The 57671-nt window shown below is 69.3% G+C and carries 40 protein-coding genes (2 of these 40 cut by a window edge); 19 read left to right on the top strand and 21 right to left on the bottom strand.

The window, feature by feature from the left end; all coding sequences use genetic code 11:
* On the bottom strand, positions 1 to 576 hold the 5' portion of the coding sequence (locus G369_RS0117120; protein ID WP_038114970.1) for an IclR family transcriptional regulator. It extends 288 nt beyond the left edge of the window; 576 of the gene's 864 nt are visible here — the first part of the coding sequence; it begins with the start codon at positions 574 to 576; the stop codon falls past the left edge of the window.
* 192 nt (positions 577 to 768) lie between these two features.
* Between G369_RS0117120 and G369_RS0117125 the strand changes: the two genes are divergently transcribed.
* Genes G369_RS0117125 through G369_RS0117145 form a run of 5 tightly spaced genes read left to right on the top strand, consistent with a single transcriptional unit; the run spans position 769 to position 5100 of the window.
* On the top strand, positions 769 to 1755 hold the full coding sequence (locus G369_RS0117125) for a Bug family tripartite tricarboxylate transporter substrate binding protein (RefSeq protein WP_019655246.1): 987 nt from the start codon (positions 769 to 771) through the stop codon (positions 1753 to 1755).
* 50 nt (positions 1756 to 1805) lie between these two features.
* The gene (locus tag G369_RS0117130; protein WP_019655247.1) at positions 1806 to 2234 is read left to right on the top strand and encodes a Zn-ribbon domain-containing OB-fold protein; all 429 of its coding nucleotides are present in this window, start codon (positions 1806 to 1808) and stop codon (positions 2232 to 2234) included.
* A complete protein-coding gene (locus G369_RS0117135; RefSeq protein WP_019655248.1) occupies positions 2231 to 3385 on the top strand; it encodes a thiolase family protein in 1155 nt (384 codons plus the stop codon). Before G369_RS0117130 ends, G369_RS0117135 begins: the two co-directional genes overlap by 4 nt.
* Before the next feature lie 27 nt (positions 3386 to 3412).
* The gene (locus G369_RS0117140; protein ID WP_019655249.1) at positions 3413 to 4231 is read left to right on the top strand and encodes an enoyl-CoA hydratase/isomerase family protein; all 819 of its coding nucleotides are present in this window, start codon (positions 3413 to 3415) and stop codon (positions 4229 to 4231) included.
* A gap of 53 nt (positions 4232 to 4284) precedes the next feature.
* On the top strand, positions 4285 to 5100 hold the full coding sequence (locus G369_RS0117145; protein WP_019655250.1) for an SDR family NAD(P)-dependent oxidoreductase: 816 nt from the start codon (positions 4285 to 4287) through the stop codon (positions 5098 to 5100).
* 40 nt (positions 5101 to 5140) lie between these two features.
* Here G369_RS0117145 and G369_RS0117150 read toward each other — a convergent pair whose 3' ends face one another.
* Entirely contained in the window at positions 5141 to 5455 is a 315-nt protein-coding gene (locus G369_RS0117150; protein WP_026346443.1) for an antibiotic biosynthesis monooxygenase family protein, read from the bottom strand.
* 584 nt (positions 5456 to 6039) lie between these two features.
* Here G369_RS0117150 and G369_RS0117155 point away from each other — a divergent pair.
* The 3 genes from G369_RS0117155 (at position 6040) to G369_RS0117165 (ending at position 17688) form a co-directional block, all read left to right on the top strand.
* Positions 6040 to 8133: a sensor histidine kinase gene (locus tag G369_RS0117155; RefSeq protein WP_019655252.1), complete on the top strand. Its 2094-nt coding sequence runs from the start codon at positions 6040 to 6042 to the stop codon at positions 8131 to 8133.
* A complete protein-coding gene (locus tag G369_RS0117160; protein ID WP_019655253.1) occupies positions 8130 to 8879 on the top strand; it encodes a response regulator transcription factor in 750 nt (249 codons plus the stop codon). Before G369_RS0117155 ends, G369_RS0117160 begins: the two co-directional genes overlap by 4 nt.
* 397 nt (positions 8880 to 9276) lie before the next feature.
* Positions 9277 to 17688 carry an autotransporter-associated beta strand repeat-containing protein gene (locus G369_RS0117165; protein ID WP_019655254.1) on the top strand — a complete coding sequence of 2804 codons (8412 nt, stop codon included), beginning with the start codon at positions 9277 to 9279 and terminating at the stop codon, positions 17686 to 17688.
* Positions 17689 to 17772: 84 nt separating this feature from the next.
* Here the strand turns inward: G369_RS0117165 and G369_RS0117170 are convergent, their stop codons facing one another.
* Positions 17773 to 18270 (bottom strand): MerR family transcriptional regulator, encoded by a 498-nt coding sequence (locus G369_RS0117170; protein WP_020723117.1) that lies wholly within the window; start codon positions 18268 to 18270, stop codon positions 17773 to 17775.
* Between the two features lie 101 nt (positions 18271 to 18371).
* Between G369_RS0117170 and G369_RS35915 the strand changes: the two genes are divergently transcribed.
* Positions 18372 to 19337: an NAD-dependent epimerase/dehydratase family protein gene (locus tag G369_RS35915; protein WP_019655256.1), complete on the top strand. Its 966-nt coding sequence runs from the start codon at positions 18372 to 18374 to the stop codon at positions 19335 to 19337.
* Positions 19338 to 19511: 174 nt separating this feature from the next.
* On the opposite strand, the gene G369_RS0117180 is transcribed toward G369_RS35915, so the two are convergent.
* The 3 genes from G369_RS0117180 to G369_RS0117190 all read right to left on the bottom strand — a co-directional run bounded on the left by G369_RS0117180 (position 19512) and on the right by G369_RS0117190 (position 23500).
* Entirely contained in the window at positions 19512 to 20384 is an 873-nt protein-coding gene (locus G369_RS0117180) for an AraC family transcriptional regulator (protein ID WP_244164333.1), read from the bottom strand.
* Between the two features lie 193 nt (positions 20385 to 20577).
* A complete protein-coding gene (gene gntK, locus G369_RS0117185) occupies positions 20578 to 22137 on the bottom strand; it encodes a gluconokinase (protein ID WP_019655258.1) in 1560 nt (519 codons plus the stop codon).
* Positions 22138 to 22147: 10 nt separating this feature from the next.
* On the bottom strand, positions 22148 to 23500 hold the full coding sequence (locus tag G369_RS0117190) for a GntP family permease (protein ID WP_019655259.1): 1353 nt from the start codon (positions 23498 to 23500) through the stop codon (positions 22148 to 22150).
* Between the two features lie 222 nt (positions 23501 to 23722).
* Between G369_RS0117190 and gntR the strand changes: the two genes are divergently transcribed.
* The gene (gntR, locus tag G369_RS0117195; RefSeq protein ID WP_019655260.1) at positions 23723 to 24754 is read left to right on the top strand and encodes an HTH-type transcriptional regulator GntR; all 1032 of its coding nucleotides are present in this window, start codon (positions 23723 to 23725) and stop codon (positions 24752 to 24754) included.
* A gap of 117 nt (positions 24755 to 24871) precedes the next feature.
* Here gntR and G369_RS38600 read toward each other — a convergent pair whose 3' ends face one another.
* Entirely contained in the window at positions 24872 to 25153 is a 282-nt protein-coding gene (locus G369_RS38600) for a DUF2934 domain-containing protein (RefSeq protein ID WP_026346444.1), read from the bottom strand.
* A 249-nt stretch (positions 25154 to 25402) separates the two neighbouring features.
* On the opposite strand from G369_RS38600, the gene G369_RS0117210 reads away from it, so the two are divergent.
* Together G369_RS0117210 and G369_RS0117215 are read left to right on the top strand one after the other, a co-directional pair.
* Complete coding sequence (locus G369_RS0117210) at positions 25403 to 25933, top strand: DUF4142 domain-containing protein (RefSeq protein ID WP_020723121.1); 531 nt, start codon at positions 25403 to 25405, stop codon at positions 25931 to 25933.
* Between the two features lie 36 nt (positions 25934 to 25969).
* Entirely contained in the window at positions 25970 to 26167 is a 198-nt protein-coding gene (locus tag G369_RS0117215) for a hypothetical protein (RefSeq protein ID WP_019655263.1), read from the top strand.
* 98 nt (positions 26168 to 26265) lie between these two features.
* Here G369_RS0117215 and G369_RS0117220 read toward each other — a convergent pair whose 3' ends face one another.
* Positions 26266 to 28233, bottom strand: a complete 1968-nt coding sequence (locus tag G369_RS0117220; RefSeq protein ID WP_019655264.1) for a hybrid sensor histidine kinase/response regulator — start codon at positions 28231 to 28233, stop codon at positions 26266 to 26268.
* Positions 28234 to 28702: 469 nt separating this feature from the next.
* Between G369_RS0117220 and G369_RS0117225 the strand changes: the two genes are divergently transcribed.
* Together G369_RS0117225 and G369_RS0117230 are read left to right on the top strand one after the other, a co-directional pair.
* Complete coding sequence (locus tag G369_RS0117225; RefSeq protein WP_019655265.1) at positions 28703 to 29113, top strand: hypothetical protein; 411 nt, start codon at positions 28703 to 28705, stop codon at positions 29111 to 29113.
* Between the two features lie 288 nt (positions 29114 to 29401).
* A complete protein-coding gene (locus tag G369_RS0117230) occupies positions 29402 to 29701 on the top strand; it encodes a hypothetical protein (RefSeq protein WP_026346445.1) in 300 nt (99 codons plus the stop codon).
* A 78-nt stretch (positions 29702 to 29779) separates the two neighbouring features.
* Here G369_RS0117230 and G369_RS39785 read toward each other — a convergent pair whose 3' ends face one another.
* Positions 29780 to 30703, bottom strand: a complete 924-nt coding sequence (locus G369_RS39785) for a type II secretion system protein N (RefSeq protein ID WP_080647866.1) — start codon at positions 30701 to 30703, stop codon at positions 29780 to 29782.
* Here G369_RS39785 and G369_RS0117240 point away from each other — a divergent pair.
* Both G369_RS0117240 and G369_RS37130 read left to right on the top strand, forming a co-directional pair.
* On the top strand, positions 30660 to 31721 hold the full coding sequence (locus G369_RS0117240) for an MBL fold metallo-hydrolase (protein WP_019655268.1): 1062 nt from the start codon (positions 30660 to 30662) through the stop codon (positions 31719 to 31721). The two genes, G369_RS39785 and G369_RS0117240, sit on opposite strands and share 44 nt — an antisense overlap.
* Before the next feature lie 4 nt (positions 31722 to 31725).
* Positions 31726 to 32235: a hypothetical protein gene (locus tag G369_RS37130; RefSeq protein WP_020723124.1), complete on the top strand. Its 510-nt coding sequence runs from the start codon at positions 31726 to 31728 to the stop codon at positions 32233 to 32235.
* Here G369_RS37130 and G369_RS0117250 read toward each other — a convergent pair.
* From G369_RS0117250 to G369_RS0117290, 9 genes are all read right to left on the bottom strand, one after another.
* Positions 32204 to 33610, bottom strand: a complete 1407-nt coding sequence (locus tag G369_RS0117250; protein WP_019655270.1) for an FAD-binding oxidoreductase — start codon at positions 33608 to 33610, stop codon at positions 32204 to 32206. The genes G369_RS37130 and G369_RS0117250 overlap by 32 nt on opposite strands.
* Before the next feature lie 21 nt (positions 33611 to 33631).
* Positions 33632 to 34381, bottom strand: a complete 750-nt coding sequence (locus G369_RS0117255; protein WP_244164334.1) for an ABC transporter ATP-binding protein — start codon at positions 34379 to 34381, stop codon at positions 33632 to 33634.
* 26 nt (positions 34382 to 34407) lie between these two features.
* Positions 34408 to 35538, bottom strand: a complete 1131-nt coding sequence (locus tag G369_RS0117260; RefSeq protein ID WP_019655272.1) for an ABC transporter substrate-binding protein — start codon at positions 35536 to 35538, stop codon at positions 34408 to 34410.
* A 78-nt stretch (positions 35539 to 35616) separates the two neighbouring features.
* Positions 35617 to 37440, bottom strand: a complete 1824-nt coding sequence (locus tag G369_RS35925) for a branched-chain amino acid ABC transporter ATP-binding protein/permease (protein ID WP_051127594.1) — start codon at positions 37438 to 37440, stop codon at positions 35617 to 35619.
* Between the two features lie 10 nt (positions 37441 to 37450).
* Positions 37451 to 38323 carry a branched-chain amino acid ABC transporter permease gene (locus G369_RS0117270; protein ID WP_019655273.1) on the bottom strand — a complete coding sequence of 291 codons (873 nt, stop codon included), beginning with the start codon at positions 38321 to 38323 and terminating at the stop codon, positions 37451 to 37453.
* 54 nt (positions 38324 to 38377) lie between these two features.
* Positions 38378 to 38974, bottom strand: a complete 597-nt coding sequence (locus G369_RS0117275) for a DAK2 domain-containing protein (protein WP_019655274.1) — start codon at positions 38972 to 38974, stop codon at positions 38378 to 38380.
* Entirely contained in the window at positions 38974 to 39972 is a 999-nt protein-coding gene (locus tag G369_RS0117280; RefSeq protein ID WP_019655275.1) for a dihydroxyacetone kinase subunit DhaK, read from the bottom strand. The genes G369_RS0117275 and G369_RS0117280 overlap by 1 nt, the downstream gene beginning before the upstream one ends.
* A gap of 154 nt (positions 39973 to 40126) precedes the next feature.
* Positions 40127 to 41107, bottom strand: coding sequence for a Bug family tripartite tricarboxylate transporter substrate binding protein (locus G369_RS0117285; RefSeq protein WP_157773712.1), 981 nt, complete (start codon positions 41105 to 41107; stop codon positions 40127 to 40129).
* Between the two features lie 39 nt (positions 41108 to 41146).
* Complete coding sequence (locus tag G369_RS0117290; RefSeq protein ID WP_019655277.1) at positions 41147 to 42037, bottom strand: dihydrodipicolinate synthase family protein; 891 nt, start codon at positions 42035 to 42037, stop codon at positions 41147 to 41149.
* Positions 42038 to 42193: 156 nt separating this feature from the next.
* Between G369_RS0117290 and G369_RS0117295 the strand changes: the two genes are divergently transcribed.
* Complete coding sequence (locus G369_RS0117295) at positions 42194 to 42925, top strand: GntR family transcriptional regulator (RefSeq protein ID WP_019655278.1); 732 nt, start codon at positions 42194 to 42196, stop codon at positions 42923 to 42925.
* 55 nt (positions 42926 to 42980) lie between these two features.
* On the opposite strand, the gene G369_RS0117300 is transcribed toward G369_RS0117295, so the two are convergent.
* From G369_RS0117300 to G369_RS0117310, 3 genes are read right to left on the bottom strand one after another with little or no spacing between them, the layout of a single operon-like run.
* The gene (locus G369_RS0117300) at positions 42981 to 43283 is read right to left on the bottom strand and encodes a hypothetical protein (RefSeq protein WP_020723127.1); all 303 of its coding nucleotides are present in this window, start codon (positions 43281 to 43283) and stop codon (positions 42981 to 42983) included.
* An 11-nt stretch (positions 43284 to 43294) separates the two neighbouring features.
* Positions 43295 to 47617, bottom strand: a complete 4323-nt coding sequence (locus G369_RS0117305) for an OmpA family protein (protein WP_080647852.1) — start codon at positions 47615 to 47617, stop codon at positions 43295 to 43297.
* Complete coding sequence (locus tag G369_RS0117310; RefSeq protein WP_019655281.1) at positions 47614 to 55686, bottom strand: SdrD B-like domain-containing protein; 8073 nt, start codon at positions 55684 to 55686, stop codon at positions 47614 to 47616. Before G369_RS0117310 ends, G369_RS0117305 begins: the two co-directional genes overlap by 4 nt.
* Before the next feature lie 234 nt (positions 55687 to 55920).
* On the opposite strand from G369_RS0117310, the gene G369_RS0117315 reads away from it, so the two are divergent.
* Both G369_RS0117315 and G369_RS35930 read left to right on the top strand, forming a co-directional pair.
* A complete protein-coding gene (locus G369_RS0117315; RefSeq protein WP_019655282.1) occupies positions 55921 to 56757 on the top strand; it encodes a helix-turn-helix domain-containing protein in 837 nt (278 codons plus the stop codon).
* A gap of 19 nt (positions 56758 to 56776) precedes the next feature.
* Positions 56777 to 57671: the start of a sensor histidine kinase gene (locus G369_RS35930; protein ID WP_019655283.1), read on the top strand. The gene runs 1466 nt beyond the window's last position; the window shows 895 of its 2361 coding nt (coding positions 1-895); it begins with the start codon at positions 56777 to 56779; its stop codon lies beyond the right edge, outside the window.

Genomic DNA, 57671 nt, shown 5'->3' on the forward strand with positions numbered 1-57671 from the left:
CTCGACCCAGATCCAGCCCTGTTCGCGCGCACGTTCCACCTGCGCCTCGAGCTGGGCCAGGTCTGTGAGCGTGCCGGAGGCCAGCACGCGCAGCGGCTTCAGGCGCAGCTGGCGCGCCGCCTCTTCCGGCGTGCCGGCCGCAAGGATCGCCTTGCCGAGTGCGGAGACGTGCAGCGCGAGCTTGTCGCCCACGTGCTGCATGTAGCGCAGCGCATGCCGGCCCTCGCTCAGCGCGATGACTTTCACGACGCCGTTCTCCAGCCTCCCGCACAGGCCGGTTTCCCCCGTGCGGTCGCGCAGCAGTTCGCACGCTTCCGCGCCCACGGCGTAGAGCGGGTCGCTCGCGGAGATCTCCTTGGCCACCGTGAGCAGGCGCGCGGTTGGATAGAAGCGCCGGCTGCGTGCGGTGCGCAGCAGATAGCCGAGCTCGTGCAGCGTGTGCAGCAGGTCGGAGCAGCTGCTCTCGGGCAGGTCCATGAGGCGGGCCAGGTCCGAGTTGGACAGCTCGCGCTTCTCGCGCGCAAAGACTTCGAGCAGGGTCATCGTGCGGGCGGCTGCAGGGACGATGGTTGGCATGAATCCTCCGATAGGTCGTAGAAGTTATCGATCATAGCGACGGGATTCATGCGTTTGCAGAAGATTCAGGTTGAAAAATCGCCTTCAGAGGGCAGAAAACACGGTTGTCAAAAAACGACTGGTTGAAGTAGTCTACGTCTATTCGTAGAAAAAAGGCAATCGAACCGCGTTGCAAAAACCAGGAGACAACCCTTGAACACCTTCTTCAAAGCCATCGCCGCATGCGGCTGCGCGCTCTTCCTCTCCGCCGGCGGCCACGCCGCCGACGAGGCCCAGGGCTGGCCTTCCAGGCCGCTGACCTTCGTCGTGCCGTTTCCGCCCGGCGGCATCACCGACAACACCTCCCGCCTGCTTGCGCTGAAGCTGGGCGAGAAGCTCGGCCAGCAGGTGGTCGTCGACAACCGGCCCGGTGCCGGCGGCTCCATTGGCGTGGAATACGCGGTGCGCCAACCGGCGGACGGCTACACGCTGATCTACGGCACGCAGGGCACGCATGCGGCCAACCTCGCGCTCTACAAGAACGTGCGCTACGACCCGGTCAAGGACTTCACGGCCGTGCACGGCATGTCGGAGTCGCCGCTGATCCTGGTCATCAACCCGAACAAGCCGTTCAAGACGGTGCCGGAGCTGGTGGCATACGCAAGGCAGAACCCCGGCAAGCTCAACTTCGGCTCCGCGGGCGCAGGCACGGCCACGCACCTGACGGCGGAGCTCTTCCAGACCACCGCGGGCGTCAAGATGACGCACGTGCCCTACAAGGGCAGCAGCCCCGCGTTGACCGACCTGATCTCCGGCAACCTCGACCTGGCCTTCGACTACGCCGCGGTGGTGCTGCCCTTCGTGCAGTCGGGAAAGCTCAAGGCGCTGGCCGTCACCGGCAAGTCGCGCCTGAGCAGCGCGCCCGACCTGCCGACCGTGGCCGAGCTGGGCTACCCCGGCGCCGAGTCCAGCGCGTGGGGCGCGATGTTCGTCTCGTCGAAGACGCCTGCGCCCATCGTCAAGCGGCTCGCCGACGCCATGGCGGAAGTCATCGTGAACCCGGAGCTCCTGGCCGCCACCGAGAAGTTCGGCAGCGTGCCGATGCGCGGCATGCGCGGCGAGAAGCTCGACGCCTTCGTCAAGTCCGAGATGACGCGCTGGCGCGAGGTGGTGCAGAGCTCCGGCGCCAGGCTGGAGTAGCGCGCGCACCGCATCCCCCTCTTTTTTCGACAACCGGGAAATCCGTTTCTATGACCACTGACCTGCGTGGCCTGCAGCCACAGCATCCGACGCTCTACCAGCTCGCGCCCGACGGCGAGTCGCTGGAGTTCCTCTTCGCGCAATGTCCGGCGTGCCGCAAGCTCGTCTTTCCCGCCAACGTGCCCGGCTGCAGCCACTGCGGCGATCCGCTGCACGGTGCCGAGAAAGTGGCGCGCCCCGGCGGCGGCAAGCTGCTGGAGTACGTCACCCTGCACGTGCCGCTGCTGCCCGGCATGGAGGTGCCGCGCATCGCCGCCGACATCCTCATCGAGGACGGGCTCATCGAGGAGGGCGTGATCGCCGGAACCGACGAGTCGGCCCTGCGGGTGGGCATGGCGCTGCGCGCCGTCGGCGTGGCGCAGCCCGGCGGCGAGACCTTCGCCTGCCGCTTCGTTCCGGTTGAAGGAGGGGCGCGATGAGCAACTGGATCGACGACAACGAAGGCGTGTACGTGGCCGGCATCGGCATGCATGCGTACCAGTTCCCGAGCGAGACGCCCTATACGCACCTGGGCCTGACCGCGGTGCGCGCCGCACTGGCGGATGCGGGGCTGGCCTGGCCGCAGGTGAACAGCGCCTATGTGGGCACCACCTCCATCGGCATGGCGGCCGGGCGCGTGATGCTGCGGCATCTCGGCTCGAGCGGGCTCGCGGTCACCCAGGTCGAGAACGCATCGGCATCGGGCTCGTTCGCCTTCCGGCAGGCATGCATGGAGGTGGCGGGCGGCGTCAGCGACGTGGTGCTGGCGGTGGGCGTGGACAAGCACGGCGATGGCCGGCGCGCGGCCGACAAGGAAGGCCTCGCCCGCTTGAGCGAGACGGCCAACGTTCCTGCCGTGAAGTTCGCGATGATGGCCCGCACCTACCTGCGCGAACGCGGCGCAGACCCCGCGTCGATGGCGCAGGTGGCGGTGAAAAACCACGGCAATGCATCGCGCAACCCGTTCGCGCAGTTCCGCAAGCCGCGCACCCTCGAACAGGTGCTCGCGTCGCCGCTCGTCGCGGGCGACCTGACGGTGCAGCAATGCTGCCCGCGCGGCGAGGGCGCTGCGGCCGTCATCGTCGTGTCGGGCCGCGCGCTGCGCCGGCTCGGCCTGGATCCAGCGCGCTGCGTGCGCGTGCGCGCGTCGGCCGCGTGCAGCGAAACCCCGGAGACTTCCTACGGCGCCGCGGCGGTCGACCTCGTGCGTGCCAGCGCCCGCGCGGCGCTCGAGCAGGCGGCGATTCCCGCCAGCCGGCTGGACCTGCTGGAACTGCACGACGCCTTCTCGGTGGAGGAGCTGCTCTACAGCGAAGCCATCGGCGTGTGCGAGCCGGGCGAGGGCGCCGCCTACCTGCTGCGCGGCGACTCGCGGATCGGCGGGCGCTGCGCGATCAACGCATCCGGCGGCCTCATCGGCATGGGCCATCCGCTGGGCCCCACCGGCATCGGCCAGATCGCGGAGATCACGCGGCAGCTTCGCGGCGAGGCCGGCGACCGGCAGCACGAGGGTGCCAGCTGGGGCATGGCCCACATGATCGGGCTCGGGTCGGTGGCCATCGCGCACGTCCTCTCCCGCGCCACGGCATGACAGAGCAAGAACTTGCAAGGAGACACCATGCCTGAAAACATCTGCCCCGATCACGTCGAACTCTCGACGCTCACCTACCGCGTCGAGGGCCACGTGGCCGTCGTGACGCTCAACCGGCCCGACCGCATGAACACGCTGGGCGGCACGATGAAGCCCGACCTCGCCCGCGCGTTCTTCGAACTGGCCCGCGACGACCAGCGCGTGCGCGCGGTGGTGCTCACGGGCGCCGGCGAGCGCGCCTTCTGCGCCGGCGCCGACATCAAGGAACGCGCCGATCACCAGATCTGCGCCACCGACTTCTTCGTCGCGCAGAAGGCGACGCACGACCTGTTCCGCGGCATCGAGGAATTCGAGAAGCCCACCCTCGCGGCGATCAACGGTGTCGCGCTCGGCGGCGGCCTGGAGCTGGCCCTGTGCTGCGACCTGCGGCTGGCGGCCGACCACGCACGGCTGGGCCTTCCGGAAGTGCGCCTGGGCGTGATCCCCGCAGCCGGCGGCACGCAGCGGCTGCCGCGCCTGATCGGCGAGGCGCGCGCCAAGGCGCTGATGCTGACGGCCGCGCAGATCGATGCGGCGCGCGCGCTCGACTACGGCCTGGTCACGCAGGTATTGCCGGGTGCCGAGCTGCTGCCGGCGGCCGTCGCGCTCGCACAGCAGATCGGCGAGATGCCGCCGCTGGCGGTGCGCTTCGCCAAGCGCGCGGTGAACCGCGGCATGCAGACCGACCTCGACAGCGGCCTCGAGTACGAGCGCTATGCCGCGGCCCTGCTGGTGGACAGCGAGGACCGCAAGGAAGGCATGCGCGCCTTCGTCGAGAAGCGCAAGCCCGTGTTCCAGGGGCGCTGAACCCACCCGCATCTCCATCCATTCAAAAGACAAGCAAGCAAGGAAACACACACATGAAACTCGGTTTGGAATCCCAGGTTGCCCTGGTGACCGGCGGCGGCCAGGGCGTCGGCCGGCAGATCTGCATCGAACTCGCACGCGAAGGCGCGCGCGTCGTCGTCAACGACCTGTTCCCCGAGCGGGCGCAGGCCGTGGCGCGCGAGATCGAGGCGCAGGGCGGCAAGGCGTTGGCCGCACCCGCCGACATCACGCAGGCCGACCAGGTGCAGGCCATGATCGAAGCGGCCACGCGGCACTTCGATGCGCCGGTGCAGATCCTGGTGAACAACGCCGGCATCATCCCCGAGCGCCGCGAGAAGGGCGGGCGCACCCCGGCCTTCGTCGACATGCCGGTGGCCGACTGGGCCAAGATCGTCAACCTCAACGTGTACGGCACCTTCCACTGCTGCCACGCCGTGCTGCCCGGCATGGTGGCGGCCAAGCGGGGGCGAATCGTCAACATCATCTCGGAGGCCGGCCGCATCGGCGAGGCCAACATGGCCGTGTACTCCGGAGCGAAGGCCGCCATCGCGGGCTTTGCCAAGGCCCTGGCGCGAGAGCATGGCCGGCATGCGATCACCGTCAATTCGATCGCCCTCGGCGCGGTCTCGCACGAAGGCATCAAGGACGGCCCGCTGCATTCCGACGCGACTGTCCAGAACAACGAACTGCTCGCGAAGATGGTGAACCTCTATCCCATCTCCAAGGGCGTGGGGCGGCTGTCGCGGCCGGACGATGTCTCGGGGCTGGTGGCGTTCCTCGCATCGGACCGCGCCTTGTTCGTCACCGGCCAGACGATCGGCGCGTCGGGTGGCTTCGCGATGATCTGACGAGGCGGGCTGTGCCGCGGCGCCGAGCGGCTGCGCGGCGCTAGAGATTCACCACGATCCGATGGATCTGGATCCGCTGGGGCAGCTCGATCAGCAACTCCTTGTCGCGCGGCAGGTGGTGCACCGCCTGCGGGTCGCCCTTCGTGAAGTCGGTCATCGACGCCATGTCGGGCCAGTAGGAGATCGTGGTGAACCAGGTTTCGTTTTCCCGGTCTTCGCGAAGGAGCTGGACGGCGAGCGCGGTCTTTTCGAGCGGAGGGACGCCTTCGGCTCGGTTGTAGGCCTCGTACTCGTCGGCGAGCTCGGGACGCGTGCGGCCTCGCCAGATGCGGGCAATGGTGGCTTCGGTGTTCATGATTGCCTGGTCCTTCGTCGATGCAGATTTGGGAACAAGGGCGTGCGCCATCGGCATTCTTGGAGATGTTTCTGCTGGCGATTGCACAGTCGCGGGCTTGAGCATCTTGGCGTTTTTGAGAGCCTTGGGTAGGAGGACCGGGCCTTCCGGTGACAGAACTTCGACCGCCTCGATGCGCGCTCCCCCCACGCTGCAGATCGTGAAGGGCTTATGCCTCCCTGTCCGTCCTGCAGGGCTGCTCCAGCGAGTCTGATCTGAAAGAAAAAGTAAGATGCGCGCTTCCGCCCCGTGCCACAGAATCCATCCCAACCGGCCGCGGGAGCCGGCGAGTCGATGGTGTCCAGGGGCATGGAACCCGAGTGCGACGAGGAGGAGCGATGAACGACGGTCATTCCAAGCACCCCGGCGTGCGAGCGCATGCGATGCCGCGAAGCCTCCCATGAGCGCGAGGGCTCGGACGGCTCATTGCACGGCGCCCGACTGAGGCGTCACCCAGCCCACAGCGCGTGCACGTGGCCAGCCCGTTCCCGTTCGTCGAGTGTCTCGTCGCGATTCGCGCACGCATTGCCGCTGTCTTCATTCTGTTGACGTGCCTTGCACTCGCGAGCCATGCGCAGCAGCAGCAGCAACAGCAGCCGCACCCCCTGACACTCGACGCCCGATCGACCCTTGCAGAGCGCAGCTTCATCGGACGCATACAGGCCTATTACGACGAAAGCGGAAAGCTCACGCGCGAGCAGGTGGATTCGCCTGCCTTCCGGCAGCAGTTCAAGACGGTCGAGGGCACCTTCAACGGCGGCTATGTCAGGGGCGCCTGGTGGGTGCGGTTCCAGGTCCGGGCCTCGCCCGAACAGGTCGCCCGTCCGCTGGAGAACGGCTGGTGGCTGCGGCTGAACGCGCCTTACGCCGACTACATCGACGTGTGGTGGCGCGGCGCCGACGGCGGGTTCGAGCATCGCGCCCTCGGCGGGATGCGGGCGGGTTCCAAGCGCGAACTGCCCTGGTCGATGCCCACGGTGCGGCTGCCGGAGTGGCCCGATACCGAGCCGCGCTGGATCTGGGTGCGCCTGGCGGGCGACCGTACCCTGAGCCTGGTCGGCGGCGTGTCGCCGCTGCGCGAGCAGGCCGAGGTTCAGCAGGAACTCAATTTCGTCGATGCGGGCGTCACCGGGATGGCCCTGCTGATGGCGGTGGTCAGCCTGATGATGGGCATCGCTTTGCCCGACCGCCGGTTTGTCGCCTACGCCGGCTACCTGGTCACGCTCGGCATGGTGTTCGCGAGCTCCGAGGGCCTGCCGGCGTCGTTCTGGCTGCGCGACAGCCCTCTGGCGGCGGTCCGGCTGCACAACTTCTCGGTCTGCCTGCATACGGCCGCGGCCTTCGCTTTCGCACGCGTCCTCCTCGACATGGAGCGGCAGTTCCCGCGCATGAACCGTGTCTTCCAGGTGATGACGCTCGCCTGCCTCGCGGCCTGCGCGGCGGCCATGGCGGGCTTGTACGGCCGTGTCGCCCGGCCGCTGAACCTGGCGTGGGTGCTTTTCGCGGCCTGCATCGTGCCCATGTGCATCGTGGCGCTGCGCCGCAACATGCAGGCCTGGCCGGGGCTGGTGGGCTATGCGGTCTACCTGATGATGGGATCGGTGCACTTCGCCAAGAACCTGCAGTGGCTGCCCTTCACGCTGGCGGCCCAGGCGAGCTATGCGATCGGCAGCATCCTCCACATCATGGCTTTCTTCTTCGCGCTGGGCTGGCGCGTGCGCCAGCGCGAGCGGCGTGCGCTGGCGCTGTCGCTTCGGCATCGTGCGCGGCTCTCACGGCGCGTGAACGAGCGCACCCGCGATCTGCGTCAGGAGATCGAACAGCACCACCGTACGCACGACCAGCTCGCGCTGGCGCTGCGCGAGCAGCGCGGCCTGCTGGCCATGGTCTCGCACGAGTTCCGCACGCCGCTGGGAACGATCGGCGGCGCGGCGCAGCTCCTCACCGACGACCGGCTCGGCCTGGCGCCCGAGGAGGTCAAGAAGGAGGCCGAGAAGATCGGCCGCACGGTGCTTCGCATGCGCGACCTGGTCGACACCCTGCTGGCCGACGAATGGCTCGATGCGTCGAGCGGCAACGTGCATCCGGTGCCCATCGATCTGGCGGTATTCCTGCGCGAGAAGATCGAGGAGCACAACGAAGGCAGCGGCGGCGGACGCATCGCCCTGCAGCTCGATGCGAGCGCGCTGCCGGCGCTGGTGGACGAGATGCTGCTGCACATCGCCATGGACAACCTGCTGAGCAATGCCATCAAGTACGCGCCATCTGATTCGCCGATCCGGGTCCGCGCAGGCATCCGCGCCCGGCCGTCCGAAGACCTTGCGCCGGGTGCAGCGGGGCCTTGCATCTGCATCCAGGTATGCGACAAGGGGCCAGGCTTCGCCTCGGACGACCTGCCGCATGTCTTCGAGCGCTTTTATCGCTCGGCCGGCACGCGGCGCATTCCGGGCATCGGGCTCGGCCTGCACATGGTGCACCGCATCGCCGCGGTCCATGGCGGCAGCGTGGCCGCCGCCAACGGGCCCGGGGGCGGTGCCGTGCTGACCCTGACCCTGCCGCTCCACGCAGGCAGCACGCCGGCGGAACATCCCGGGCACGAAACACGCACTGCGCTCGCCGGCCCGGGAGGCGTCCGATGAGCGGCCTCGCCCGCGTGCTGGTCATCGAGGACGATGACGACCTGCGCGACACCGTGGTGCGCTACCTGCGCGGCGTGGGCATGCTCGTCAGCGGCCTGGAGAGCGCCGAGCAGCTCGACGGGGAACTGGCACGGCAGGACTTCGATGCCGCGGTTTGCGACGTCAACCTGCCGGGCGAAGATGGATTCAGCGTGCTGGCGCGGCTGCGTGCGCGCGGCGCGATGCGCGTCGTGATGCTGACGGCGCGCGGCATGTTGAACGACCGCCTGCACGGACTGGGACTGGGCGCCGACTACTACCTCGTCAAGCCGGTCAACCTGCGCGAGCTCGAGATGGTGCTGCACAACCTGCTGCAGCGCAGCCAGGAGGTCCAGGCCCCATCCCCGGCCCCAGCCGCGCAAGAGCCGTCGGCGATGGACGCTGGCGAAGCCTCCGCCCAGGCCCCCTGGCGCTATCAACTGACCTCCTGGCTGCTGCTGTCGCCCGGCGGCGAGCGCGTGCAACTCTCGAACGCGGAAGCACGGCTGCTGCAGTGCCTGATCGAACAACCGCGCGAAGTGGTCGGCCGGGCCGCGCTGCTGGCGGCGATGGGGCGTCCGGGCCTGGAGGCGTACGAGCGCAACCTTGACGTGACGGTTTCGCGCCTGCGCCGCAAGGTGGAGCAGGCCAGCGGCGAGAAGCTGCCGGTCGTCGCGGTGCGCGGCGAAGGCTACAGCTTCCAGGGCCAGGTGCGCATCGAACTCTGAGCACTTCGGACTGCGGTGTGGCGCCGCACGAACACCAATGCATTCATTCGGTGGCGCAGACCTACCGATTTCCGTAGGTGCCCACTGTGCATTGCAAGAAAACGCAAGGTGCAAATTCGATAGCGCCATTTGAGAATTTCCCTCCGAAGCGGCACCACGGTGATGCCGCTCTCCGCCACGGCGGGACAGGAGGAGAACTCATGAAGAACGACGCGAAGACCACCATCGATCAAGGGGCGCCAGCCCCACGGACCGCCGCAGGCCCAGGCTCTTCGCCAGGTCGCTAGCCGGGCTTCCCCGCGCCCGGCGCGGGAACGGACCGCCCAAGTCCCACCGCTTCCATTCCATTTTCAGACGCAGCGTCGCCCATGCGCGCTGCGCAGGGAGAACCGTTGCCATGAATACCGCCTACAAGACCATCTGGAACGCCGCGCTCGGTGCATGGGTGGCCGTCTGCGAAACGACGCGCGCCCGCGGCAAGCGCAGCAGCGGCCGGCGCACATCGAGCGGCGCCCGCCTGTTGGTTCCGTTGGTGGGCGTGCCGGTCTTCATGCTGAGCGGAACGGCCTGGGCGGCCTGCACCGCCGCGGGCAACACGCTCACCTGCACCGGCGACACGCCCGGCTGGGTCGGCGTCGCGGACGGCGGCACGATCAACAACACCGGGAACATCGCCACTTTCGGCGATGGCACCTGGGGCATCTATGTCGGGCCCAACGTCACGATCAACAACTCCGGCACGATCAGCGGCACGGCGGGCGTGGTGGCCGGGGGCAACGCGGTGATCAACAACGACGGCGGCACGATCCAGAGCCCCGATCGCGCGATCCAGGTGACGGGCGGGCCACTCACGCTGACCAATTCGAACGGCGGCGTCATCGAGGGCCTCGCCGGCGCGCTTCTGTATGGAGGCGGCACGATCGTCAACACGGGCAACAGCCGCATCAGCAGCACGGGAAACTACCTGGGCCTGGGCTTCGGCGGCGGCAATGCGAGCGTCACCAACACGGCCGGGTCCACCATCTCGGGCGCCGTCAGCATCTACGGTCAGGCCACCTCGATCACGCTCGACAACGGCGGCCTGCTGCAAGGCAGCGTCGCCCTCGACGGCGGGCTGGTGCAACGGGTGACGCTGCGCACCGGCAGCAGGATCGCCGGCGACCTCGGCATCGGCTCCGCGGTGGGATCGACGCTGACGCTCGCGGGCGCGGGCAGCCAGATCTACTCGCAGGCTGCGACGGGCACCACCAGCTTCGGCGGCGACCTGATCAAGAACGACAGCGGCGACTGGCTGATCAACCGCGCCATGGCGCCACGGACGGCGGTGGTCAACGAGGGCGCGCTGGGCTTCGCGTCGGGCGGCACCTTCGGCACCGGGACGGCGCTCAGCCTGGATGCTTCGGGTACGCTGCTGTACACGGCGTCGGGCACCCCTGTCATCGGCAACCTGAGCGGCGTGGCGGGCAGCAAGATCTCGCTTGCGGCGGGCTCCTCGCTGACGATGGCCGACGACAGCAGCACGACGGTGGCCAGCGACTTCAGCGGCGGCGGCACGCTGATCAAGAACGGCGACGGCGTGCTCACGCTCAGCGGCGACAACAGCGCCTTCGCCGGCAGCTTCACGGCCTATGCGGGCACATTGCAGGCAGCGAGCGCGCAGGCCATCGGCGGGGCCGCGCTCGGCGTCGGCGGGCCGGTCGCACTCGCGAGCCCGTTCGCGCTCTCGCTCAACGATGTCTCCTTTCTGTCGAACGCCGGCGCCCTTGCGGTGCAGACACCCGGCGCGGTGAGCTTCAACGGCGTGGTCTCGGGCGGCGGCTCGTTGGACCTGCGCGCCGTCGGTGGCACCGTCGCGCTGCTCAACAACAACGGCTACGCGGGCGGCACGCGCTTCGCGAACAACGCGGTCGTGCTCGGCAGCAATACCGCGCTGGGCAGCGGCGTGGTCTCGATCGAGGGCAATACCGCGATGTCGGCCACGACGGCGCTGACACTGGGCAACGCCTTCGCCATCGGCAAGTCGAACACGCTAACCGTTTCCGGCCCGGCACTCGCGTTCAACGGCCAGATCTCGGGCGATGGCAGCATCGTGAAGCTGGGCGCCAACGCGCTCACGCTGACTGGCGCCAGCACCTACACGGGCGGCACGCAGGTGGCTCAGGGCACGCTGCGAATCGCCAACAGTTCGGGCAGCGCCACCGGCCAGGGCGCAGTCAACGTGCTCGGCGGTGCCACGCTCGCAGGCAACGGCGCGATCGCCGGTCCGGTGAACGTGGCGGCGGGCGCGCGCCTGTCGATCGGCAACAGCGGCGTAGGCGCGCTGAGCACCGGCTCGCTCACGCTCGCCGCGGGTTCGACGCTCGAGATGGAACTCGGCAAGGCGGGCGTGGTCGGCGGCGCGTTCAACGACTTGCTCACCGTCAACGGCGATCTCTCATTGGGCGGCACACTCGATCTCGCACCGTCGGCTGGCGGTACCTTCGGCGCGGGCCTCTACCGGCTCATCAACTACACGGGCGCGCTGACGGCCAACGCGATGACCATCGGCAACGCCTCGGTGCCCCTGAGTTACTTGTCGCTGCAGACCGGTGTGGCCAACCAGATCAACCTGGTGAACACCGGCGGGCTCGCGCTCAACATGTGGGACGGCGGCAACGCCTCGGCCTTCAACAATTCCACGGTCGAAGGCGGCAGCGGCACTTGGCGCGCAGGCTCGCCGGGCGACAACTGGACCGATGCCAACGGCATCGTCAATGCGGGCTGGATCCAAGACGGCTTCGCGGTCTTCACCGGAAAGGCAGGCACCGTCACGGTCGACAACAGCGGCGTGGGCGGTCCCGTGCGCATCGGCGGCGCGCAGTTCGCGGTGGACGGCTACGTGGTCAACGGCGACGCACTGACCATCGGTTCGCCCGCCACGGCGGTGCGCGTGGGCGACGGCACCGGCGCGAGCGCCGGCATGACTGCCAGCATCGCCGCTGCCATCGGCGGTGCAGGCGGGCTGGTCAAGGAAGACGGCGGCACGCTGATCCTCAGCGGCAAGAACACCTACCTGGGTGGCACGACGGTCAAGGGCGGCATCCTGCAGATTTCGGCCGACAACAACCTCGGCGCGGCGGGCACGGGCCTGGCGCTGGACGGCGGCACGCTGCGCATCGCGGCGGGCAGTGCACCGTTCTTCAGTGCGCGTGCGATCGCACTGGGCGCGGGCGGTGGCACCATCGACCTGAGCAACGCCCTCTGGGGCCTAAGCGGATCCATCAGCGGAGCCGGTTCGCTCACCGTCACAGGCAACGGCGGCTCGATCAACCTGGTGGCGGCCAGCAGCTACAAGGGCGGCACGGTGGTGCAGGGCGGCGCGACGATCACTGCCGGTGTCGGCTCCGCCTTCGGCAGCGGCGCGGTGCAGCAGCAGGGCAGCGGCACGCGCGTGACGCTCTACGACACGGCCAGCGCAGGCGGTAACACCTACACCGTCGGGCGCGCCGGGGTGGCCGACAACGACAATCGCCTGGGCTTCATCCAGAACGCGACGGCTGACAGCGCGAGCATCACCGTCAACGGTTCGGGCTGGAATTCGCCAACGGCGAACGCGCTGCAGTTCGGCGACAGCGCTACCGCTGGCAGCGCCGCCATCACCAACCAGGGCGGCGCGGTGTACTTCCAGCAGGGGTCGAACGCGGCCAGCGCAACGATCGGCAACGGTACCGACAGCCTGCTGAGCTTCCTCGGCTCGGCGAATGCGGGCAGCTCGAAGATCGTCAATGCCTCCGGCGGCATCGTGCACTTCGCGGAAGCCTCCAGCGGCGCGAACGCGACAGTGAGCAACGCAGCGGGCGGCGTGGTCGACGTCTCGGGCTCGACCGCCAAGGGCGGCGTCGAACTGGGCTCGCTCTCGGGCGAAGGCAATGTGGTGCTGGGTGCCACGCGGCTCACGCTGGGCGGACTGAACGCGAGCGACACGATCTCCGGCGTCGTGAGCGACAAGGGCAGCGTCTTCACGCAGCCCGGCGCAGGCACCGGCGGCTCGGTCGTCAAGGTCGGCAGCGGCACGCTGGTGCTGAGCGGAGCCAACACCTACACCGGTGGCACGACGGTGTCGGCCGGCACGCTGCGCGTGAACAACATCGTGGGCAGCGCCACCGGCACCGGCGCAGTCCTGATCCAGTCGGGCGCCACGCTGGGCGGCTCGGGCACGATCGCAGGCGCAGTCACCGTCGCCAACGGCGCCTCGGTGAACCCGGGCAACAGCCCCGGCACGCTGACCGTCGGGAGCTTGAGCCTGAATGCGGGCTCGGTGCTCAACTACGAACTTGGCCAGGCCGGTGTGGCAGGCGGACCGCTCAACGACCTGATCAACGTCAACGGCAACCTGCAGCTCGACGGGACGCTCAACGTGGCGCAGTCGGCCGGCGGCACGTTCGGCGCGGGCGTCTACCGCCTCATGAATTACGGCGGCACGCTGACCGACAACGGCCTGGACGTCGGCACCGCGCCCACCGACGCGAGCCAGATGTTCGTGCAGACCTCGGTGGCCAATCAGGTCAACCTGGTGAACAGCAACGGGCTGGTGCTCAACCTGTGGGACGGCGTCGATCCCGCCAGCTTCAACGACGGCAAGATCGCCGGCGGTTCGGGCACGTGGCGCGCGGGCACGCCGGGCGACAGCTGGACCGATGCCAACGGCATTGCCAACGGCAGATGGGTGCAGGACGGGTTCGCGATCTTCGGCGGCAAGGCGGGCACCGTCACCGTGGACGGCACGGGCTCGGGGGGACCGGTGCGCATCGGCGGCGCGCAGTTCGCCGTCGATGGCTACACCGTCGTGGGTGACGCGCTGACCGTGAACGCTGCAGGCTCCGTCATCCGCGTCGGTGACGGCAGTGCCGCTGGCGCCGGGATGACCGCGACCATCAACGCCGAGATCGCCGGCACGGGAAGCATCGTGAAGGACGACCTGGGCACGCTCGTGCTCGGCGGCAGCAACAGCTATGCGGGCGGCACGACAGTCCGAAGCGGCATCCTGCAGATCTCGTCCGACGCCAACCTCGGCGCGGCCACGGGCAAGCTCGCGTTGCAGAACGGCGCCACGCTGCGCGTGACCGGCGACGCCACCAGTACGCGCGCGGTGAGCGTGGGCGCCGGCAGCAACAGCTTCGAGATCGCCGCAGTGCGCACGCTCACGCTGAACGGCTCCATCAGCGGTGCCGGCAGCCTGCGCAAGACCGGCGCAGGCACCCTGCGGCTCGGCGCGGCCAACGACTACTCTGGCGGTACTTTCGTCGATGCGGGCACGCTCTCGACCGATGTCACCGGCGCGCTCGGCAGCGGCCCGGCGAGCGTGGCCTCCGGCGCCACGTTGCAGCTCGGAGGCAGTTTCGATGCCGGCACCGTGGCCATCGCGAATCAGGGCACCGTGCGGCTGCAGGGCACGGCGAGCGCGGGCAGCACGACGCTCACCAACTCGGCGGGCGGCGTGCTGGCTTTCGCGGACAGCGCATCCGCCGACAAGGCCACGGTGCTCAATCAGGCGGGCGCGCAGCTGCGCATCGACCAGGCGACCACTGGCGTGAGCATCGGCGCGGTCCAGGGCGAGGGCGAAGTGGTGCTGGGCGCGAAGGTGCTGACCACCGGCGGATCGAACGCCGACACGACGCTCTCGGGCGTCGTCGACGGCACGGGCGGCTCGATCGTGAAGGTGGGCGGCGGTACGCTCACGCTGACCGGCGCCAACACCTACACGGGCGGCACCACCGTGAGCGGCGGCACGCTCAGCGTCGACAACCAGAGCGGCAGCGCCACGGGCACGGGGGCGGTGCAGGTCCAGAGTGGCGGAACGCTCGCGGGCAGCGGCAGTATCGCGGGGGCGGTCACCATCGGCAAGGGCGGCGTCCTGTCCGCTGGCAACAGCCCCGGCACGCTGACGCTCGGCGCGCTCACCCTCGCCGGCGGTTCCACCTTGAACTACGAACTCGGCCAGGCGGGCGTGTCCGGCGGCGCGCTCAACGACCTGATCAACGTCACGGGCAACCTGCAGCTCGACGGCACGCTGAACGTCGCGCAGTCGGCTGGCGGCAGTTTCGGCCCTGGGCTGTACCGGCTCATGAACTACGGCGGCAGCATGGTCGACAACGGCGTGGACATCGGCACCGTGCCCACGGGTGCCAAGGCGGCCGACCTGCAGCTGCAGACCTCGGTGGCGAACCAGGTGAACCTGGTCAACCGCGCGGGCCTGTCGCTGAACTTCTGGGACGGTGGGGACAGCAGCAAATACAACGACGGCCAAGTGGCCGGCGGCTCGGGCACCTGGCGCGCGGGCAACCCGCAGCCTTCGCTGGACGGCTGGACCGACATGGACGGCAAGCTCAACGCCAATTGGGCGCAGGGCCAGTTCGCCGTCTTCGGCGGCAAGGCCGGCACCGTGACGGTCGACGGAGCCGGCGGCGCGGTGCGCATCGCCGGGGCGCAGTTCGCGGTCGACGGCTACGTGGTTCAGGGCGACGGCCTCACGCTGGACAACCCGGGCTCGGTGGTGCGCGTGGGCGACGGCACCGCCGCGGGCGCGGCCATGACGGCCAGGCTCGATGTCGCGCTCTCGGGTGCGGGGGGGCTCTCCAAGGAGGACGCGGGCCGGCTGATCCTGGGCGGCGTCAACAGCTATACGGGCGGCACCATCGTGAAAGGCGGCGTGCTGCAGGGCGCCGCCGCCAGCCTGCAGGGCAACATCGTGAACAACGCCGAGGTCGCGTTCGACCAGGACAAGACCGCCGGCACTTATGCAGGCGTGATGAGCGGCACCGGCAGGCTGCGCAAGATCGGCAGCGGCACGCTGACACTGGCAGGCGCCAACAGCTACAGCGGCGGCACGCTGGTGGATGCGGGCACGCTCGCCACCAATGCGAGCGGCGCACTCGGCACCGGTGCGGTGAGCATCGCGTCGGGCGCGACGCTGCAGTTCGGCGGCAAGGCGGACGCGGGCCCGCTCGCCATCGCGAACCAGGGCACGTTGCGGCTGCAGGACGGCGCGAACGCCGCGGGCGCCAGCGTGACCAACGCGGCCGGCGCACAGGTGCGCATCGACCTGGCCACGACCGGTGCGAGCATCGGCGCACTGGGCGGCGCGGGCGATGTGGTGCTCGGCGCGAAGACGCTCACTACGGGCGCAGTCGGCAGCGACACGACGATCTCGGGCGCCATCACCGGCACCGGCGGCTCGCTGGTCAAGGTGGGCGCAGGCACGCTCACGCTCGCGGGCACCGCCAGCTACAGCGGCGAGACCCGCGTCGCGGCGGGCACGTTCAAGGCAGGCGCCGCCAACGCATTCAGCGCGGCCTCCAGCACCGTGGTGGCCGGCGGCACCACGCTCGACCTGGCGGGCTTCAGCCAGACGGTGGCGAGCCTGAGCAACAGCGGCACCGTCACGCTCGCAGGCGCCGCAGCCGGCACCACGCTCACGGTCAACGGCAACTACGTCGGCAACAACGGCGTGCTGAAACTGGCCACCGTGCTCAACGATGGCGCGGGGCCCTCGGACCGGCTGGTGATCAAGGGCGGCGCGGCCAGCGGCAGGACCACCGTGCAGGTCACCAACCTCGGCGGCTTGGGCGCCCTCACCACAGGCAACGGCATCGAGGTGATCAGCGCGATCGACGGCGCGACCACCACTGCGCAGACCACGAAGGACGCGTTCACCCTCGCAGGCGGCCATGTCGACGCCGGCGCCTTCGAGTACCGGCTGCACGCGGGCGATGCAGGCGGTGCCGGCGAGAACTGGTACCTGCGCAGCGAGACGGACGCCGCCACCCCAGGCGCGGCCAGCCCCGGTCTGCCGACCTACCGCGCCGAGGCCTCGCTGTTCGCCGCACTGCCAAACCAGCTGCGCCAGGGCAACCTAGGCATGCTCGCGAGCCTGAGCCAGCGCATCGGCGACGACGACGTGCGCGGCAGTGCCGCTGCGACCGGGCGGGTCGGCGGCAACAACCGCCGCGCCTGGGGCCGGGTGATCTCCACCGACATGGACATCCGCCAGGGCGGCACCGTCTCGCCGCGCGCCGAGGGCCGGCTCAACGGGCTGCAGGCCGGCACCGACCTGCTGGCCACGCCGGACTGGCGCGCCGGTCTCTACGTGGGCCAGCTCGAAGGCCATACCCGCGTGAGCGGCTTCGGCAGCGGCATCCTGAACAACGCAGCAGGCGGCAGCGACCTGCGCAGCCAGTACCTGGGCCTGTACGGCACCTACTCCGATGACTCCGGCTTCTATGCCGATGTGGTGCTGCAGGCGGGCCGGCATCGCTACACGGTGCAGCCGGTTTTCAGCGCGGGCTACTCGGGCAAGGGCAACAGCCTGCTGGCTTCGCTCGAGGTGGGCAAGGCTTTCGCGATCGGCGCGAGCGGCTGGTCGATCGAGCCGCAATTGCAGCTGATCCACCAGCGGCTGCGGCTGGACGACGTGTCCATCCCGGGCGCGCTCGTCAAGCAGGATGCCGACAGCGGCTGGATCGGCCGCGCGGGCGTGCGCGTCAAGGGCAGCTTCACGACCGGCGCCGGCACGCTGCAGCCCTATGCACGTGTGAACGTCTACCGCAGCGCCAAGGGCAACGACGTCGCGCGCTTCGTGAACCCCGCGGCGATCACACCGATCGGCACGCCCATCGGCGGCACCAGCACAGAACTGGCTGCGGGCTTCACGCTGGATGTGAGTCCGAGCACGAGCCTGTACGGCGAACTCGGCAAACTGTGGGCCTCGGGCGGCGCGGCGCGCGTGGGCAGTTCGATCAACGCGGGTCTGGGGGTGCGGGTGAAGTGGTGAGGCTTCATGCGCTCGCCTTCCAACATCCCGAAGGAGGCCGAGGCGCCCCGCACGAGCGGCCGAGCACGGACCGATCGACTCTTACTAGCGCCTACCGGCTCTGACGAGCGCGCCGCCCCGGCGTCCCGTTCCGGTCCGCGCCTTCGTCGCTGGAGACGAGGCGCTCGCATCGCCAGGTCCATCCAGCCGCACCTGAGACAGGACGCGTCTGGCGTTGGCGTCGCACGCCATGTCATCCGGCTTGGCCTCGATCTGCGCGATCAAATCGACGAGCTGGCTCTTGCTTTGCGCGAGTTGTGCCTGGAGCGCCTCGATGTCCTGCACCTTGCGTTCCAACGCATCCATGAGCGTGCCGTGCTGCCACTGCGCGAGATCGCCCGGGAGCAGGGCGCGCAGCTCGTCGAGCCTGAAGCCGGCGCGCTGTCCTGCGGTGATCAGCTGGAGCACCAGTACCGCGTCGGCGGGATAGCTGCGGTAGCCGTTCGCCTCGCGCTCGACCATCCTGAGCAGGCCGATGCGCTCGTAGAAGCGGATGCGCGAGGACGCGAGGCCCGTGCGCTGAGCGAGTTCTCCAATCTTCATGTTCACCTTGCCTGGAGCGGAATTGGAGTTTGACATTGAAGTTGACTTCAAGGTCAAACTCCTGCGGCATGGCCATGCGGAACTTCTATGGGGCGAACGTAATGCAGACGATATTGGGCGCGAACGGGCAGATCGCCATCGAACTGGCGCAAGAACTGCGGCGCAACCACACGAACGACGTGCGGCTCGTGAGCCGCAATCCCCGCAAGGTCAACGACACCGATGCGCTGGTGTCCGCCGATCTTCTCGATGCGAGGCAGACCCTGGATGCGGTCAAGGGCAGCCGCATCGTCTACTTCACTGCAGGCCTGCCGCCGGACACCGAACTGTGGGAACGGCGGTTTCCCGTGATGCTCAAGAACGCGCTGGATGCGTGCCGGGCGGAGGGTGCAAGCTTTGCCTACTTCGACAACACCTACATGTACCCCCAGGACGACCGGGTGCAGACGGAGGACACGCCCTTCGCTCCTGTGGGCCGCAAGGGCAACGTGCGTGCGGCCATGGCGTCGATGGTGCTCGAGGAGATGGCGCGGGGAGACATCCCGGTGTTGATCGGCAGGGCGCCCGAGTTCTACGGGCCGGGCAAGACGCAGAGCTTCACCAACGCACTCGTCATCGAGAAGCTCCAGAAGCAGGCGATGCCCCTGGTGCCCGTGCGCGACGACACGCGCAGAACCCTCATCTGGACGCCCGATGCAAGCCGCGCGCTGGCAACGCTGGGCAACGCATCGGATGCCTTCGGACACACTTGGCACCTTCCGTGCTGCGACGAACGGCCGACGTACAAGGAGTTCGTCGAGATGGCCTGCCGGGCATTCGGGCGAGAGACCTCCTATCGGGTCATCGGGAAGTGGGCTTTTTCCGCAGCAGGCCTCTTCTCGCGGCAGGTACGCGAGATCAGGGAGCTGCTGCCCCGGTACGCGCACGACAACCTGTTCGGTTCGACGAAGTTCAAGCAGAGGTTTCCTGGCTTCGAGGTGACGAGCTATCGGCAGGGTATTCAGAGAATTCGACAGGATTCCGCCGGCCATTGCGCCGGACAGGAGCGAGGCCTCGACGGTGGCTGACATCCTGCGAGCCGTGGAGGTGCTCAACGAGGTCGGCCCCGAGCGTGCGGAAGAAGACCTCGACTAAGTCCGGCCCCTTCGCGGCCTGACCTTCATCGCGGAATCCTGTCGAGCGCAGCATGAGAGGGCCGGGAGCGCTGGCATGACGCTCGACAGCTGCCCCGTAGGCAGCGTCTAGGCGTACGAGAGTTCGCCTGCCCGCCGCTCGCCCGCACGCCGCGCGCGAAACTCCCCAGGCGTCATCCCCTGGATCCGGCGGAAATGCCGGTTGAAGTTCGAGATGTTGTTGAAGCCCACCTCGTAGCAGATGCTGCTCACCTGCTGGCGCGTGGATACCAGCAGGCGGCAGGCCTCGGCCACGCGCAGCCCGATCACGAAGTCGGTGAAGGTCTGGCCGGTGGCGCGGCGGAAGCTGCGCGAGAAGGTGTTCTCGCGCATGCCCACGATCGCGCCGACCTCGGGCAGCGACAGCGCATCGGCATAGTGTTCGCGGATGTGATCGAGCGCCTTGTCGATGCGCAGGCTGCGGGCGTCCTCGCCGAGGTCTTCGCCGGACGGGGCCACGCCGCAGAGCAGCCGGTAGTCTGGCCACTGCGCCAGTTCGTTCAGCAGCGCGGTGAATTCGGAGAAGCGGGCAAGCCCGTGCAGCGTCGCGATGCGCCGCAGGCGTGCGAGCGTGTCGGCCTCCAGGCCGATGAACTGCACGCCCAGCCGTGCGCGGGCCAGCATCGGCCCGGCATCGGCGAGTTCGGGGAAGAGCGCCATGCCGCGCTTCAGCGGCTCGTCGCCGAAGCGCAGCACCAGTCCCTGCGTATCGCCGCCGCCGGGTTGCATGCGGTGCTCGAAGGCGAGGCTGCGCGGCAGGTGGGGGCCGAGCAGCACGACGGTATGGGGCGCGAAGCTGTGCGTTCGTTCGTCGTCGCCGCTGCCGATGCGAAGCCGCCCCGGTGCCGCGCCGATCAGGTGCAGTTCGTGATCGTGCAGGCAGCGCGCGGGGCTCGCCTGAGAAGACGCGGTGGCGACTTCACAGCGGACGGTGGTGGACACCGTGCACGCTTCGACGGGCGCCGGTGCATGCCACGTGCGCGGCTCCATGCGACGCGGAGCCTGCCGCGTCACCTGCGGCACGGGAGGCAGGGGCCTCGGGGGAACGCGCGGGGCGAAGGCCGGAGACATCGTATTCAGCAAGACCGGGTTTCCTCCAGCAAATCTTCGATGGACGACGGCGACCCTCGGGTCGTCAGCTTCGACGTGCCGGCGGCGGCACGGCTGTCTGCTGCTGGAACGCGGCAAGCAGCTTGTATTCCTCGCTCAGCTTGCGCGGCAGCGACAGATACACCGGCAGCAGTTGCCGGTAGAGGGCCGCGTTCTTGGTGTTGGGCGTATGGCGATGGGTGGCGCCGACCATGCCCGCGACCGCGTCGAGCGAGTCGACGTGGCCCAGCGCGTAGAGCCCGAGCACTGCAGCGCCGAGGCAGGAGCTTTCGAAGCTCTCGGGCACGACCACCTCGCGGTCGAACACGTCGGCCATCATCTGGCGCCACATGCCCGAGCGCGCGAAGCCGCCAGTGGCCTTGATGCGGGCGCTGCGCCCGGCGATGGATTCGACCGCCGGCAGGATGCTGTGCAGATTGAAGATCACGCCCTCCAGCACCGCGCGGATCATGTGCTCCTTGCGGTGGTGGATGCCCAGCCCGAAGAAGGAGCCGCGCAGGTCGGCGTTCCAGTAGGGCGCGCGCTCGCCGGTGAGGAAGGGGTGGAACACCAGCCCTTCGGAGCCTGCCGACACGCGCTCGGCGATGCGCGTGAGCACCTCGTAGGTGTCGATGCCCAGGCGCTTGGCGGTCTCGGCCTCGGCCGACGCGAACTCGTCGCGCACCCAGCGCAGGATGATACCGCCGTTGTTCACCGGGCCGCCCACCACCCAGCGGCCCTCGGCGAGCGCGTAGCAGAAGGTGCGGCCCTCGGGGTCGGTCATGGGATGGTCGACCACGGTGCGCATGGCGCCGCTGGTGCCGATGGTCACGGCCACCTCGCCGGGCGCCATCGCGTTCACGCCGAGGTTGGAGAGCACGCCGTCGTTGGCGCCGATGACGAAGGGCGTGTCGCGCGACAGGCCCAGCCGCGCGACCACGTCGGGCGCGAGACCCTCGACGTGCCAGGTGGTCGGCACCGGCTGCGAGAGCTGCCCGGCGCGCACGCCTGCGAGCGCGAGCGCGCCCTCGTCCCAGTCGAGCCGCTCGATGTTGAAAAGCCCCGTGGCCGAAGCGATCGAGTGGTCGACCTGCCACTGGCCGAAGAGCCTGAAGAAGACGTACTCCTTGATGCCGACGAAGCGCGCGGCGCGCGAGAAGAGCTCGGCGCGCTCGTGGCGCAGCCACACCAGCTTGGCCAGCGGAGACATCGGATGGATCGGCGTACCCGTGCGGCGGTAGATCGCGAGGCCGTCCCACTCGTCGCGGATGCGCGTGGCCCAGGCCGAGGCGCGGTGGTCGGCCCAGGTGATGCTGTTCGTGAGCGGCACGCCTTCGTCGTCGACCAGGATCAGGCTGTGCATCGCCGCGCTGAAGGACACGGCGAGCACGTCGCCGGGCGCGGCCCTGGTCTGCTTCACGCAGCTGGCGATGGCCGAGAGCACGGCCTCGAAGATTTGCTGCGGGTCCTGCTCGGCGGCGGCAGCCTCGGGCTGCAGGAGCGGGTATTCGGTCGCGTCGTGCGCCAGCACCCGGCCTGCGGGCGTGAAGGCCACGGTCTTCGTGCTGGTGGTTCCGATGTCGACGCCGATGACGATGCGACCCATGCTTTTCTCCTCAGACGACCATGCTCAGCAGCATGATGAAGATGATGGCCACGACCGAGATCAGCGTTTCCATCACGGTCCAGGTCTTGAAGGTCTCGGCCACGCTCATGTTGAAGTATTGCTTCACCAGCCAGAAGCCCGCGTCGTTGACGTGCGAAAGAATCAGCGAACCCGCGCCGGTGGCCAGCACCAGCAACTCGCGGTTCACGCCCGGCACCATGGTCGCCAGCGGCGCGACGATGCCCGCGCCGGTGATGGTCGCGACGGTGGCCGAACCGGTGGCGATGCGGATCAAGCCTGCCACCAGCCAGGCCAGGAGGATCGGCGAGACCTGCGCATGCAGCGCCATCTGCCCGATCGCGTTGCCCACGCCGCTGGCCACCAGCATCTGCTTGAAGCCGCCGCCCGCACCGATGATCAGCACGATGGCCGCGGTGGGTGCGAGGCTGTCGTCGACGAACTTCATGATCTGCTTGGCCGTGAAGCCGCGCGCGGTGCCGAAGGTGTAGAGCGACAGCAGCAGCGCCGCCAGCAGCGCGGTGATCGGGTGGCCGATGAAGTCCATCCACTGGCGCACGATGTTCTTCTCGTCGAGCGCCACGTCGGCGAAGGTCTTCAGCAGCATCAGCGCCACCGGCAGCAGCACGGTGATGAGCGTGATGCCGAAGCCGGGCAGCTCGCGCGCCTCGGGTTCGCGCGCCAGCTGCTCCATCAGCTCGGGCGAGGCCTCGCCGGGGACGTACTTCGAGATGAACTTGCCGAAGATCGGACCCGCGATCATCGCGGTGGGCAGGCCGACGATCAGGCCGTAGAAGATGGTCTTGCCGATGTCCGCGTTGAACACGCCGATCGCCAGGAGCGGCCCCGGATGCGGCGGCACCAGGCCGTGCACCACCGACAGGCCCGCCAGCAGCGGGATGCCGATGCGGATGAGCGACACGCCGGTGCGCCGCGCCACGATGAACACCAGCGGGATCAGCAGCACGAAGCCGATCTCGAAGAACAGCGGGATGCCCACCAGGAAGGCCGCGAACATCATCGCCCAGTGCACGCGCTCGCGGCCGAAGGCGTCGATCAGCGTACGTGCGATGCGGTCGGCGCCGCCCGACTCCGCCATCATCTTGCCGAGCATGGTGCCCAGGCCGAGCACGATGCCCACGAAGCCCAGCACGCCGCCGAAGCCGTCCTGGAAGGACTTCATCACCTTGTCCACCGGCATGCCCGAGGTCAGGCCCAGGAAGCCGGCGGCCAGCGTCAGCGCGATGAAGGGGTGCACGCGCCAGCGCGTGATCAGAAGGATCAGCCCGACGATCGCCACCAGGGCGTCGACGAGCAGGAAGATCTCTTGGCTCATTCCGAACATGGTTGTCTCCTGGAACCGGGCCTTCCGGCAAAGAAAGGAAGGCGAGCAAGGCGGTGGCCCGGTGATGCGGAAGCGTTTGGATAGCGCTGTCCCGCACAATTCAAAAAATGCCAGCTCGACATGCGCTCGGGTTTTTCCGAACCTGCCCTGGGCTGGGATAGCGCTATCCTAGGACAGCGCTATCCAAAGCCGGATTGGTATTAACCCTGAGAAAAGTTCACCATGGCCGACACACCCGACCGCCCGCGATCCCGCTCCTCGAGCCACGTCACCCTCGACGACGTGGCTCGCGCCTGCAGCGTGAGCCCGATCACCGTGTCGCGCGCCCTGCGGGGTGCGCGCAACGTGGCGCCCGAACTGCGCGCCCGCGTGCAGGCGGCGGTCGACCAGCTCGGCTACGTGCCCAACGTGGCGGCGCGCGCGCTGGCCTCCGCGCGCAGTTCGCATGTGGCGGTGCTGATCCCCTCGCTGACCAACCAGCTTTTCGTGGAACTGCTCGAGGCGGTGCAGGACGCGCTGTCGCCGCACGGTTTCCAGTCGCTGATCGGTGTGACGCACTACGACCCGGCGCAGGAAGAGGCGCTGCTGCGCAGTTATCTGTCGCAGCGGCCCGCGGGCCTGCTGCTGGCGGGTTTCGACCGCAGCGCGGCCGCCAGGCAGATGCTCGAGCAGAGCAGGGCGCCCTGCGTCTACCTGATGGAAAACTCGAACGAGCCCGGGGTGCACAGCGTGGGCTTCTCGCAGCAGGACGCGGGCCGTGCCATCGTCGAGCATCTGCTGCAGGGCGGCCGCCGCCGCATCGCGTATGCCGCCGGCCAGCTCGATCCGCGCGTGATGATGCGACTTGAAGGCTACCGCGAGGCGCTGCGCGCGGCCGGCTGCCACGATCCGGCGCTCGAACTGCTGGAACCCGGCCCGACATCCCTGGCGCTGGGCGGCCGCCAGTTCGAGGACCTGCTCGCGCGCCACCCCGACGTGGACGCGATCTTCTATTGCAACGACGACCTCGCCCAGGGCGGGCTGCTGGCCGCGCTGCGTACCGGCGTGCCTGTGCCGCAGCGCGTGGCGATCGCCGGCTTCAACGATCTCGGCGGCAGTGACCAGATGCTGCCGCCGCTGACCACCGTGCGCACCCCGCGCCGCGAGATCGGCGAGCGTGCGGCCGCGATGCTGCTGGCGCTGATGCGCGGAGAGACGCTCGCGCAGCGCCGCGTCGACCTGGGTTTCGAACTGATGGTTCGGCAAAGCAGCTGAAGGACGGCGCCGGCCACGCGCGACACCGGCGCAGCCTTCGAGCGCCAGGGCAATCGACTGCAGCAACGCCGCCGCACGGCGCCGGGAGCTTCGCGCCTGGTTCATGAAGCGCAGGCCTCAGCGAGAGCGCCCGTCGATCTGCGCCTCGGCCTGCAGCCAGTCCTGTTCGGCGTCGCCGGGTCCATCGCCGCGGCGCACGTAGGCGTCGTAGGCGGCACGGCGGATGCGTTCTTCGCGCGAGGCGGCGTCTTCGCGCCCGTCCTGCGCCGACTGCTCCGACCGTTGCTCCTGTTGCGGTGCGGGCGTGTCGGTCGGCGGGGGCGGTGTCTGTTCTTGCATGGCGCCGGCGGCAGTCGCCACTGCTTCGCCGCTGTTTCTGCGCAGGTTCGTTCTCGGCATGGTCGTCTCCATGGAAGTCGTCGCTGGACGGTTGATGAGAAAGAGAAGGGCCACGCTAGGCAATGTGCGAAGCGGCGGTGTCGGACGGACGCCCGAACTCGCGCGGATTCGCAGGAAGAACGAAGAGGAAAGGAATGAAAAAGGCGAAGGACTGTTCGGGCACATCGATCAGTTCCTTCTCCTACACCGGCCGCGATGCACGGCGGGGAGCGTCGAAGACTCGATCCAACCAGCCAAGGAGTGCACCCCATGACACGCTCACAACGCCGATTCGCAGCCAGCCTCGCCATCGTTTCCTCCTTGCTCGCAGTGCCTGCCGCGTGGGCCGCCGACAAGCTCGCGGGCGCGGACGCGTCGATGCTCAAGGACATCGCCCAGGCCAACATCGCCGAGGTCGAGAGCGGCAAGATGGCGCTCGACAAAAGTTCCAATGCCGAGGTCAAGAAGTTCGCGCAGATGATGGTCGACGACCATTCCAAGGGGCTGGCCGACGTGAAGACGCTGGCCTCCGCCAAGGGCACCGAGCTGCCCGACAGCCCCGATGCGAAGCACAAGGCCGTCGCGCTGGAGTTCAAGGCCCTGTCGGGCGGCATGTTCGACAGCCGCTACGTGAAGCAGGCCGGCGTCGGCGACCACGAGGCCACCGAGAAACTGCTGAAGAAGACTCAGGCCGAGGCGAAGGACGCACACCTCAAGGCCCTCGCCGGCAAGATGCTGCCGGTGGTGCAGACGCATTTGCAGCACGCCCGCACGCTCGAAGCCGGCCTGGCGAAGAAGTAAGGCGGACATGGTCGTGCAACCGCCAAAGGAAATCAGATGAGCGATTCGGCGAACAGGGCTGGCCGGCCAGGCCGCAGGCTGATGGCCGCGCTGGTGGTCCTTATCGCGATCCTCGTGGTCGGCACGCTGTTCTTCTATGGCCTGCGCAGGCCCGAGCAGGGGCCGGGCAACGTGCCGGCCCAGGGCGAGGCGCCGCCGCTGCGGGACAACGGAAGTCCGCCCGCATCGAAATAGCGAAATCGCGCAGGCAGCCTTGGCTCTCCGACGCCGCGCAGCTGTGCAAACGGCTCGCGAAGCGAGTGCCGCAGGGCCACCCGTGCGGGGCGGCGCCCTCAGCGCGCAGGCGGTGGAGGCACCGGCCGCAGCAGGTGCGTGAGGATGTCGGCCAGCCGCTCGACGTCCACCGGCTTGGTGAGGTGGCTGTGGAATCCGGCCTCGTAGCTCGTCTCCCGGTCGCTCGCCTGCCCGTAGCCCGTCACTGCGATGGCCACGGGCGGGTCGACCAGTTCGGCGCGCAGCCGGCGCACCACCGCATGGCCGTCGAGGTCGGGCATGCCGATGTCGATCAGCATCACCTCGGGCCTCAGCTCCTTCGCCGCCTCCAGGGCCGCGACGCCGCCGTGGACCACCCTGGTGTCGTAGCCAAGGGCCTGCACGAGCAATGACAGCGTCTCGGCCGCGTCCTTGTTGTCGTCCACCACCAGCACCAGGCTGTCGCCGGCAGAGCGCAGCGCACCGCCGCCGGGCTCGGGCTTCGCTGCGGAGGGCAGCTGCACCAGGAATTCGCTGCCCTCGCTGGGGCGCCCGCTGGAGAACACGCTCACGCGTCCGCCGTGGAGCGCCACCAGCTGCTGCACCAGGCTCAGCCCCAGGCCGAGCCCGCCGCTGCTGCGCGCGACGTCCTGCTCGCCCTGCACGAAGAGGTCGAAGATGCGCTGCAGGTCCTGCGGCTGCACGCCCATGCCGTTGTCGCGCACGGTGATCTCCGCCTCCGGCAGTCCGGACGCGGCGTTGGTGGCGCCAAGGCCCAGCGAGACGCAGACCTCTCCGCCGATGGGCGTGAACTTGCAGGCGTTGTGCAGCAGGTTGCTCACCACCTGCACGATGCGCGCGCGGTCGCCGGTGATCCACGGGTCCGCGGCGTCGACCTGCACGTCGAGCCGCTGCTCCTTCTGCGCCGCCAGCGCGCGCACCGCGTCGGCCGCATCCATCACCGTATCGCGCAGCCGCACCGGCTTGGCCTCCAGCTGGATCTTGCCGCTGGAGATGCGGCCCACGTCGAGCAGGTCGTCGATCAGCCGCGTCATCTGCTTGAGCTGGCGGTCGATGATGTCGCGCGTCATGCGCAGCACGCGCGACTCGGTCTGCTCGCGCTTGAGCAGCTCCACCGCATTGGAGATCGGTGCGAGCGGGTTGCGCAGCTCGTGGCCCAGCATGGCCAGGAAGGTGGTCATGCGCCGTCCCTCGTCCTCCAGCGTGGTGATGCGGCGGCGCTCGGTGAGGTCGCGCGTGACCTTCGCGAAGCCCCTGTGGCGGCCTGCGCGGTCGTACACCGCCGTGATGACCACGCTGGCCCAGAAGCGGCTGCCGTCCTTGCGCACGCGCCAGCCTTCGTCTTCGAAGCGCCCGTCGCGCAAGGCGTTGCGCAACTCCTCGGCAGGCCATCCGCGCGCGGCGACCTCGGGTGGGTAGAACTTCGAGAAGTGCTGGCCGATGATCTCCTCGGCCGTGTAGCCCTTGTTGTGCTGCGCGCCGAGGTTCCAGCTCACGATGTGGCCGCCGGGGTCGAGCATGAAGATCGCGTAGTCCTTCACCCCCTCGATGATCAGGCGGAAGCGCTCCTCGCTCGCGCGCAGCAGTTCCTCCTGCTGGCGACGCTCGGTGAAGTCGCGCGTGATCTGGGCGAAGCCCCGCAGCGTGCCGTCGGCGCCGTGCAAGCGCGTGAGCGTCGTCTCGCCCCAGAAGCGCGTGGCGTCGTGCCGCGCGAGCCAGCCTTCGCCGCGAAAGCGGCCGCTGTCGCGCGCCTGTTGCAGCTCCTTCGGGAGATTGCCCTCGTCGAGCGCCTCGACCGGATGGAAGCGCGAGAAGTGCTGCCCGACGATGTCGTCGCTTTCGCAGCCGTACAGAAGCTGCGCCGCCCGGTTGCCTTCCACGATGGCGCCCTCGGGGTCGAGCAGCAGGATGGCGTGGTCGTCGAGGGTTTCCACCAGCAGGCGGAAGTCGGCGTCGGTCAGTGTCGCGGGAGAGAGCGGCGCTCCGGACGGGGACCGGGGAGCCGAAGCAGAGGGCTCACCGGCCATGGCGCATGGCCTCGGGGACGGTGCTGGCGGGGCGCTCGGGCAGGTGATCGGGCATGGTAGAAAAATGTAGCAAAGCAAGCCCCGGGTGTGTGTCGTCTTTCTTCCCGCGCTTGATCCGCCGGGCCAGGGGCCGCTGCCGCGGCCTGGACGTTCTTGCCGCAGCGCCTGCCCGCGGCTGCGGGTCGAAAGCTGTGCGGCCCCTCCTACAAGCGAAGTGGCGTTGCTTACCGTGGCGTCAGACGTGTGGGTGTCCCACGATGAACATCGATGGAGTCATCCATCCCCGCCTTCCTCCCTGAGCGGGACCTGGTGCGTGACAGCACGAGGTTTGAAGCCCGGCACCTTGCCGGGTTCTTTTTTGCTTCGCATCGTGCGGCAAGACGGGCCTGCGCTCTGCGCCACGTCCTACCCGGCGCTGCGGCGATCGATCGCGAAATCCGGTGTCATGGCGAACCGATTGACCCACGCCTTGCTGCTTCTGCAGCGGTTGGCCTATGCGCGCATCCTCTGCGAATTCCATCGCCAGAGGCAGATGCATGGGGGCGGTGCGATGTCGCCGCCCGAGGCGGTGATCGCCTGCCGCCGGCTGAGGTCGTGCGAGGCCAACTGGGAGCACTGCCGTACGGAACTGGTCGATTCGCCGCTGGCTGCGGCGGTGCGCGTGGCGCGTGCACTGCATCTGCAGCGGATGCTCGGCAGCGCCGCAGCCCGCCTCGCGCCATGGAACGACCGCAGCGACCTGGCGAGCAGTCCTCCGTCGCACCTCTTCGAGTGGGTCTCGCATGACTACGAACGGCTGGAACTCGCCGAGCTCGAGGACGCGATGACGCCCGAGGAGACCGCGCTGTATGCGCAGTCGCTGGAGAGTCTGCTGCGTTGACCGCGCACGGCGGCGGCTACCAAGCGCGAGCGTCTCAACCACCGCATCACTGCGGAGAGTCCTACAAGCGCTGCCTTGACAACGGCCTAGCTTGAACACATCGAGACGCCGGCTCAAGACAAGCCAAGCTCATCCCGACCCTGGCCGGTTCTCCCTTCATTTCCGGCCCTGCCTTGTTCGAAGCCTCCACCAAGTCCGCCATGCCCAAGACCCTCAGGACCCGCCCATCGGCTGCTGCCAGAAGCCGGCAGCACGATCTGCCCGCGCGCAAGGCGATCGAGTCCCATGATGCGTAAGAGACCCACGGCACGCCAGTTGCGTGCGGCGAACTATCTGAATCTGCTCGAAGCGCTGTCGACGCAGACGCTGCCCGCGGTGTGCTCGAAGCCTGAGGACATCGATTGCATCCTGGCGCTGAGAAGTGCCTCCTTGCTGGAGGCGCAGACCGAGCCGCCGGTGATCCTTCGCACGGGCGAGCGCTTCATTCCGCGTGCGGTCGTCACCGGCATCACGCCGGAGGGACGCATGGCGCTTCTGAAAGGCCGGCGCGGCATGCCGCGCGAGATGCCGCTGACGCCTCGGCGCTGAAGCCCTGCCTGGCTGGTCGCATGCCCTCTGCCATGCGTACACGGATGAGCATGGTCCGTCAGTTCTAGGGCGGAGGTTTCAGTCGCTCGGCGGAGCCTCGAGTTCCCGGTGGGCCATCTCGATCAGCTCGGGCTGGGCCGCGGATCGCGCAGGGACGACCGGGGCAGCAACGGCGGCTTGGAGAAAGACGGCTTGCATGCTCGTGCCGGATGGCCCGACCGCGGCCTCCTGGAGCGCCACTTCGAGCATGGTGCCGTCGCCGCAATCGAGCAGCACCGCGTCGCGCGAGATCGATGCAATCGTGGCGCCCGGTTCCACGTCCTGCCCTTTCTGCAGTGGCATCGCGCTCCCGCCGTCAAGCGACACGAGCGCGATGCCGTAGCTGCGGTCCCGCGACTGGACCACGCCGGAAAGCCGGATGTTCCCTGCGCACGACGAAGGCTTCGCCGCAGAAGCCGGCGACGCTGCCGTCCTGGACTGTTCTCCAGCGAAGGAGGCAAGGGGCTGTGTTGGCGTTCGGTGCTCCTCCTGCCCGCAGCCGTTCATCAGGCATGACGCACATGCCGACAAGACGAGAAGAAGACGACGCATGACCTGAAGAGTGCGAAAGCAGTGGCTGGGACGGGACGAGTCTGCGTCGGCGGCGAAGGGGCACGCGCGTGGGTTTTCCCTCGTCGGAATTGACAGCCAACTGACAGCACCGCGCAAGTAGCCTCCACGCGCCATGCGAGTTCCTTCGCATGCAGCAGCCAAAAGACGGAGACAACAGATGAAATATTCCAAACGCGTTCTTGCGATCGCGGCCGGCGTCGTGTGCGCATCCTTGCTGGGGTGCGGCGGAAGCAGCGGCGGCGGGTCGGGGGGCTTTCTGGGCGTTCCTCCCAGCAGCAGCGGCGGTGGCGCAACGCAAGGCCCCGACGCTTCGAATCCGCCGCCACCCGCCCCGCCCGAAGACCCCTTGAAGGGCGCACCCGAGTTCGCGCGGATGACCTGGTTCGGCATCACCAACTGGCACTACCAGATCGGCGACAAGGGCGTGCTGCTCGATGGCGAAGTGGTCAACAGCGGCAGGGACGCCAACCCGGCCGCAGTGACGAAGGCTCTCGATGCACTCGTCGCTTCTCCCGTTCCCCCGCTGGGCAAGGATGCCGACGCCGCCTCGAAGCTCTCCGTCGACGTGATCCTGCTCGGCCACATCCACCCTGACCACTCGGTGCAGCTTCCGGAGTGGGCGAAGCAGACGGGGAAGATGGTCTACGCGCCTCCTGCCGAATGCGCGACGCTGGTGAGCAAGGGCATTCCCGCGGAGCAATGCGTGGGCCTGAAGGGCGGCGAGGTGATCAAGCTCGGCGAGTTCGCCTCCGTGCGCGCGGTTCGATGGGTGCACAGCGTGGACTGCGACGAGTACAGCAACGGCACGGGCGGCCCGGAGACCTTCGGCTTTCTCTTCACCGTCAAGACCCGAAGCGGCAAGGTCCTGAGCTGGTACACCTCCGACAGCGGTGCGGGCGGGCCCGACCTGACGACGCCGCGCAAGGTGACGACCGTCGACGGGCAGGGGGTCAGCACCACGACGACCTACGGTTCACCGCTGGCCAATCTCAAGTCCGCGATCAAGGACGCGGGCCTCGACGGCTTCGACATCTGGCAGGGCGGCCCGGAGTCCCGCATGGTCTACCAGGCCCGCACGGTGATACCGGCGTTCGGTGTGAAGACCTTCATGCCGCACCACCTCAACTCGCGTGCAGCCAACGGCCAGTCCTTCGCGCTGACCTACGGGATGCACTACGCCTATTCGGTCGACGATCAACCGAAGCTCAAGGAACTGCTGTCGACCCTGGATGTTCCGCAGATCTACCCGACCAACTATTTCGATGCGTGGGTCTACGACAAGGATGGCGTCCGGCCTGTCGACAACGCGGCGATGAAGGCTGTCTACGGCCTGCCGGCGCAAGGGGCCGGTCCGGGGCAGCAATATCCCAATCCTCGCGCGGGCAGCCTCGAATGTCCGGCCGATTGAGCACATGAGCGCAGCGGCCGATCGCATGCGGCGGATCGCCGCGTCCGTGCGGGCGCCGGGCCGGGGGCTTCAAATGCCACTGGCTCAGGGCGTCTTCGCGGTCGTCCTCGTTCTTCTCCCGGGCGTCGTCGGCCGCACGGCCTGGGCGCACGGCGATTGGCCGCCGCGGCATGGCGGAATCATGAACGAGGGAGGGGAGACCTCCTTCGAGCTGGTGCAGGGCGCCAGAGGCGTGTACTTCTACCCCAGCGACCATGGAGAGCCGCTGTCCGCGCAAGGCGCGGTCGGCAAGCTCACCCGGGTTCATGGGGGTGCGGCACTCACCCATGACGCGAAGGCCGACGGCAAGGAGCGGCTGCTCGTGCAAGGGATTCGCGTGAAGGCAGGAGAAAGACTCACCTTGCGTGTCGTCTTCGCCGCAGGGAACATCGCCGTCGGGCGGTTCGTGGTTCCCCAGCCGGGGTTGAGCGTCCGCGAGGTGTCTACATCCTCAGCATCTTCCCGGGGTTCATGATGCCGAGCGGATCGAGTGCGCGCTTGATGTCGCGCATGAGATCGATGGCTTCGCCATGCTCGATCTCGATCTGCCCGATGCGATGCAGGCCGACGCCGTGCTCGCCGGTGCAGGTGCCGCCAAGGCGGATCGCGCGCAGCGCCACGTCCTCGGCCAGGGCCTCCGCCTTGCGCCGTGCCGCAGGATCGGTGTCGTCGTAGATGATGCCCAGATGGAAGTTGCCGTCGCCCACGTGGCCGACGATGGGCGCGTACAGGCCGCTTTCACGGATGGCGGCCTCGGTCTCGGTGATGCATTCCACCAGCGCGGAGATGGGCACGCATGCGTCCGTACCCATGGAGCTCCAGCCGGGGTGCATCGCAAGGTTGGCGTGATAGCAGGAGTGCCGCGCCTTCCACAGTCTGGAGCGGTCCTCGGGCCGGTGGGCGTAGCGGAAACCGCTGCCGCCGTTGTCGAGCGCGAGCGATTCCACGGTCGCGACCTGTTCCGCCACGGCGCTCTCGCTGCCGTGGAACTCGATGAACAGGGTGGGGCGGGGCTCGAATTCGTCGAGCTTCGAGTAGCGGATGCAGGCGTCCATCTGCACGTCGTTGAGAAGCTCGATGCGCGCGACCGGCACGCCCAGCTGCAGGGTGGCGATCACGGTGTCCATGGCCGCGCGCAGGCTGTCGAACTGGCACACGGCCGCCACCACGTGCTCCGGCAGGCCGAACAGGCGAAGCTGCACCTCGGTGATGATCCCCAGCGAGCCTTCGCTTCCGACGTACAGCCGTGTCAGGTCGAGCCCCGAGGCCGACTTGCGCGCGCGCGTGCCGGTACGCACGATGCGCCCGTCGGGTGTGACCACCGTCAGGCCCATGACGGTTTCACGCATGGTGCCGTAGCGCACCGCGGCAGTGCCGGAGGCCCGCGTCGAGGCCATGCCGCCCAGCGACGCGTTGGCGCCGGGGTCCACCGCGAAGAAAAGTCCGCTGGCGCGCAGGTGCTCGTTGAGCTGCTCGCGCGTCACGCCCGCCTGCACGCGGCAGTCCATCGATTCGGTGGAGACTTCGAGCACGCGGTCCATGCGCGATACGTCGATGCAGACGCCGCCGTGGATCGCCGCGACGTGGCCCTCCATCGATGTGCCGCTGCCGAAGGCGATGACCGGCACCGCCTCGCGGTGGCACAGCTTCAGGGCTGCCGCCACTTCCTCGTTGCTCAGCGGGAACAGGACCACGTCGGGCTGGCCGGGGTCCGGCAGGCCCTCTCCATGGCTGTGGTGCGCCCGCACCGCCGCGGACGTGACGGCGCGATCTCCGAAGATCGCGCGGAACTCGGGCATGAGGGACTCGACTGCGGCTGCAGTCTGGGCGAGTGTCTGGTGAAAGGCCATGGTCTCTGATGGGTGGTCGTGTCAGGCCCCGAGGTAGGCGTCCCGCACATGGTCGTCGTGCAGCAGCTGCGCGGCGGAGCCTTCGAGGGCGATCCGCCCGCCCTCGAGCACGTAGCCCTGGTCGGCCACGCTCAGCGCCGCGAATGCGTTCTGCTCGACGATCACGACAGTGCGGCCGGCGCGCGCGATACGGCGGATGTCGAGGAACATCTCGGTCGTGAGCTTGGGCGACAGGCCCATCGACGGTTCGTCCAGCAGCAGGATGCGGGGACCGGCCATCAGGCCGCGCGCGATCGCCAGCATCTGCTGTTCTCCGCCGGACAGCACCCCGCCCATTTCGCCGGCCTTGCGCTTGAGCACCGGGAACAGCTCGTAGATCTCGTCCAGCGTGGCGCTGACCGCGCCCTTGTCGCGCCGGCGCACATAGGCGCCGACCTCCAGGTTCTCCCTGACGCTCAGGGTGGAGAAGATGCGCCGGCGCTGCGGCACGCAGGCGATGCCCGATGCCACGATCTGCTCCACCGAAAGCCCGCCGATGTCCCGGCCTGCGAATTCCACGCGCCCCGCACCGGCCTTGAGCCGGCCCACGATCAGGTTCAGGGTGGTCGACTTGCCTGCGCCGTTCGCGCCGATGACCGCGACGATCTGGCCCGCATAGGCGCGGATCGACAGATCGAACAGGATCTGCACCTTGCCGTAGAACACGTCGACGTGCGAGAGCTCGAGTTCGGGCCGTTCGGTGACCATGGCACGCGGCAGGTCTGCTTGCATCATGGGGTTCCTCGCTGCGCCGGGGCTCAGAACTTCACCGCCGAGCGAACGACCGGCTGACCGCCCTTGATCTCCACGATGTTGACCTGACGGTTGCAGTCGCCGGCCTTGTCGCACTTGTAGTCCGCGAGCAGGCCGCTGTAGCTCACCCTGGAGAACGCCTCGCGGATCTTCTCCACGTCGGGGGACCGTGCTTCGTTGATGGCCCTGGCGGCGAGGATGGTCGCGTCGTAGTAGGTGGCGGACCAGACGTCGGGCGCCATCCTGTACTTCGCCTCGTACTTCTTCACGAAGGCCTGCACGGCGGGGTTGGGATCCGTCGGCACGAAGTAGGAGGCGCTCATCGAGCCTTCCGCGGCACTGCCGGCCAGCTTGAGGAACGCTTCCTCGGACAGCACGGCGCCCGCGAACTTGAAGGGCAGGCCGAACTGCTTGGCCTGGCGCAGGATCAGCGCCGCATCCGTGTCGTGCGCCCACAGGATGACCAGCTCCGCGCCGGCCTTCTGCAGCTTGGCGAGCTGCGCCGAGTAGTCCTTGTCGCTGGGGTTGTGGCTTTCCACGGCGACGGGCTTCAGCCCCAGCGAAGCCATCTGGGCGACCACGCGCGCCTGCCCCGACTTTCCGAAGTCGTCGTTGGCGTAGAAGATGGCCGTCTTCTCCCCGGCCTTGAGTTCCTTCTGGGCATAGGCGATCAGCGCCTTGGCCTGCACGTCGTCGTCGGAGCGCGTGCGGATCACGTAGTTGCAGCCGCTGTGCGTGATGGCCACCGAGGTACCGCCGGTGAGCGACACCACCTTGCCGTTGCAGTAGGTCTTCTGCGTGGCCATCTGGGTGACCGAGTAGTGCGGGCCGATCATCACCGGCACCTTGCTGACCTGCATCAGCTTGTTCACCGCGTTGATCGCGCCGTTCGGGTTGTCGCCCTGGTCATCCTCGAACACGACCTCCAGCGGCTTGCCCAGCACGCCGCCCGCGGCATTGATCTCCGCGACCGCGAGCTCCACGCCCTGCTTGAAGTTGCGCCCGACGAGCGCCTTGGGGCCCGTCTGCGGCAGAGAGACGCCGATGAGCGCGTCGGCCATCGCGGGCAGCGAGAGCGCGAGGGACGCTGCGGCGATCCATGCGCGGCGTGACGAGGGAACGGTGGTCTTCTTCATGCTTTTGTCTCCAGTGGATGGCGCGGTGCGCATTGATCTGAGAGGGAACGAAAACGGGGAGGGCGCAGGGCCGGCGGCTCAGCCCGCCACCGGCTGGGCGGCGAGCGGGGGCGGGGTCTCTTCGGGCACGCGTTCGCCCAGGTAGGCCTCGATGACTGCCGGCGTGTTCATGACCTCGGCCGGCGCGCCGTCCGCGATCTTGTGGCCCAGGTTGAGCACCACGACGCGGTCGCACATGTTCATGACCAGCTTGATGCGGTGCTCCACCACGAGGATCGACATGCCCTGCGCGCGCAGGTGCTGCAGGATCTGCGCGAGTTCGAGGATCAACCCGCCGCGCAGTCCCGCGGCAGGCTCGTCGAGCAGCAGCAGGCGGGGCCTGTTGACGATCGCGCGCGCCATCTCCACCAGCCGGCTCTGGCCGAAGGACAGGTCGCCGCCGCGCCGGTATGCGAGGTGCGCGACGCCCATGCTGTCCAGGGCTTCGAGCGCCGCCGTGCGACAAAGTGCTTCGCGCGGGCCGGACGCGTCCTTCGGCGGCTGCCACGCGACCATGACGTTCTCCAGCACCGTCATCGATTCCCACAGCCGCACGTTCTGGAAGATGCGGGCCACGCCTTTCGCGTGGATCGCCCATGGCGCATGGTTGTCGATGCGCTCGCCTGCGAGTTCGATGCCGCCTTCCACGCCCACGGTGCCCGAGCAGGCGTTGATCATGGTCGACTTGCCCGATCCGTTCGGGCCGATCAGCCCGAGGATCTCGCCGCGGCGCACGTCGAAGGCGACGTCGTCGAGGGCCTTGACGCCCCCGAAGCTGCGCGACACGCGGCGCACCTGGAGCAGGGGTTCGCCGCTCACGGGCACCGGCGTGCGGCCGGCCAAGGCCGCGCTCGCGGCGGAGGCGGCCGCACCGAGGTTCAGCGGCGCGGCGGGCGTTTCGCCCACCGGCTCGCGCCGGCCCGTCAGGAACGCGCCGAGCAGCCAGTCGCCGACCACGCCGAGGCCGCGCGGCGCAAGCAGCAGGATCGCCACCACGCCGATGCCGAACGCGGCCAGGTAATAGGTCTGGAGGCCGCGCAGTGCCTCGGGCAGCACGGTGATCACCACCGCGCCAAGGAAGGTGCCGGCGATCGAACCGAGGCCGCCGAGCACCACCATCAGCATCATCTTGATGCTCTCGAAGACCGTGAAGTTGTTCGGTGCCGCGAACCCGACCAGCAGGACGTAGAGGCCGCCTGCGAGCGAGGCCCAGACGCTGCACACCGCGAAGGCGATGGTCTTCACGCGGCGCGAATCGACCCCCATGGCCTCGGCGGCGATCTCGTCGTCGCGCACCGCACGCATGTCGCGGCCGATGCGCGAGCGCTGGAGCCAGACCATCGCGGCGTAGGCCGCCAGGCTCAGCACGAGCAGCGGAAAGTACAGCTGCTTGTCGATGTGATCGCCCAGCGCGGGGATGTTCAGCGTCGGGATGTCGCGCATGCCCATCGGCCCCCCGGTGAGGGCTTCCTCGTTGAGCGCGACCATGCGGAAGATCTCGTTGAGCGCGAGCGTCACGATGGCGAGGTAGTGGCCCTTGATGCGCGTGCTCACCGCGCCCAGCAGCACGCCCACGGCGGCGCTCAGCAGCATGGCGGCGGGAAGCGCCACGAACCAGGGCAGCGACAGGCGCATCATGAGCAGCGCCGTCGCATACGCGCCGAAGCCCACGAGCGCGGCCTGCCCGAGCACGATCTGCCCGGTGATGCCGGTTGCCACCTGCAGGCCCAGTGCGGCGATCGCGAAGATCCACGCCAGGTTGAGCACGTGCAGGTAGTAGATGTTGAGATCGAGTGCGATCGGCAGCGCCAGCGCGGCGAGCACGGCGACCCACGCCAGGGGGCGCATCCAGGTGTTGTGCATGGTGGAGTCCTCAGGCGCGGTCGGCGTTGCGTTCCGGAAGGATCCCCTGCGGGCGCAGCAGCAGGAAGATCAGCAGCACGCCGAACGCGATCGCATCCTTGTAGGTGGAGGAGATGGTGAACGCACCGACGTTCTCGATCACCCCGAGCAGGACGCCGCCGAGGATGGCCCCCGGCACGCTGCCGAAGCCGCCGATGATCATCGCGACGAATCCCTTCAGCCCCACGAGCGTGCCCATCTCGGTCGTCACGTAGAACAGCGGCGCAAGCAGGATGCCCGCGAGCGCGGCCAGCACCGAGGAGAACGCGAACGTGCCGGCCAGCACGCGGTTGACCGGAATACCCATGAGCTGGGCGGTCTCTCGATCCAGCGCGGTGGCGCGCATGACCTTGCCGATGGTGGTGTAGCGCAGGGCCAGGTATTGCAGCACCATCACCAGCACCACGATGACCATGATCACGAGCTGCTGCACAGGAATGCGCAGGCCGCCCACGTCGATCACGCCGTCGCCGAACGGGCTGGCGTACAGCAGCGGCTCGGGCCCGTAGATGATGCGGGCCATCTCCTTGAGGAAGATGCCGAAGCCCACGGTCGCGATGATGGCCACCAGCGCCTTCTGGCGCTGCAGACGGGCGAACACGAGCCGCGAGAACAGCGCCCCCAGCAACGCCATCACCGCGGCGGTCAGCAGCGCAGCGAGCCAGAAGGGCAGGTGCATGCTCGTCGTGAAGGTGGCGACGAAGACGAACGCGGAAAAGGTCAGGAACTCGCCGGCCGCGAAGTTCACGATCGCCATCGTGTTCCACACGTAGGCGTAGCCGAGCGCGATCAGCGCGTAGATGCAGCCCATGGCGAGGCCGCTGACGATCACTTGTCCGAGCATGTCGATCTGTCTCCGTGTTCGTTTTTCTTTGGCGAGGGGCGCGGGCGGGTGCCGTCAGAGCGACTCGACCATGCGCAGCAGCGCGACCATGCCGGGGTCGTCCAGGCCGATGGTCTTGTCCGCGAACATGCGGGCACGGCCCATGCGGTTGGGCTTGTCGCGGAATGCATCGAGCGATTCGCGCACCGCCGCGCCGGCGAGCGCGAGGGCGGGAGCATCGGCCGCGGCACCGGACAGGGCGCGCCGGATCGCATCCAGCCCGTCGAGCACGGTCTTGTCGCCGAGGGCGGCGCCGCCGCGCGCGGACAGCGTCGCGATCACTTCGGACAGCAGCGCCGCGACGTCCGGCGTCGAGAGCGACTCCCTGCCGGCACAGTGCTTGCCGGCCGTCATGAGCGCGACGGTCAGCAGCGTGCCGAAGCTCGAGCCGGAGGCCTTCGCCGAGGCCTGCGCGCAGCGCTTGAAGATGCCTTCGAGCGAGTCGGGCAGCTCGGGCAGCGCCTGCTCCATCAGCGTGGCGCACTTGTCGAGCGTGGCGCCGAGATCGGCGTCGCCGAGGCGGCCGTCGAGGGCGTTGAGTTCCGGGGCGGCGGCATGCATGGCGGCGCACCAGCGCGGCACCGCGCGGGCCAGGACGATGGCATCGAGCATCAGCGCACGCTCCAGAACGGGCAGGTTGCGGGCGCCGCCAGCAGCGCCTCGAGGTCGGGGTCCAGCTTCATCACGCTGAGGGAGGCGCCGGCCATTTCCATCGACGTGGCGTAGCGGCCCACGAGCGAGAAGGCGATGTCGACGCCGCGCCCGGCGAGCACGGTCGCAATGCGGCGATAGAGGATGTAGAGCTCCTCGGACGGCGTGGCGCCCAGGCTGTTGACCAGCACCGCCAGGCGGTCGCCGCGCGAGACCGCCAGTTCGGGCAGCACCCGCTCGAGCATCTCGTCGGCCAGGGCGTCGGCGGTCTTGAGCGGACCGCGCCAGATGCCCGGTTCGCCGTGGATGCCCATGCCGAACTCCACTTCGTCGTCGGCGATCTCGAACGAGGGCTTGCCGGACTCCGGCACCACGCAAGGCGTGAGCGCGACGCCGATCGTGCGGCAGGCGTCGTTGGCCTTGCGCGCCGTGGCAGCCACCTCCTCGAGCGTCGCGCCCGCGGCCGCCCTGGCGCCGGCGGCCTTGTAGACCAGCACCAGGCCTGCCACCCCGCGGCGCTTCTCGCGCTGCTCGGGCGGCGCGCTCGCGACGTCGTCCGACACGCGCACCGAGGCCGTCTTCATGTCTTCGAGTTCGAGCATCTCGGCGGCCATCTCGAAGTTCATGCGGTCGCCGCCATAGTTCCCGTACAGCTGCAGCACGCCGGCACCGCCGTCGGCCGCACGCATCGCCTCGATGCAGTCGTCCATGCGCGGTCCGGCGAACACGTTGCCGACGGCGCAGCTGTCCAGCAGGCCTTCGCCCACGTAGCCGAGGAAGACGGGCAGGTGCCCCGAACCGCCGCCGGTGACGATGCCGACCTTGCCCGCGACGGCGCCGCCGCGCCTGGCCACCACGCGGCCGCCTTCGCCGCGCCGCGCCAGCTCCGGATGCGCCAGACAAAGTCCGTCGAGCATTTCGTCGACGTAGGCCTGAGGGTCGTTGAGGATCTTCTTCACGTTGCTGTCTGCCTTGCTCTATGGAGCGCCCCCTGCGTGCGGGCGCGTCCGTGCGCCGGTGGCGGCGGGGCCGCACCGTGCGAATGGATGAATCTGCGAGGGCTTCCGGCGCATTGGCGGGCATCCGGCCCGCGATGCGCAGGAAGCGCGGTCTTCAGTCGACCTTGAGGCGGCCGTCCCGCGTGGCCTGCGTGGCCAGCGCGTATTCGGCGTCGAGGATCCGCGCGAACTCCTGCGGCGTGCTCGAGAGCGCGACGCTGCCGAGTTCGCGTGCGCTCGCCACGGTCTGCGGGTCCTTCACGGCCTGCGCGAGCGCCGCGGCCAGCTTGTCCTGGATGTCCTTCGGTGTTCCCGCCGGTGCGAGCACGCCCACGTAGGTGGTGCCGTCGATGTCGCCGAACCCGAGCTCCGCGACCGTCTGGACGCCGGGCAGGGAAGGGTCCTGCGTCGGGCCCAGGACCGCCAGCGCCTGCAGCGCTCCGCCCTTGACGTGCTGCAGCGAACTGGTGACCTGGTCGAAATGCACGTCGACCTGGCCGCCGATGACGTCCACCAGCGCGGGGCCGGAGCCCTTGTAGCTGACCGTCGTGAACTTCGCCTTCAGCAGGCTCTCGAGCTGGAGCAGCGCGAGGTGGTTGGGCGTGCCGGGCCCGGAGTGCGCCGCCGTGACCTTGCCGTCGCCGGAGCGCGCATAGGCGGCGAACTCCTTGAAGTTCTTGAAGCGGGTCTCGTTCTTGCGCGCAAGCAGCACCATGGAGCTCTTGTTGACCAGCCCCAGCGGCGCGAAGCTCGCACGGCTGTAGCTGGTCTTGACCATCTCCGGCACCGTGACGATGACGCCGGCCCCGCACAGCAGCAGCGTGTAGCCGTCGGCCGGCGAGCGCGAGACCTGCATCGCGCCAATCGAGCCGCCTGCGCCGGCGCGGTTGTCCACGATCACCGATTGGCCCAGCACCTTGCCGAGGGCGACGGCGACGGTGCGCGCCACGATGTCCGTGTTGCCGCCCGGCGCGAAGGGCACGACGAGCGTGATCGGCTTGGCCGGAAAGCCCTGTGCCCACGCGGCCGGCAGCAGCGTGCTTCCCAAGGCTGCAGCGGCGCCCATGCCGAGGATCTGCCGACGCTGGATTCTCATGTTCATGTCTCCTGTCTTTCTTGTTTGCGGGGGCCTGCTTCAGGCGTCGAAGCGCAGGACGTCTTCCATCGCGGCCTCGATCTTCCTGCGCTGCTCCTCGCCGGTGGCCGGCATCGGCGCGCGCGGCAGGCCGGCCTGGCAGCCCTGCAGCGTGATCGAGGTCTTGATGTTGGCAGGCAGGTTGTCGCCGACCAGCGCGTTCCAGAATGCCAGCATCGACTTGTGCATCTCCAGCGCCTTGACGTGGTCGCCGGCCTGGACCGTGTTCCACAGGTTCACGCAGACGCCGGGCAGGGCCGCAGGCGTGGCGGCGATGGTGCCGTGGGCGCCGAGCGCGAACGACGAGTACAGCAGGGCATCGACGGCGGAGAACACCTTGCAGCCTTCGGGAACGCCGAGCAGCAGGTCGGCCATGAGCTTGAGGTCGCCCTGGCTCTGCTTGATGCCCTGCACGCCGGGCAGCTCCTTCATCAGGCGGATCATCTGGGCCGGGTTCAGGTAGTTCCAGGGCACCACGTTGTAGATCACCACCGGCGTGTCGACCGCCTCGGTCAGGGCCTTGAAGTGGTTGTGGGTGGCCTGCTCGTCCGGCTTGAAGAGATAGTGCACCGGCGTGACCTGCAGCGCGGCGACCGGCAGGTGCGCGATCGCCTTGGCGCGGTTGATCGCGTCGCGGGTGCTGTTGGAGATGATGCCGGCCACGATCGGCACCTGGCCTGCCACTTCGGCGGCGGTGATTTCCATGACGCGCTTGAACTCGTCGACGGTGAAGGTGTGGCCTTCGCCGGTGCTGCCGCCGGGGCACACGCCGTGGACCTTCTTGTCGAGATTGAAGCGGATGACCTTGCGGTAGGCCGCTTCGTCGATGCTGCCGTCGGCGGTGAAAGGGGTGACGAGGGGAGGGATGACGCCGGTGAGACCGAGACCCATGGAACTGCTCCGTTCTGAATGCCTGTGGATTGAAGACACGACTGCTGCCGCGCTGGGATCGAACTATACGCCGACTAACATGTTAGATGAATGTCAGTATTAACCCTAGATCGAGGACAATGCACTCCAAGGCGCCCAGCCCCTTACGATGACCCCATGAACATTCCCGCCGCAGCCTTGTCCGAGCCCACCACGAAGCCCTCGCCCGCAGGCGGCGAGGGCGAGCCGGTGAATCAGCGCAGCCGCGCCTACCAGGGCTTCCGCCAGCAGATCATCGATGCGCGGATCCGACCCGGGCAGTTCGTCTCCCAGCGCGAGCTGATGGAGCTGCTGGAGATGCCGCTGGCGGCCGTTCGCGAGCTGGTGCCGCGGCTGGAGGCTGCCGGTCTGATCAAGACGGTGCCCAAGCGCGGACTGCAGATCGCCTCGGTCGACATGAAGCTGATCCGCAACGCATGGCAGGTGCGGGCCATGGTCGAGCGCGAGGCGGTGATCAACTTCGCCCGCGTGGCCAGCCCCGAAACGCTGGCCCGGCTGATCGAGAGCCATGAAGCCATCCTGGAGCGCGCGCTGCAGCCCCAGCCCGACGCGACGCTGGAGCGCGACGCGCAGGCCGTCGACTGGGGCCTGCACGATCTCATGGTCGACACGATCGGCAACGAGATCCTCTCGGAGATCTACCGCGTCAACAGCCTCCACGTCCGGCTGATCCGCTACGACGCGGATTCGATGCGGCCGGTGCAGGTCGTGCCCGCGATGCGCGAGCACCTGGGGTTCCTGCATGCGCTCGCGTCGCGGGACTTCGACGCAGCGCTCACCCACATGATGTCGCACATCGAACAGTCCAAGCACCGTGTGCTGGCCGGCATGCTGCGCGTGGGCCAGTAGACGCGCGGTCTTCAGCTACCCCGGCCCCGGTCGCGGCCGGCGAAGCGGCGCTGCCTCAGCGCACGCCGGCGGCCAGCCGCACCTCGCTGCACAGCCGCGGGCCGTAGTCCTCGCAGCGCGTCTCCAGGCCGTAGGCCGCAGCGCGGCGCAGTGCGAAGGCGGTCACGTCGCGCATGTAGGTGCGTCCGGGCCTGCGGCCCGCGGCGGCGCGGGCCTCGAAGTCGGCCTGGAAATCGCGCGCCCATTCCTCGAAGAGCCGGTAGCGCTCCGCGTGCGCGCCGAGGAAGCCCGTGCGCGCGAGCGCCTGCGCGATGTCGATCAGCGGCATGGTGAAGGGCATCTCCCTGGGTTCGCTCATGGCTCGCTCCTTCAGAACTTGCCCAGCACGTTCAGGAACCACCCCTTGCTGCGGTAGCTCATGTCGGTGAGGTTGTCGGAGTAGTCGGTGAAGTTGTAGCCGATGCCCACCTTCAGGTTCTCGTTGACGTGGTAGTAGGCGGCGGTGACCCAGCCGCTCTTGCGGTCCTTGAGTTCCCTGGCGCGCAGGGTGCGCCATTCGAGCATCCAGTCCCAGTTGCGCACCAGCTTCCAGTCGACGCGCAGCACGGCCAGCTCGGCCGAGCTCTTGAACCACGGCGCGGAACTGTCGCGGCTCGCGCGCAGTTCGCCGCGGCGCCAGGCGTACTTGCCGCCCAGGGTCCAGCGCTCGCTCAGGTCCCAGGTGGCGTCGATGGCGAAGACGTGGCTGCGCTGCTGGTAGTCGATGCCGGTGGTCGAGACCGTGCCGAGCGTGGAATCGACGCCGCCGGAGACCACCTGGCCGGGCGACGAGAGGTCGTACAGGTAGGTGTACTTGAACAGCAGGTTGAGCCGGTCATTCAGCGCCGGGCGCAGCGCGTAGCCCAGCATCGCCTCGGTGTACTTGGCCGCGGCCAGCGTGCCGGTGGTGCTGTCGCTGTCGGCCCAGTTGAACTTGCCGATCCAGCGCGAGTCGTCGTCCACCTTCCAGCTGAAGGAGTTCTTCACCAGCCAGCTGGTGCGGGTCTCGGCGGTGGTGCGGTCCTTGCGGTATTCGAGGCCGCCGCTGTACTTCAGGCGTTCGCTCGAGTAGCCGCTGGTGAAGGCCACCGCCTGGCGGCGCGTCGCGCCGAGCGTCTCGGCGCCGACCCAGCCGTTCTCGAAGTTGACGCCGAAGGTCCAGTGCGTGTCGGGCGCGTACTGCACGCCGTAGGCATGCGTGAGGCCCGGCTGCGCGCCGGTGGCCTGGCGGTGCTCGGTGAAGAGGGTGAGGCCGTCGCCCACGCGCGAGCGTACGCCGGTCACCAGGCTGCCGCCACGGCCGATGAGGTTCTCGTCGGTGCGGCCTGTGTCCGACACGTAGGTCATGTAGACGCTGGAGCGGTCGTCGTACTGGTAGTCGACGCCGGCCTTGCCTGCGAGGCCGCCGTCGCCGGTGGAGAGCTCGCCGCGCAGCGCCAGCTTGTCGTTGACGCGGTAGCGCCCGCCGAAGCCCAGCCGGTCGTTCTCCAGCCGCGTGCCGGTGCGCCGCAGCGTCTTCTGCGCGAAGCCATAGGCGCTCCAGCGGTCGGCGCCGGTGTATTCGAGTTGCACGGCCGCGTCGGCGCGCTCGCCCGATACCGCCTGCGTGGTCGGCAGCGACGGGCTGGTGATGAGCGCGTCGCCGGTCTTGTCGTCGTAGCGCAGGCCGAGGCCGAGCTTCCACTCGGGCGACAGCGCCAGCGAGTACTGCGCGTCGAGCACGCTGCTGTTGTAGCCGTTCTGTTCGTCGCGGCGGTCCGCCTTCAGGCGCAGTTCGCCGTTCTCCGCCTTCTCGCCGAAGGGCACGGTGGCCTGCACGCCGACCTGGCGCGTCGCGTTGCTCGCGTACTGTCCCGGCGCCGAGAAGCCGGCGTCGCGCGACTGCGCATAGGCGCTCACGCGGCCGCCGCCGCGGATGTCGAAGTCGCCCAGGTCGGCCTGGCCTTCGAGGCGCCAGGCGTTGGCGCTGCCGGTGGGGCCGTTGCCCAAGCCGTTGCCCGGTCCGTTGGTCAGCGAACCGTTGCGGCCTGTGAAGCTGAAGCCGCCGTCCATCGAGTCGAGCTGGGTCGTGCCCGGCCCGCGGCTGCGCGCGAATTCGCCCTTGAGGTAGGTGTTCTCGGTCTTGCGCAGCGTGAGGTCCACGCCGGCCAGGCGCTGGTCGCCGCCGATCTGATCCTGCCGCGAGGCGGTGACGCCCACGCCCACGTTGTCGTTGGCCCACCAAGAGACACGGCCGCCCACGGCGAGCGTGTCGAGCGAGGTGGCCAGGGGTGTGTATTCGTAGTCCACCACGAGGTAGGTCGGCATGCCGGTGAAGCCGCCCGCGCGCACCAGCGAGCCGTCGTCGGACAGGCTGGGCAGCGGTGCCGACAGCAGCACGCGGCCCTGCAGGTAGTCGATCTCGTAGTCGGTGGTGGGCACGAGCTGCGTGCGCTTGAGCACCAGGCCGGAGTCGCGGTCGCGGATCTCCAGCGTCACGCGCTCGGCGCCGCGCGTGATGTCCTGGTTGCGCAGGTAATAGAGCGAGCCGCCGGTGCCGCGGAACTCTTCTCGCGCGGCCAGCGTGCCGGGCTCGGCCGCGAAGGCGTCGACCTTCAGCCGCGCCTCGCCGAAGGAGGTCGACTCCTCGCCGAGGTAGCGGCCGTGGAAGCCGTAGAGGCCGCGGCTCACGCGGGTGAGCTCGGTGTCGCCGAAGTTGAGCTTGAAGTTGCCCCACATCGCCTGCGAGCGGCCGTCGTCCACGCGCAGGTAGAAGCGGCCCTGGGTGGGCGCGTCCTCGACGGTGGTGGAGTCGTCGCCGAAGGTGCTCCACGAGTCCTCGGGGTCGAAGCGGCGGAAGAGCGAGGTCGGGTCCTTGCGGTCGAGGTTGCGGAACAGCTCCTTCAGCGGGCGTTCTTCCGTGTCGACGCTGGCCGTGAGCGTCCAGCGGTCGTTGAGCTGGCCCTTTGCGTAGCCGGCGATGCGGCCTTCGCTCCAGCCGCCGCCGCCGTAGCGGTTCTTGTCGTTGGTCATGATCGCGGCCGGGCCACTCACGCTGTTGCTGCCCACGGTGAGGTCGGCCTGGCCCACGAAGAACCAGTCGCTGGTGGGCAGGTCGAAGTCGCGCCGGTAGACGCGCGTGGCACCCTGCGCATCGGTGACGGCGATCTCGCCGGTCTGCACGCGGCGCGGCACCAGCTGCTGGAACACGAAGCGCCCGCTCTCGTCCACCGGCACCGCGAAGCCCAGTGCGCGCACGCTCTCGCCGGGGCGGATGGCCGCACCGCTGGCGGTGACGGTGCCCGCGCTCAGCGGAATGTTGGCGATGGCGATGTTGTTCTGGCCGTAGCCGCGCAGCAGCTCGCGTGCCGGGTCGGGCGGCGTGCCGGTCTCGGGCTTGTGGCGCTTCACGAGCGTGAGCGAGAGGTCGTCGGTCTCGTCGAAGCGGCCCTGGCGGTCGTAGACCCGCACGCGGTAGTAGAGCTTGCCGCTCGCGCTTTCGGGCAGGCGGTCGAGCAGGCCCTCGGGCACCTGCCACTCGCCGCGCAGGCCGGCGTCCAGCGGCACGGTGGCGACCTGGCGGCGCTGCATCGCCTCGTTGGCGGTGTACACGCGCAGCTCGGCCTTCGAGGTGAAGAGCAGGTAGTTGCTGTAGCCCGCGAAGCGCACCGTGTCGCCGGCCACCACGGTGGTGGGCCAGGCACTGGCGCTGAGTCGGCGCGGCTGCGAGAGGTTGTCGTACTGCAGGCGCAGCTGGTTGCGCTCGAGCTGAACGTCGACACAGCGCTGGCGGTCGGCGCTGGTGGTGCCGTCTGCCGAAGGCTGTTTGCCGTCGGGCGACAGCAGCTGGCCATCCACGCTCAGGCGCAGCGGCGCGTCGTCGGTGCCGAAGGCGGTGAAGGTGCGGCACACGCCGGGGTCGGCCGGCGCGGCGACCGGCGCTGCCGCAACGGGGGCGTCGCGCCAGTAGACGCGCACCTCGACGCGGCGGTTGGCGGCCCAGTTGGCCGGGTCGCTGGCGGGCGTCGCCACGGGCGCGTCGGGACCGCGAGAACTCGCGACCGCGGCCGTCTCCGGCAGGCCGAGGCGTTGCGTGAGATGGCGCGCGGCCTGCTGCGCGCGCGCCAGGCCCAGCGCGTGGTTGTCGGCGAAGCGCTCGCGCGACTTCGCGCTCAGCGCCTGCGTGTCGGTGTGGCCGACGATCTCGAAGCGCAGACCGTCGCGGCCCTTCACCTGCTCGGCGATGCGGTCGAGCTGCGCGCGGTCGGCGGGGGAGAGTGCATCGGCGCCGGAATCGAAATGCGGCGTGCTGGCGTCGCTGCGTTCGACGGGCGCGGCGACTGGCGATGCAGCCGGCGCGGCCGGCACCGCGCGCTCGTCGCCGAGCACGAAGGTGGCCTTGGGCAGCTCGCGTTCGCTGCTGCGCGGCAGGCGGCGTGCGCCGTCGATCTCCACCGCGCGCGGGTCTGCCGCGGCATGGTCGAGCATGCGACCGCGCACCGCGGTCTCCTGCGCGGCGGCCAGGCCCATGCCGAAGCAGGCGGCGGCCACGGCGCTCGCAAGGGCCATGCGCTTGGGCAGCGTCTTGCTGTTTCTTCTTCTCATGTCGGCTCGCTCGATCGGGTTCGGTGTCTGGGGGCGGGTCATGGCGGCGGTGGCTTTTGCTCGCGTCATGGCTTGGCCTCCCCTTCGGGGGCGGCGGCAGGCACCAGCTCGATCTCGACGTCCAGGTTGAAGAGCGGCGGCTCGTTGCGCGAAGCGCGCTGCTCGCCGAGCTGCTTCCAGCGCGAGAGCACCGCGGCCTTCACCGCGTCGGTGCGGTCGCGGCCCAGCGATGCGGGCTCGCCCGGCGCGGCCTTGTAGGCCAGGCGCAGCACCGATGTCTTCTCGGCCAGCACGGCCACCGTGCGGTCGAGCTCGCCCGCGAAGGCGGCGCGCAGCGTGGCGGCACCCTCGTCGAAGGCCGCGCCCTGAAGCGCGAGGCGCACCACGCGGTGAACGGTGGCGCCGAAGTTGATCTTCAGCACCTTGCCGCGCGTGGCGCGCTCGGCCGCCGGGTTCTCGCTGGTGGTGCGATAGCCCGAGGGCAGGGTGCGCTCGTCGAGCTTGAGCACCAGGTTGCTGCCGGTGCCTTCCTTCGGAATGGCGGCGCAGGCGATGTGGTAGCGGCCCTCGGCGTCGGTGGTGGCCAGCACGCCGTTGACGGTGGCGATGCGCACGTTGGCCAGGCCCGGCTCGCCGTCGTCCTGGTAGCCGTTGGCGTTCCTGTCGTCGTAGACCTTGCCGATCACGTCGGTGCAGTCGAAGAGGGCGTCGGGCACCACGCGCACGGCGGCGGTGGCCAGGTTCGACAGCGTCCGGCCGCCCACGCCCTGCGTGGCGACGACCTGGTTGACGAACTCGCCTTCGCCCACGCCGACGCCCACGCCCGCGACCATCAGGTATTCCTTGGTCTCGTTGGGCGCGAAGTTCTGGCCGGGCACCACGACCTGGCGGCCGTTGACCTGCGGGATCACGGGCAGCGCCACGCCGCCGGGCAGGGTGCGCACGCTGAGCGAGCCCTGGATGTAGCGGAAGCCCGGCGGCAGCGTGTCGACCACGGCCACGCCCGGCACCGTGGTGCTTCGCGTGTTGCGCGCCGTGATGCGGTAGGGCAGCAGCTCGCCCTTCTTCACGGTCAGCTTCGAGGTGGTCTTGCGCAGCTCGATGAGCGTGGCGTTCGACGGGTCGAGCGGGATGTTGTTGGCCACCACGTGCTGGCCGCCGCCGCCCGGCATGTTGAACACCAGGTAGTAGCCCGCGCCCGGCACCAGTGCCGCGCCGGGGCTCACCACGCAGGGGTTGGTCTGCGCGGGCGCCGGTCCGTTGGCGGGCGCCGCGCACGACTGAGTGCCCAGCGCGCCGGCCGCCGCCGGGTACATCGTCGATGGCAGGTAGGCGCCCGGCGGGGTGACGACCAGGCGGTACTCGCCGGCCGGCGCGCCCGGCAACACGAAGAAGTCGTAGTAGCCGTTGGCGCCGGTGGTGTAGCTGTCGCGTCCGTCCAGCAGGTGCTGCGCTGGGTCGAAGCCCGGCGGGCCGACCAGCTTCACCACGGCGCCGGGCACGGGCGTGCCGCTCACGCTGTCGTACACCACGCCGCCCGGGTCGTAGGGCAGGTCCTGCTTCTGGATGTTGGCGCCCGCGGTCACGCGCACCTTGATGCTGAAGCGCGGATCGCTCGGAGCCGGTGTCGGGTAGGGGCCGTTGGCGCCGTTCTGCGCGGCATCGGTCGGCCACACGCCGCCCACGACGCGGCCGTCGGGCGCGCGGAAGCGCACGCGGTATTCGCCGGGCGTGAGGTCGCCGAAGCGGTAGCTGCCGTCGGCATTGGTGGTCACGGTGTAGAGCACGGTGGCCGCGTTCTCGGCGCAGGTGTTGCCGCCGTCGACGCAGCGCAGCAGCTCCACCGTCCAGCCTTCGCCCTGGCCCTCGCCCGATTCGCGGCTGCGGTTGTGGTTCTGGTCGAACCACACGGTCCCGGTCAGCGATGCGGGCTGGTTGCTGTGCTCGGTGAAGTCGTAGCCGGTGCCGTTGGCCTCCAGGCCCGTGAAGCCCACGCGGATCTGGTTGGTGCCCTGCGCGGTGCCGCCCAGCGTGCCGGGGATGGCGATGCCTTCGTCGTAGCCGCTCGGCTGCGTCTCGGTGATGGTGTAGCCGCCGCTGCCCGGAAGGGGCAGGCCGGGCAGCTCGTAGCGGCCGTTGGCGTCGGTGACGGCGGTGCGCGTCACCGCCTGGCCGGCCGCGTCGGTGCCGGTGAGCGTGATGGTCACGCCGGCGATCGGCAGGTCCTGCGGCTCGCGCTTGCCGTTGCGGTTGGCGTCGTTGTAGACGGTGCCCGCCAGCGATGCGCCGCGTTCGCCGAAGTTGTAGTTGTCGCCGTTGCCGCCGCGGTAGGCGATGGCGCTGATGACGTCGTTGCCCAGCGTGCCGGTGGCCGCACCCTCGACGGTGCCCACGGCGTCGAGGCCGTCGGCGTAGGTCACGGGCTGCGTCTCGCGGATGGTGTAGCCCGCGGCGTCGGCCGGCAGCAGGCCGGTGAAGACATAGCGGCCGCTGGCGTCGGTGACCACCGTGGCGTTCACCGCGAGGCCGCTGGCGGAGCGGCCGGTGAGCGTGAGCGTCACGCCCGGAATGCCGGCCTCGGCGGGCTGGCGCACGCCGTCGTTGTTGGTGTCGACGTACACCCAGCCCGCGATCTGGCCGCCGCGCTCGCCGAAGTTGTAGTCGATGCCCGCGTCTTCCGACACCAGCGCGAGGCCGCCGAAGCGGTCGTTGGTGCCGCCGGGGTTGGCGGTGCCGCGCGGCGCGCCGCCCACGGTGCCGAGCGACTCGGGGCCGTCGGCCACGCCGGCGGGCTGCGTCTCGTCGATCTGGTAGGTGCCGGGCGTGAGCGCGTCCACCAGGTAGTGGCCGTCGGCGGCGGTCTGCACCGTGCGGTCGACCGCGTTGCCCTGGAAGTCGGTGCCGGTCACGCGGATGGTGGTGCCCGCGATGCCGGGCTCGCCGGTGTCGCGCGTGCCGTTGGAAGGCGCCACGTCGGCGTACACGTAGCCCGAGAGGCTCGCGGGCTTCACGGCCGAGAAGTTGTTGCCGGTGGAGCCTGCGCCCGCGGCGCCCAGCACGATGTTCTGGATCACGTTCGCGGTCGAGCCGTTGGGGCCGTTGGTCACGCCGGTGCCGCTGGTGGGCACCGAGCCCGGCGTGCTGCCCGCGCCGCTGACGGTGCCGGCGCGCGTGATGCCGGGCAGGTAGCCCGCGGGCCGCGCCTCGGTCACGGTGTAGCTGCCCGGTGCGAGGTTCGGGAAGCTGTAGTCGCCGCTGGCGTCGGTGGTGGTGGTGCGCGACACCGCCTGGCCGTTGACGTCGGTGCCGGTGAGCGTGATGGTCACGCCCGCCAGGCCCGGCTCGGTGGCCGGTGCGCCCTGTGCGCCGTTGCCGTCGCGGTCGTAGTACACGCGGCCCGAGATGCCGCCGGGCAGCAGCTCGCCGAACCAGTACTCGCCTTGCGTCGACGGCACGTTGGTGCCCGAGACGGTCACGCCGGTGATGACGTTGCCGCCGCCCTGGGGCGTGCCGGGCTGGCCGTTGTTGTTGGCCTTGCCGGGGGCGTAGTTGGCCGGCTGCGTCTCGGTGATGGTGTAGCCGCCCGCGCCCGAGGGAGGCACGTTGCGGAACTCGTAGGCGCCCGGCGTGCCGGTGGCCACCGCGAGGATGTTCACCGGGTTGCCCGCGGCATCGGTGCCCGTCAGGCGCAGCTCGACGTTCGGGATGCCGGTGTCGCCCGCCTGCGGGATGCCGTCGTTGTTGCCGTCGACGAACACGCGCGTGGTGATGCGGGTGAGCTGCTCGCCGAAGTTGTAGCCCGTTCCGTTCACGTTGGAAGCCAGCGTGATGGCGCTCACCGCGTCGTTGCCCGCCGTGCCGCCCGCGGAGCCGGCCGCGTCGGCGCCGTCGACGAAGCCGGCCGGCTGCGTCTCGGTCAGGGTGTAGTTGCCGGGCGTGAGGTTGTTGAAGGCGTAGTTGCCGGTGCCCGCCGCCGTGGTGGTGGTCAGCGAGACCGGGTTGCCGTACATGTCCGTGCCGGTGAGGGTGACCGTCACGCCGGCGATGCCGGGGTCGCCCGCGCTGGAGGAGCCGTTGTAGTCGGCGTCGTGGTAGACGCGTCCGGCCAGGCTGGATGCACGCACCTCGCCGAAGTTGTTGGCGCTGGAAGCGCCGCCCGTGCCGAGCACGATGTTGTCGATGCGGTTGGCGTTGGAGCCGTTCGGGCCGTTGCCGGTGCCCGGCGGCACGGTACCGGGCGTGCTGCCTGCGCCGCTGACGGTGCCGGCACGCGTGATGCCGGGCAGGTACGCGGCGGGCTGGTCCTCCACCACGCTGTAGGTGCCAGCGGGCACGGTGAAGCTCCAGTTGCCGCCGGCATCGGTGGTGGTTGTGAGGGCGATGGGGTTGCCCGAGCTGTCGGTGCCGCTCAGGCGGATGGTCACGCCGGCGATGGCGGGCTCGCCGCCGTCGATCAGGCCGTTGCCGTTGAGGTCCTCGTACACGCGGCCCGAGAGCGCGCTGTTCTGCACGGTGACGCTGCCGTCGTTGAAGTTGTTGCCGCCGTTCGGGTCGGTGCCGCCGTTGGTGTCGCCCGAACCGGTGGTGACGATGTGCGCGCGGTTGGTCAGCACGGTGCCGTTGGCCGGCGCCGCGCCGCTGAAGCGCACCGGAATGCGCACCGTGGCCGTGCCGTTGGCGGGCATCGAGGTGATGGCGCAGCTCACGGCGGTGCTGCCGGCCGTGCCGGTGCAGGTGGGCGCGGCGGGCGTGAAGCTGCCGCCAGTCACGGTGAACACCGGCGGGCCGGCCAGCACCAGCGATGCGGGCAGGGTGTCGGTGAAGCTGGTGGTTTCGGCGCTGTCGGGGCCGTTGTTGCGCAGCTGCACGAGCCAGTCGAAGGGCACGGCCGAGGACACGGTGGTCACCGGCGTGGCGGTGCCGGCCATGACGGCGGCCTTGGAAACCACCTGCACGTCGGCCTTGAAGCGGAAGGTGGTGTTCTCGGCCACCGCGTTGTTGCCCTGGACGGTGTCGAACGCATTGCGCGCGGCGTCGAAGAAATCGACCTTGGCGTTGTTCTGGAAGGTGCCGCGCGAGACGCCGCGCAGCACCACGCGGAACTGCAGCGTGTTGGGTTCGCCGGTGGCGGTGGCGCCCGAGCCGCCCAGCGTCGGGATGGTGAAGACGATCTGTCCGCCGGCCGAGCCGATCGCGGCGCCGCTGGCCAGGGCGAAGGTGGTGCCGCCAGGGGCTGTCACCGACACCAGCGTGGGCGGCAGCTCGCCGTTCGGACCCGGCAGCGGCAGCGTGTCGACCATGCGCACGTCTTCCGCCGTCGAGGCGCTGTTGTTCGACACCGTGATGGTGTAGCCCACGTCGTCGCCCACGTTCACCGGGTCGACGTCATCGCGCTTGGTGACGACGAGGTCGTACACCGGCGCGGTGATCGTCGCCGGCGCGGCGGCGTCGTTGTTGGCGGTGGTGATCTCGGGCGTGGCCGTGGAGACGCGCACGTTGTTGGTCACCGTGGAGCCGTTGAGCACGTACAGCGGCCGCACCTGCACCGTGACGGTCTGCTGCACGTTGCGGTCGAGCGAGGTCCAGGCGCACTCGAGCTGGTTGTTGGTGGTGCCGGTGCCCGTGGGCTGCGTGGTGCTCGGCTTCGTGCTGCAGCTGCCGCCGCCGGAGGGAGTGGCAGAGATGAACATCAGGTTGGCCGGCAGCGTGTCGACCACGTGCACGTCGTAGGCGCGGCTGAGGCTGCCCTGCGCGAGGCTCTGGTTGCGTGCCGTCAGCGTGTAGGTGAGCATCTGGCCCACGGGCACCGAGGCGGGGCTGGCCGACTTGGTGACCGTCACGTCGGTGCGCGCGAGCAGGTAGGCGGTGGTGCTGCCGTTGTTGTTGGCCAGGTCCGGGTCGGCCGGCGTGGTCGCCAGTGCATTGGCGGTGTTGTTGATCTGGAAGCCGTGGTCGGTGGCCGAAGCGCCATCGCCGTAGTGCTTCGTGACAACCTGGATGACCGGGCACAGCGGCAGGGCGCTGGCTGGGTCGGTGCTCGCGCGGCAGACCGGCAGGGTCGACAGCGTGCAGTTCGACAGCGACGCCTGGCCGAAGCCGCTGCCGTTGGCCGGCAGCGCGCAGGTGCCCGCGAAGGTGCCGCCGTTGGGCGTCTGCGAAACGGTGCCTGCGCCGATGACCTGCGCGAAGTTGTCGGTGACGACCACGTTCTGCGCCTCGGAGGGGCCGGCGTTGACCACCTCGATCTGCCAGGTGACGTCCTGGCCCACGATCTGGCGGTTGCCCGCACTGTCGCCGATGCCCACCACGCGCTTGAGCACCTTCACGTCGGCGGCGGTGGCGTTGTCGTTCACGCCGGTGCCCAGGCTCACGCAGTCGTTGCCGGTGTTGGCGTCGGGGTCGGCGCCCAGCGTGGGCGCGGCCGCGGGCAGCGCCACGTTCACACACATGGTGTTGACGATCTGGCCGCCGCCCGAAGGCAGCGCCGGGATGGTGGCGTTCACGATGATGTAGCCGCCGTTGCGCGCGCTGTTGCCGCTGGACGTGTCCACGCCGATGTCCGTCGAGAGCGTGCGCGTGCAGGTCACTGTGGCCGGGCCGGGCACCGGCGTCGCGGGCGTCGGCGTGACGGTGGCGCCGCCCTTGGTCACCGTGCAGGTGTAGCCGTCGCGCTGCGTGACGCTGTTGATCTGCACGCCGGCCGGCAGGTCGTCCACCAGCTGGATGGTGCTGCCCGCGAGCAGGCGGGTGCTGCCGAGGTTGGTGCTGCCGACCTGGTAGTCGAAAGCCTGGCCCAGCGGCACGTTGTTCTGCGGCCAGCCGCGGCGCTTGTCGGCGCGGAAGTCGGTGGCCGAGACCGCCACGTCGGCCGGCACGCTGCCGGTGGCCGAGTTGGCGATGGGGCCGGTCGCGCTCACGGTAGCCTCGTTGACGATGCCGGTGCCGGCCGTCATGGCGATGACCGGGATCACGATGTCGCCGAGCGCCACGCTCGCGCCGTTGTTGCCGCCGATGTTGCTGCGCGTGCAGCTCACCGTCTGGCCGCTGACCGAGCAGGTCCAGCCGGTGGACTGTGCGGGCAACGCCTGGATCGCGAAGTTGGCGGGGATGGTGTCGCTCAGCGTCACGCCGGTGGGCGGGCTGCCGCTGAAGCTCGGGCTCAGCCTGAAGTTGAAGTGCTGGCCGACGAGCAGCTGGCCGCCGTCATGGCTCTTGGACATGGCGAGCACGTAGCCCGCTGTCACGGTGGTGTTGGCGGTGGCGCTGTTGTTCGTGGAAACGCCGTCGCCCACCGAGCCCACCGCGGTCACGGCCGGCTGGTGGGTGACGGTGGAACCCGCGCCCGCGGTCACCACGGCGTTGATGCTGTAGGTGCGGGTGTTGTTGCCGGCGGTGGCCGGCGTGGCGGGCACGTTGCAGCGCAGCTCGCTGCCGGTGATGGAACAGGCAGCGGGGAGGCTGCCGGCTACCACCGACAGCCCGGTCGGAATCGGATAGGTCAGCGTCGAGCCCGTGCTGGTGTCGGGACCGTTGTTGGTGACCGTGAAGACGATCGGCACCGTCGAGCCGCTCGGCGCATTGACCGGCGCGCTGATAGCCACCGCCATGTCCGCGCCCTGGTTCACGGTGATCGTCTTGGTCTCGCTGGAGCCGCCGCCGCTGGGCGTGGCGGTCACGCTCAGCGTGCCCTGCGAGACCGTGCGCAGCAGCACCTGGAAGTCGCGCAGCTGGTTCGCGGCCAGCGTGATGCCCGAGCAGGTCAGCGTGCCGGGACCGGCCGTGCCCTCGGAAATGGTCGCCGAGCAGCTGCCCACGGGCACCGGTCCGGTGCCCATGTAGATCGAGTTGGCGGGGATGGTGTAGGTGAATGACGCACCCGGCGCGTCGATCGGCAGGCTGTCGCTTTCCGCGATGGTGACGGTGCTCGTCACCGTGCCGCCGGCGGGAAGGATGTCGGGCGCGTGCACGAGGCTCGACACCTGCGGCACCGCGTGCGCCGCCGTGGCGAGCAGCAGGCCTGCCAGAGGGGCGGCAAGGCGCGCCAGGCGGCGGCGCCAGGTGCCGTGCTGCAGGCGCGCGTTGGAAGACACGTCGCGGCGGCCCTGCGCCCGCGACAGATTCGATGGGGTCCTGAACATCCCGTCCCTCGTGATGGCTCTGTGGACCGGGCACCGTTTCTCTTGTGGCGCCGTGAAGGCGGCAGGTGCTCCGGAAAGGGCGGGATTCTTCGGCGCCACCCCGTTGGGCGCCTTTGCGGCTCAGGACGAAAGTTTTGCCAGTAATGACATTTGTTTACCAATGCAACATAATGTGAACTGAATGTGAACTAATTCACGCTGTTTTTTGGCGGCGCACTCCTACGCTCGACGCCCATGTCCTACTGGTCGACAACGCCGCCCCGGCGCGCGCACATCCTTGTCATCGACGACAACATCGAAGAGCTGCAGTTGCTGCTCGGCGTGTTGCGCGAGGCCGGGCATCGCATCAGCCTGGCGTTCGACGCGCTGGAGGGCTACCGCCGGGCGACCGCGCTGCAGCCCGACCTCGTGCTGCTCGACGTGCGAATGGGCGCCACCGACGGCTTCACCACCTGCAGGCTGCTGAAGGCAGACACGACGACCGCGCGCATCCCGGTGATCTTCGTGACCGCTTCCAGCTCGGTGGGAGAGCGCCTCGCCGGCCTCCGCGAAGGCGCGGTCGACTACATCCTCAAGCCCTTCGAGCCGGCCGAAGTGCTGGCGCGCGTGGCCGTGCACCTGGCGCTCGCGAGCTGCCGTGAGCAGGTGCAGGCCTGCATGGAAGAGGCCGAGAGCGCGCTGGAGCACGCCAGGAGCGAACCCGCCGCCGACCACGCCGACCGCGTGCTGGCGCGCGCGGTCGAACGGCTGGTGCGCACCGACCTCGCGAACGTGCCTGCCCTGCCTGCGCTGGCCGCGAGCGTGGGCACGCACGAGAAGCGCCTGTCGCGCGTGTTCAAGGAGCAGACCGGCCGCACGGTGTTCGAGTTCGTGCGCGAGGCGCGGCTCGCCGAGGCGCAGCGGCTGCTGGCCAGTTCCGCGCTCAGCGTCGAGGAAGTGGCCCTGGCCGTCGGTTTCTCGGGCGCGGCCAATTTCTCGACCGCGTTCCGCGAACGCTTCGGCAGCACGCCGAGCGCGTTCCGCCAGGCCAGGCTGGCGCCGGTCGCGCCACCGTCAGTGCCTTCGGCCTGACGCGGCACCGGCCAAGGCGGTGACCACCCGGGCCCTTCGCGGCGCTTGCTGCACTCACGGCACTCGCGGCGTCCGCGCGCTCCTGCTGTACGCCGTCCTCTGGCTGATCGCGCTGCCTGCCGCCTGGGCGGACGCGCTGCGCATCGACGACGAGACCCATTGGCCCATCGTGCTCGACACGCGCGTCGAAGTGTTCGAGGACCCCGGCGCGCAACTCACGTTCGACGAGGTCGACGCATTGCAGGACGGCTCGCCCGAGGGCTTCCAGCCGGGCAGCGCAGCGCGCATGCGCCCGGGCTTCTCCAGGTCCGCCTTCTGGCTGCGGCTGACCGTGGTGAACGGCAGCACCACCATCCAGCCGCTGCGGCTGGTGCTCGATGCCACCTGGCTGCAGCACGTCGATTTCCACGTCCGCCGCGAACTCGCGGGCTGGGCCAGCTGGACGCACGAGCGCACGGGTGTGTCGGTGCGCTCCAGCGCCGCCCGCGAACGTGACCGCGACCGGGTGCCCACGCTGAACCTCGACCTGCGCCCCGGCGAACAGGCGCGGGTGCTGGTGCGCGTGCGCACGGGCAGCAGCGTGAAGCTCGCGCCCAGGCTGTATTCCGCGGACGCCTGGCGCGCGTCGGAAAGCAGCCATGCGCTGATCGACGGCCTTCTCATCGGCGGGCTGCTGGTGCTGTCGGTGTACTCGCTGTCGCTGTGGGTCATCTCGCGCAACCTCGCGATGGCGCTGCAGAGCCTGGGCTTCGCGCTCGTGGCGCTCTACGAGAGCACCTACCGCGGCTACGCACGCCTTGCGCTGTGGCCCGACAGCATCGAGTGGAGCTACCGCGCGGCCGGCGTGACCGCAGGCTGCTGCGTGCTGTCGCTGATGTGCTACCTGTACACCCTCTCGCGCCGCGGGCCGGTGC

It is taken from the genome of Variovorax atrisoli 110B (assembly GCF_000382045.1).
GTDB lineage: Bacteria > Pseudomonadota > Gammaproteobacteria > Burkholderiales > Burkholderiaceae_C > Variovorax > Variovorax atrisoli.

Coding starts and splice junctions, on each gene's coding strand:
- G369_RS0117140 (WP_019655249.1), top strand. CDS start 3,413: ATGCCTGAAAACATCTGCCCCGATCACGTCGAACTCTCGACGCTCACC.
- gntR (WP_019655260.1), top strand. CDS start 23,723: ATGGCCGACACACCCGACCGCCCGCGATCCCGCTCCTCGAGCCACGTC.
- G369_RS0117315 (WP_019655282.1), top strand. CDS start 55,921: ATGTCCTACTGGTCGACAACGCCGCCCCGGCGCGCGCACATCCTTGTC.
- G369_RS35925 (WP_051127594.1), bottom strand. CDS start 37,440: ATGCACAACACCTGGATGCGCCCCCTGGCGTGGGTCGCCGTGCTCGCC.
- G369_RS0117130 (WP_019655247.1), top strand. CDS start 1,806: ATGACCACTGACCTGCGTGGCCTGCAGCCACAGCATCCGACGCTCTAC.
- G369_RS37130 (WP_020723124.1), top strand. CDS start 31,726: ATGAGCGCAGCGGCCGATCGCATGCGGCGGATCGCCGCGTCCGTGCGG.
- G369_RS0117310 (WP_019655281.1), bottom strand. CDS start 55,686: ATGTTCAGGACCCCATCGAATCTGTCGCGGGCGCAGGGCCGCCGCGAC.
- G369_RS0117165 (WP_019655254.1), top strand. CDS start 9,277: ATGAATACCGCCTACAAGACCATCTGGAACGCCGCGCTCGGTGCATGG.
- G369_RS0117210 (WP_020723121.1), top strand. CDS start 25,403: ATGACACGCTCACAACGCCGATTCGCAGCCAGCCTCGCCATCGTTTCC.
- G369_RS0117190 (WP_019655259.1), bottom strand. CDS start 23,500: ATGTTCGGAATGAGCCAAGAGATCTTCCTGCTCGTCGACGCCCTGGTG.
- G369_RS0117270 (WP_019655273.1), bottom strand. CDS start 38,323: ATGCTCGGACAAGTGATCGTCAGCGGCCTCGCCATGGGCTGCATCTAC.
- G369_RS0117290 (WP_019655277.1), bottom strand. CDS start 42,037: ATGGGTCTCGGTCTCACCGGCGTCATCCCTCCCCTCGTCACCCCTTTC.
- G369_RS0117150 (WP_026346443.1), bottom strand. CDS start 5,455: ATGAACACCGAAGCCACCATTGCCCGCATCTGGCGAGGCCGCACGCGT.
- G369_RS0117230 (WP_026346445.1), top strand. CDS start 29,402: ATGCGTAAGAGACCCACGGCACGCCAGTTGCGTGCGGCGAACTATCTG.
- G369_RS0117160 (WP_019655253.1), top strand. CDS start 8,130: ATGAGCGGCCTCGCCCGCGTGCTGGTCATCGAGGACGATGACGACCTG.
- G369_RS0117220 (WP_019655264.1), bottom strand. CDS start 28,233: ATGGCCGGTGAGCCCTCTGCTTCGGCTCCCCGGTCCCCGTCCGGAGCG.
- G369_RS0117170 (WP_020723117.1), bottom strand. CDS start 18,270: ATGAAGATTGGAGAACTCGCTCAGCGCACGGGCCTCGCGTCCTCGCGC.
- G369_RS0117135 (WP_019655248.1), top strand. CDS start 2,231: ATGAGCAACTGGATCGACGACAACGAAGGCGTGTACGTGGCCGGCATC.
- G369_RS0117295 (WP_019655278.1), top strand. CDS start 42,194: ATGAACATTCCCGCCGCAGCCTTGTCCGAGCCCACCACGAAGCCCTCG.
- G369_RS0117305 (WP_080647852.1), bottom strand. CDS start 47,617: ATGACGCGAGCAAAAGCCACCGCCGCCATGACCCGCCCCCAGACACCG.
- G369_RS0117285 (WP_157773712.1), bottom strand. CDS start 41,107: ATGAGAATCCAGCGTCGGCAGATCCTCGGCATGGGCGCCGCTGCAGCC.
- G369_RS39785 (WP_080647866.1), bottom strand. CDS start 30,703: ATGCCGAACCAGGTCATCCGCGCGAACTCGGGTGCGCCCTTCAAGGGG.
- G369_RS0117300 (WP_020723127.1), bottom strand. CDS start 43,283: ATGAGCGAACCCAGGGAGATGCCCTTCACCATGCCGCTGATCGACATC.
- G369_RS0117215 (WP_019655263.1), top strand. CDS start 25,970: ATGAGCGATTCGGCGAACAGGGCTGGCCGGCCAGGCCGCAGGCTGATG.
- gntK (WP_019655258.1), bottom strand. CDS start 22,137: ATGGGTCGCATCGTCATCGGCGTCGACATCGGAACCACCAGCACGAAG.
- G369_RS38600 (WP_026346444.1), bottom strand. CDS start 25,153: ATGCCGAGAACGAACCTGCGCAGAAACAGCGGCGAAGCAGTGGCGACT.
- G369_RS0117275 (WP_019655274.1), bottom strand. CDS start 38,974: ATGCTCGATGCCATCGTCCTGGCCCGCGCGGTGCCGCGCTGGTGCGCC.
- G369_RS0117250 (WP_019655270.1), bottom strand. CDS start 33,610: ATGGCCTTTCACCAGACACTCGCCCAGACTGCAGCCGCAGTCGAGTCC.
- G369_RS35915 (WP_019655256.1), top strand. CDS start 18,372: ATGCAGACGATATTGGGCGCGAACGGGCAGATCGCCATCGAACTGGCG.
- G369_RS0117145 (WP_019655250.1), top strand. CDS start 4,285: ATGAAACTCGGTTTGGAATCCCAGGTTGCCCTGGTGACCGGCGGCGGC.
- G369_RS0117255 (WP_244164334.1), bottom strand. CDS start 34,381: ATGCAAGCAGACCTGCCGCGTGCCATGGTCACCGAACGGCCCGAACTC.
- G369_RS0117260 (WP_019655272.1), bottom strand. CDS start 35,538: ATGAAGAAGACCACCGTTCCCTCGTCACGCCGCGCATGGATCGCCGCA.